The organism is Ruminococcus sp. FC2018 (genome assembly GCF_000621805.1).
Taxonomy (GTDB): Bacteria; Bacillota; Clostridia; order Oscillospirales; family Ruminococcaceae; genus Hominimerdicola.
The window spans coordinates 1-57,671 of sequence record NZ_JHXH01000008.1; the positions used below are offsets into that span (position 1 = coordinate 1).

Annotated in this window: 50 protein-coding genes, 5 tRNA genes, 1 rRNA gene and 1 pseudogene; 19 read left to right on the forward strand and 38 right to left on the reverse strand. The window is 47.0% G+C overall.

What is annotated here, in order from left to right; all coding sequences use genetic code 11:
- Nucleotides 1–270 precede the first annotated feature (270 nt).
- From T494_RS0106665 to T494_RS12540, 3 genes are all read right to left on the reverse strand, one after another.
- Nucleotides 271–344, reverse strand: a tRNA-Ile gene (locus T494_RS0106665).
- A 179-nt stretch (nt 345–523) separates the two neighbouring features.
- Nucleotides 524–599: transfer RNA gene (locus T494_RS0106670), tRNA-Ala, on the reverse strand.
- A 161-nt stretch (nt 600–760) separates the two neighbouring features.
- Nucleotides 761–2,277, reverse strand: a 16S ribosomal RNA gene (locus T494_RS12540).
- 472 nt (nt 2,278–2,749) lie between these two features.
- Between T494_RS12540 and sleB the strand changes: the two genes are divergently transcribed.
- A complete protein-coding gene (gene sleB, locus T494_RS0106680; protein ID WP_037344188.1) occupies nt 2,750–3,430 on the forward strand; it encodes a spore cortex-lytic enzyme in 681 nt (226 codons plus the stop codon).
- 153 nt (nt 3,431–3,583) lie between these two features.
- Here the strand turns inward: sleB and htpG are convergent, their stop codons facing one another.
- Nucleotides 3,584–5,470 (reverse strand): molecular chaperone HtpG, encoded by a 1,887-nt coding sequence (gene htpG / locus T494_RS0106685; protein WP_028505637.1) that lies wholly within the window; start codon nt 5,468–5,470, stop codon nt 3,584–3,586.
- 262 nt (nt 5,471–5,732) lie between these two features.
- Here htpG and T494_RS0106690 point away from each other — a divergent pair, with 262 nt between their 5' ends.
- The 4 genes from T494_RS0106690 to T494_RS0106705 all read left to right on the forward strand — a co-directional run bounded on the left by T494_RS0106690 (nt 5,733) and on the right by T494_RS0106705 (nt 9,100).
- On the forward strand, nt 5,733–6,740 hold the full coding sequence (locus tag T494_RS0106690; RefSeq protein WP_028505638.1) for a CPBP family intramembrane glutamic endopeptidase: 1,008 nt from the start codon (nt 5,733–5,735) through the stop codon (nt 6,738–6,740).
- Nucleotides 6,741–6,833: 93 nt separating this feature from the next.
- On the forward strand, nt 6,834–7,358 hold the full coding sequence (locus T494_RS0106695; protein ID WP_028505639.1) for a TIGR04002 family protein: 525 nt from the start codon (nt 6,834–6,836) through the stop codon (nt 7,356–7,358).
- Nucleotides 7,359–7,506: 148 nt separating this feature from the next.
- Entirely contained in the window at nt 7,507–8,124 is a 618-nt protein-coding gene (locus tag T494_RS0106700) for an orotate phosphoribosyltransferase (protein WP_037344218.1), read from the forward strand.
- Between the two features lie 115 nt (nt 8,125–8,239).
- Entirely contained in the window at nt 8,240–9,100 is an 861-nt protein-coding gene (locus T494_RS0106705) for a glycosyltransferase (protein ID WP_051540178.1), read from the forward strand.
- Nucleotides 9,101–9,141: 41 nt separating this feature from the next.
- On the opposite strand, the gene T494_RS0106710 is transcribed toward T494_RS0106705, so the two are convergent.
- From T494_RS0106710 to T494_RS0106745, 8 genes are all read right to left on the reverse strand, one after another.
- Nucleotides 9,142–10,905 carry a dynamin family protein gene (locus T494_RS0106710; RefSeq protein ID WP_028505642.1) on the reverse strand — a complete coding sequence of 588 codons (1,764 nt, stop codon included), beginning with the start codon at nt 10,903–10,905 and terminating at the stop codon, nt 9,142–9,144.
- Nucleotides 10,902–11,885, reverse strand: a complete 984-nt coding sequence (locus tag T494_RS0106715) for a hypothetical protein (RefSeq protein ID WP_242836405.1) — start codon at nt 11,883–11,885, stop codon at nt 10,902–10,904. Before T494_RS0106715 ends, T494_RS0106710 begins: the two co-directional genes overlap by 4 nt.
- A 46-nt stretch (nt 11,886–11,931) precedes the next feature.
- Nucleotides 11,932–13,983, reverse strand: coding sequence for a dynamin family protein (locus T494_RS12545; protein ID WP_037344220.1), 2,052 nt, complete (start codon nt 13,981–13,983; stop codon nt 11,932–11,934).
- Between the two features lie 425 nt (nt 13,984–14,408).
- On the reverse strand, nt 14,409–15,113 hold the full coding sequence (locus T494_RS0106725) for a JAB domain-containing protein (RefSeq protein ID WP_028505644.1): 705 nt from the start codon (nt 15,111–15,113) through the stop codon (nt 14,409–14,411).
- A 130-nt stretch (nt 15,114–15,243) separates the two neighbouring features.
- A complete protein-coding gene (typA, locus tag T494_RS0106730) occupies nt 15,244–17,067 on the reverse strand; it encodes a translational GTPase TypA (protein WP_028505645.1) in 1,824 nt (607 codons plus the stop codon).
- Nucleotides 17,068–17,264: 197 nt separating this feature from the next.
- A tRNA-Tyr gene (locus tag T494_RS0106735) sits at nt 17,265–17,350 on the reverse strand.
- A gap of 28 nt (nt 17,351–17,378) precedes the next feature.
- Nucleotides 17,379–17,451, reverse strand: a tRNA-Thr gene (locus T494_RS0106740).
- Between the two features lie 107 nt (nt 17,452–17,558).
- Nucleotides 17,559–17,632, reverse strand: a tRNA-Pro gene (locus tag T494_RS0106745).
- 484 nt (nt 17,633–18,116) lie between these two features.
- Here T494_RS0106745 and T494_RS0106750 point away from each other — a divergent pair.
- The gene (locus tag T494_RS0106750; protein WP_028505646.1) at nt 18,117–19,325 is read left to right on the forward strand and encodes a hypothetical protein; all 1,209 of its coding nucleotides are present in this window, start codon (nt 18,117–18,119) and stop codon (nt 19,323–19,325) included.
- Between the two features lie 85 nt (nt 19,326–19,410).
- Here T494_RS0106750 and T494_RS0106755 read toward each other — a convergent pair whose 3' ends face one another.
- The 4 genes from T494_RS0106755 to T494_RS0106770 form a co-directional block, all read right to left on the reverse strand.
- Nucleotides 19,411–19,974, reverse strand: coding sequence for a flavin reductase family protein (locus T494_RS0106755; protein WP_028505647.1), 564 nt, complete (start codon nt 19,972–19,974; stop codon nt 19,411–19,413).
- A 136-nt stretch (nt 19,975–20,110) separates the two neighbouring features.
- On the reverse strand, nt 20,111–21,007 hold the full coding sequence (locus T494_RS0106760) for a patatin family protein (protein WP_037344190.1): 897 nt from the start codon (nt 21,005–21,007) through the stop codon (nt 20,111–20,113).
- 13 nt (nt 21,008–21,020) lie between these two features.
- A complete protein-coding gene (dinB, locus tag T494_RS0106765; RefSeq protein ID WP_028505649.1) occupies nt 21,021–22,238 on the reverse strand; it encodes a DNA polymerase IV in 1,218 nt (405 codons plus the stop codon).
- 89 nt (nt 22,239–22,327) lie between these two features.
- Entirely contained in the window at nt 22,328–22,864 is a 537-nt protein-coding gene (locus T494_RS0106770; RefSeq protein WP_028505650.1) for a 3'-5' exonuclease, read from the reverse strand.
- A gap of 252 nt (nt 22,865–23,116) precedes the next feature.
- Between T494_RS0106770 and T494_RS0106775 the strand changes: the two genes are divergently transcribed.
- From T494_RS0106775 to T494_RS0106805, 7 genes are all read left to right on the forward strand, one after another.
- Complete coding sequence (locus T494_RS0106775) at nt 23,117–24,103, forward strand: LacI family DNA-binding transcriptional regulator (RefSeq protein WP_037344193.1); 987 nt, start codon at nt 23,117–23,119, stop codon at nt 24,101–24,103.
- Nucleotides 24,104–24,261: 158 nt separating this feature from the next.
- Nucleotides 24,262–26,184 carry a PTS beta-glucoside transporter subunit IIBCA gene (locus tag T494_RS0106780; protein WP_028505652.1) on the forward strand — a complete coding sequence of 641 codons (1,923 nt, stop codon included), beginning with the start codon at nt 24,262–24,264 and terminating at the stop codon, nt 26,182–26,184.
- A gap of 5 nt (nt 26,185–26,189) precedes the next feature.
- Entirely contained in the window at nt 26,190–27,524 is a 1,335-nt protein-coding gene (locus T494_RS12550; protein WP_051540180.1) for a glycoside hydrolase family 32 protein, read from the forward strand.
- A complete protein-coding gene (locus T494_RS0106790) occupies nt 27,514–28,470 on the forward strand; it encodes a carbohydrate kinase (RefSeq protein WP_028505653.1) in 957 nt (318 codons plus the stop codon). The genes T494_RS12550 and T494_RS0106790 overlap by 11 nt, the downstream gene beginning before the upstream one ends.
- Nucleotides 28,471–28,562: 92 nt before the next feature.
- Entirely contained in the window at nt 28,563–28,823 is a 261-nt protein-coding gene (locus T494_RS0106795; RefSeq protein WP_028505654.1) for an HPr family phosphocarrier protein, read from the forward strand.
- Between the two features lie 20 nt (nt 28,824–28,843).
- Nucleotides 28,844–30,478 (forward strand): phosphoenolpyruvate--protein phosphotransferase, encoded by a 1,635-nt coding sequence (gene ptsP, locus T494_RS0106800; protein WP_028505655.1) that lies wholly within the window; start codon nt 28,844–28,846, stop codon nt 30,476–30,478.
- 635 nt (nt 30,479–31,113) lie between these two features.
- The gene (locus tag T494_RS0106805) at nt 31,114–32,787 is read left to right on the forward strand and encodes a hypothetical protein (RefSeq protein WP_028505656.1); all 1,674 of its coding nucleotides are present in this window, start codon (nt 31,114–31,116) and stop codon (nt 32,785–32,787) included.
- Between the two features lie 170 nt (nt 32,788–32,957).
- On the opposite strand, the gene T494_RS0106810 is transcribed toward T494_RS0106805, so the two are convergent.
- From T494_RS0106810 to T494_RS0106860, 10 genes and pseudogenes are all read right to left on the reverse strand, one after another.
- A complete protein-coding gene (locus tag T494_RS0106810) occupies nt 32,958–33,803 on the reverse strand; it encodes a hypothetical protein (RefSeq protein ID WP_028505657.1) in 846 nt (281 codons plus the stop codon).
- Nucleotides 33,804–33,837: 34 nt separating this feature from the next.
- Nucleotides 33,838–34,875, reverse strand: coding sequence for an aldo/keto reductase (locus tag T494_RS0106815; protein ID WP_028505658.1), 1,038 nt, complete (start codon nt 34,873–34,875; stop codon nt 33,838–33,840).
- A 196-nt stretch (nt 34,876–35,071) separates the two neighbouring features.
- On the reverse strand, nt 35,072–36,337 hold the full coding sequence (locus T494_RS0106820; RefSeq protein ID WP_028505659.1) for a dicarboxylate/amino acid:cation symporter: 1,266 nt from the start codon (nt 36,335–36,337) through the stop codon (nt 35,072–35,074).
- A 301-nt stretch (nt 36,338–36,638) separates the two neighbouring features.
- Nucleotides 36,639–37,088 (reverse strand): hypothetical protein, encoded by a 450-nt coding sequence (locus T494_RS0106830; RefSeq protein WP_028505660.1) that lies wholly within the window; start codon nt 37,086–37,088, stop codon nt 36,639–36,641.
- Nucleotides 37,089–37,391: 303 nt separating this feature from the next.
- On the reverse strand, nt 37,392–38,492 hold the full coding sequence (locus T494_RS0106835; RefSeq protein ID WP_028505661.1) for a radical SAM protein: 1,101 nt from the start codon (nt 38,490–38,492) through the stop codon (nt 37,392–37,394).
- The gene (locus T494_RS13820; protein WP_155984054.1) at nt 38,489–38,659 is read right to left on the reverse strand and encodes a hypothetical protein; all 171 of its coding nucleotides are present in this window, start codon (nt 38,657–38,659) and stop codon (nt 38,489–38,491) included. Before T494_RS13820 ends, T494_RS0106835 begins: the two co-directional genes overlap by 4 nt.
- Before the next feature lie 21 nt (nt 38,660–38,680).
- Nucleotides 38,681–39,139, reverse strand: coding sequence for a MarR family transcriptional regulator (locus T494_RS0106845; protein ID WP_347490874.1), 459 nt, complete (start codon nt 39,137–39,139; stop codon nt 38,681–38,683).
- 275 nt (nt 39,140–39,414) lie between these two features.
- Nucleotides 39,415–39,726: a hypothetical protein gene (locus T494_RS13825; protein WP_028505663.1), complete on the reverse strand. Its 312-nt coding sequence runs from the start codon at nt 39,724–39,726 to the stop codon at nt 39,415–39,417.
- A gap of 29 nt (nt 39,727–39,755) precedes the next feature.
- Nucleotides 39,756–39,980 (reverse strand): annotated as a pseudogene (locus tag T494_RS13830) (SDR family oxidoreductase); the annotation flags it as partial.
- Between the two features lie 242 nt (nt 39,981–40,222).
- Complete coding sequence (locus tag T494_RS0106860) at nt 40,223–40,684, reverse strand: hypothetical protein (protein WP_028505664.1); 462 nt, start codon at nt 40,682–40,684, stop codon at nt 40,223–40,225.
- A 99-nt stretch (nt 40,685–40,783) separates the two neighbouring features.
- Between T494_RS0106860 and T494_RS0106865 the strand changes: the two genes are divergently transcribed.
- Entirely contained in the window at nt 40,784–41,029 is a 246-nt protein-coding gene (locus T494_RS0106865; RefSeq protein WP_028505665.1) for a helix-turn-helix transcriptional regulator, read from the forward strand.
- 373 nt (nt 41,030–41,402) lie between these two features.
- On the opposite strand, the gene T494_RS0106870 is transcribed toward T494_RS0106865, so the two are convergent.
- The 4 genes from T494_RS0106870 to T494_RS13630 form a co-directional block, all read right to left on the reverse strand.
- Entirely contained in the window at nt 41,403–42,764 is a 1,362-nt protein-coding gene (locus tag T494_RS0106870; protein WP_028505666.1) for a GGDEF domain-containing protein, read from the reverse strand.
- Nucleotides 42,765–42,884: 120 nt separating this feature from the next.
- A complete protein-coding gene (locus T494_RS0106875; RefSeq protein WP_028505667.1) occupies nt 42,885–43,733 on the reverse strand; it encodes a hypothetical protein in 849 nt (282 codons plus the stop codon).
- Complete coding sequence (locus tag T494_RS0106880) at nt 43,699–44,463, reverse strand: protein-ADP-ribose hydrolase (RefSeq protein ID WP_028505668.1); 765 nt, start codon at nt 44,461–44,463, stop codon at nt 43,699–43,701. Before T494_RS0106880 ends, T494_RS0106875 begins: the two co-directional genes overlap by 35 nt.
- A 239-nt stretch (nt 44,464–44,702) precedes the next feature.
- The gene (locus T494_RS13630) at nt 44,703–45,350 is read right to left on the reverse strand and encodes a DMT family transporter (RefSeq protein WP_347490877.1); all 648 of its coding nucleotides are present in this window, start codon (nt 45,348–45,350) and stop codon (nt 44,703–44,705) included.
- A gap of 18 nt (nt 45,351–45,368) precedes the next feature.
- Between T494_RS13630 and T494_RS0106890 the strand changes: the two genes are divergently transcribed.
- The 4 genes from T494_RS0106890 to T494_RS0106905 all read left to right on the forward strand — a co-directional run bounded on the left by T494_RS0106890 (nt 45,369) and on the right by T494_RS0106905 (nt 47,647).
- Nucleotides 45,369–45,887, forward strand: a complete 519-nt coding sequence (locus T494_RS0106890) for an AAA family ATPase (RefSeq protein WP_028505670.1) — start codon at nt 45,369–45,371, stop codon at nt 45,885–45,887.
- A gap of 19 nt (nt 45,888–45,906) precedes the next feature.
- Entirely contained in the window at nt 45,907–46,587 is a 681-nt protein-coding gene (locus T494_RS0106895; RefSeq protein ID WP_028505671.1) for an SOS response-associated peptidase family protein, read from the forward strand.
- 29 nt (nt 46,588–46,616) lie between these two features.
- On the forward strand, nt 46,617–47,063 hold the full coding sequence (locus T494_RS0106900) for a GNAT family N-acetyltransferase (protein WP_028505672.1): 447 nt from the start codon (nt 46,617–46,619) through the stop codon (nt 47,061–47,063).
- 245 nt (nt 47,064–47,308) lie between these two features.
- Complete coding sequence (locus T494_RS0106905) at nt 47,309–47,647, forward strand: TfoX/Sxy family protein (RefSeq protein WP_028505673.1); 339 nt, start codon at nt 47,309–47,311, stop codon at nt 47,645–47,647.
- Nucleotides 47,648–47,734: 87 nt separating this feature from the next.
- Here T494_RS0106905 and T494_RS12560 read toward each other — a convergent pair whose 3' ends face one another.
- From T494_RS12560 to T494_RS0106920, 3 genes are all read right to left on the reverse strand, one after another.
- Complete coding sequence (locus T494_RS12560; protein ID WP_037344198.1) at nt 47,735–48,316, reverse strand: lipocalin family protein; 582 nt, start codon at nt 48,314–48,316, stop codon at nt 47,735–47,737.
- A 278-nt stretch (nt 48,317–48,594) separates the two neighbouring features.
- Nucleotides 48,595–48,858, reverse strand: coding sequence for a hypothetical protein (locus tag T494_RS0106915; protein ID WP_028505674.1), 264 nt, complete (start codon nt 48,856–48,858; stop codon nt 48,595–48,597).
- 16 nt (nt 48,859–48,874) lie between these two features.
- A complete protein-coding gene (locus T494_RS0106920; protein ID WP_028505675.1) occupies nt 48,875–49,084 on the reverse strand; it encodes a hypothetical protein in 210 nt (69 codons plus the stop codon).
- Nucleotides 49,085–49,765: 681 nt separating this feature from the next.
- On the opposite strand from T494_RS0106920, the gene T494_RS0106925 reads away from it, so the two are divergent.
- Nucleotides 49,766–51,460, forward strand: coding sequence for a hypothetical protein (locus T494_RS0106925; protein ID WP_028505676.1), 1,695 nt, complete (start codon nt 49,766–49,768; stop codon nt 51,458–51,460).
- A gap of 172 nt (nt 51,461–51,632) precedes the next feature.
- Here the strand turns inward: T494_RS0106925 and T494_RS0106930 are convergent, their stop codons facing one another.
- The 5 genes from T494_RS0106930 to mobC form a co-directional block, all read right to left on the reverse strand.
- Nucleotides 51,633–52,769, reverse strand: coding sequence for a protein kinase (locus T494_RS0106930; protein WP_028505677.1), 1,137 nt, complete (start codon nt 52,767–52,769; stop codon nt 51,633–51,635).
- A 101-nt stretch (nt 52,770–52,870) separates the two neighbouring features.
- On the reverse strand, nt 52,871–54,508 hold the full coding sequence (locus T494_RS0106935) for a recombinase family protein (protein WP_028505678.1): 1,638 nt from the start codon (nt 54,506–54,508) through the stop codon (nt 52,871–52,873).
- A 137-nt stretch (nt 54,509–54,645) separates the two neighbouring features.
- Complete coding sequence (locus T494_RS0106940) at nt 54,646–55,083, reverse strand: hypothetical protein (RefSeq protein WP_028505679.1); 438 nt, start codon at nt 55,081–55,083, stop codon at nt 54,646–54,648.
- 471 nt (nt 55,084–55,554) lie between these two features.
- On the reverse strand, nt 55,555–57,018 hold the full coding sequence (locus T494_RS13410; RefSeq protein WP_081777250.1) for a relaxase/mobilization nuclease domain-containing protein: 1,464 nt from the start codon (nt 57,016–57,018) through the stop codon (nt 55,555–55,557).
- Nucleotides 57,015–57,329, reverse strand: coding sequence for a plasmid mobilization relaxosome protein MobC (gene mobC, locus T494_RS12570; protein ID WP_037344200.1), 315 nt, complete (start codon nt 57,327–57,329; stop codon nt 57,015–57,017). Before mobC ends, T494_RS13410 begins: the two co-directional genes overlap by 4 nt.
- Between the last annotated feature and the right edge of the window lie 342 nt (nt 57,330–57,671).

Consider the following 57,671-nt stretch of genomic DNA (forward strand, 5'->3'; position numbering starts at 1 on the left):
CCTACGCTCTTTTTAGCTTGACCACTTCTACAGAATTATGTTTCCTCGTTTGAAGTTTTGCTAAATTGTAGGTTTCCCGACTAATTCTTTTTCTTAGTCGTTTTCCTCATTTGCATACTTTACTTTCTTTGTTATTCAATTTTCAAGATCCAGTCTTGTAACCCTTTCGGATCACAATGAGCACAATGTGGATGAGTCCACTTGTTTTTCACAAGCTTCCTTTTCCTACATTCTGTCACTTTTTCATCAGCAAGTTTTACCTCACTGTGATGGGCACAAGTGGACTCGAACCACCGACCTCACGCTTATCAGGCGTGCGCTCTAACCACCTGAGCTATGCGCCCATTTTGAATTTGCCTTTAGGCAAATTCAAAACGGGTGAGTTTGACTTCAAGGTCAACGACCTTGATTTGCTTCGCAAACCGTCAAACGTCACAGGCTTTGCCGATCTATTCTTCAATAGGTCTTTGCCTTTTATGCAACTTCTTTTGGTGTAACAGTTCGTTCCTTAACCTTATCCCTTTGGTGGAGATGAGGAGGATCGAACTCCTGACCCCCTGCTTGCAAAGCAGGTGCTCTCCCAGCTGAGCTACACCCCCATACTTCTCAGGGACTCAGGTTTTCCATATGCCTTTTTTCAAGATACTAAAAATACCGACCAAGATCGGTAAACAGTACCTTCAAAATTGAACAATAACTTCCACTTAACACTTGTCTGACCGAAGTAACGTTTCCTTCTTCAGAAAACATTTCTCCATAGAAAGGAGGTGATCCAGCCGCACCTTCCGATACGGCTACCTTGTTACGACTTCACCCCAGTCATCAATCCCACCTTCGACTGCGTCCTCCTTGCGGTTGGGCTACAGGCTTCGGGTGTTACCGACTCCCATGGCGTGACGGGCGGTGTGTACAAGGCCCGGGAACGTATTCACCGCAGCATGCTGATCTGCGATTACTAGCAATTCCGACTTCATGCAGGCGGGTTTCAGCCTGCAATCCGAACTAAGACTGCTTTTGGGGCTTTGCTCTGCATCACTGCTTTGCTTCCCTCTGTTGGCAGCCATTGTAGTACGTGTGAGGCCCAGGTCATAAGGGGCATGATGATTTGACGTCATCCCCACCTTCCTCCGTTTTGTCAACGGCAGTCCTGCTAGAGTGCTCTTGCGTAGCAACTAACAGTAAGGGTTGCGCTCGTTGCGGGACTTAACCCAACATCTCACGACACGAGCTGACGACAACCATGCACCACCTGTCTATACGTCCCCGAAGGGATTTCACATATCTCTATGCTATGCGTACGATGTCAAGACCTGGTAAGGTTCTTCGCGTTGCTTCGAATTAATCCACATACTCCACTGCTTGTGCGGGCCCCCGTCAATTCCTTTGAGTTTCAACCTTGCGGTCGTACTCCCCAGGTGGATTACTTATTGCGTTAGCTGCGGCACGGAAGGGGTCAGTCCCCCCACACCTAGTAATCATCGTTTACGGCGTGGACTACCAGGGTATCTAATCCTGTTTGCTCCCCACGCTTTCGAGCCTCAGCGTCAGTTAAAGCCCAGTAAGCCGCCTTCGCCACTGATGTTCCTCCTAATATCTACGCATTTCACCGCTACACTAGGAATTCCGCTTACCTCTACTTCACTCAAGAACCACAGTTTCAAGTGCAGTTCGGGGGTTGAGCCCCCGCATTTCACACCTGACTTGCGATCCCGCCTACGCTCCCTTTACACCCAGTAATTCCGGACAACGCTCGCTCCCTACGTATTACCGCGGCTGCTGGCACGTAGTTAGCCGGAGCTTCCTCAACAGGTACCGTCATTATCGTCCCTGTCAACAGAGGTTTACAATCCTAAAACCTTCTTCCCTCACGCGGCATCGCTGCATCAGAGTTTCCTCCATTGTGCAATATTCCCCACTGCTGCCTCCCGTAGGAGTCTGGGCCGTGTCTCAGTCCCAATGTGGCCGTCCAACCTCTCAGTCCGGCTACTGATCGTTGCCTTGGTGGGCCGTTACCTCACCAACTAGCTAATCAGACGCGAGCTCATCCTTAAGCGATAAATCTTTTATAGCTGTACCATGCGGTACTACTATCTTATGCGGTATTAACAGTCATTTCTAACTGGTATCCCCCTCTTAAGGGCAGATTGCTCACGTGTTACTCACCCGTCCGCCACTAGGTTACAAATTAAGCAAGCTTATCTTGTAACCCCGTTCGACTTGCATGTGTTAAGCGTGCCGCCAGCGTTCGTCCTGAGCCAGGATCAAACTCTTAATTAAAATTGTATATCAAAGGTACCTCAGTACCCTTGCTATCCTGTTTGCTCAACTTTTTCTCGCTGTGCGTGCAGACCTTTTTCAGTCTTCTGCTTGACTCTCTTACTTTAATTACTCAAAGTATTTCCAAGGGTTTCGTTTCGTTTATTGTTCAATTTTCAAGATACTGTTTGCTCTCTTCACAGGGCTTTTTTCTTGCCCCCTTCGTGAGAGTGCTTGTATATTATATCACGCCATCTTTCGTTTGTCAACAACTTTTTTGCGGTTTTTCAATTTTCGTCATAATGCACAAATTCCAGACTCTGCCATCCTTTGCTTTGACTATTATCGACAGTTCAGAGCCAAAACCTTTTATTTTGCATTAAAAAATGCATAAAAAAGAATAATCCGGCGGAAAATGCAAAAGTTATTGTCACAGGCAGTTTTAAAGCTCCCCTGATACAGGGTCTGAGCATTGAACAAGGGAGGAACGAAGATGAAGATTCACAATGGAAAGTACCTGATATGTGCCATTGCCACGGCAATACTTACCATAATTATATGCCTATGCGTATATTTTACGGAAAACAAAAGCGTTGCAGCCATATCCCAGGTTGGGTCCAGGGGCAACGAAGTAAGAGCCATTCAGGAAAGACTGAAGGAGCGTGGACTGTTCAACGTGGGTGTAACGGGCTACTACGGCGAAGTCACCAGAAAGGCTGTGCTGGCGTTTCAGAAGCAGCAGGGCATAAAACAGACAGGTGTTGCGGGACCTTTGACGCTTAAAGCTTTGGGTATAAGCGTGGGCAGTGTACCTGCTGCGACGTCGTCCAACGTAGCACTTCTTGCCAGGATAATCTCTGCCGAGGCAAGGGGCGAGCCATATGTAGGGCAGGTCGCTGTGGGAGCGGTGGTTCTCAACCGCATCGAGCACCCCTCCTTCCCCGATACGCTTTCGGGGGTAATATACCAGAAGGGTGCATTCACGGCAGTGACCGACGGGCAATTTGACCAGCCGGTGGCGGAGTCTGCATACCGTGCGGCAAAGGATGCTCTCAACGGCTGGGATCCGACAGGCGGATGCATATACTATTATAATCCGGCGAAAACTTCCAACAAGTTTATTTACTCACGGCCCATAGTGACGGTCATCGGCAGTCACCGCTTCTGCACGTGATACAATTTTTCCGCAACAGGCAGCACACCGCTGTCAAGCACGACCCGGCGCAAGCCTCAGTCTTTCGGCGGGGGATATGTTCCCTGCGCCGAAAGACTGAAATGCCCTCCGCCCGAAGGGCGGAGGGCATGGGTCGTGCTTGTTAGTGAAACATCAACACATCAAGCCGCAGACAAGGTTTGCAAACTCCACAGGGTCGTCTATGCTCATTCCCTCGATAAGCAGAGCCTGGTCATACAGCAGCTTTGTGTACTGGGTAAGCTTGTCCTTATCGCTTTCAAAAAGCTCCTTGAGCTTGGCGAAGATGGGGTGCTCGGGATTTATCTCCAGCGCCTTTTCCGCCTTTACCTTTTCACCGTTGTTCTGAGGCATGGCGTTGAGCACCTTCTCCATTTCGATAGAGATAGGTCCGCCGTCGGAGGACAGGCAGACAGGATGGCTTTTCAGCTTCTTGGACAGCCTTACTGTCTTTACCTTATCGGAGATAGCCTGCTGCATAAAGGTGAACATATCCTTATTTTCCTCGTCCAGCTTTTTAGCCTGCTCCTTCTCCTCCTCGGTATCAAGGTCAAGGTCGGCATCGGATATAGACTTGAACTGCTTGTCCTTATATCTCAAAAGGACTTTAAGGGCAAACTCGTCGATATCCTGGGTACAGTAAAGCACCTCGTATCCCTTTTCCTTTACCTTTTCAAGCTGGGGCAGCATCTCGATGCGCTCCTTGCTCTCGCCGCAGGCATAATAGATGTCCTTCTGGTCCTCCTTCATTCTCTCTACATACTCATCCAGTGTCACGTTCTTGCCCTCAAAGGAGGATGGGAACATGAGCAGATCCTGGAGCATCTCATTGGCTGCGCCGTAGGACTGGTAAATTCCGAATTTAAATTGCAGACCGAACACCTTATAGAACTTTTCGTATTTCTCACGGTCGCTCTTCATCAGCTTTTTAAGCTCGTTCTTTATTGCTTTTTCTAGGTTCTTTTCGATTATTTTAAGCTGTCTGTCGTGCTGAAGAAGCTCACGGGAGATATTCAGCGAAAGGTCCTCGCTGTCTACAACGCCCTTTACAAAGCTGAAATAATCAGGAAGCAGGTCGGCACACTTATCCATTATCATTACTCCACTGGAGTAAAGCTGCAATCCCTTTTCGTAGTCCTTTGAATAGTAGTCAAACGGTGCTCTTGCAGGGATATACAGCAGGGCATCGTAGGTTGCCAGTCCCTCTGCCTTGGAGTGGATATGGGTTATAGGCGGCTCATAGTCATAGAACTTTTCAACATAGAAATTATTATAGTCCTCTTCCTTCAGCTCGTTTTTGTTCTTTTTCCAGATAGGAGTCATGGAGTTGAGTATCTCCACTGCCTTATGCACCTCAGGCTCCTCGTTATCGTCATGATAGTGGGTATGCTCCATTTCCATTCTTATGGGAAATCTGATATAGTCGGAATACTTCTTTACCAGCGACTGTATCTGCATGGGGTCGATAAACCGTGAATACTTTTCGTCGTCAGTATCCTCTTTAAGATAGAGTGTGATGGTTGTGCCCACGGTCTGCTTTTCGCAAGGCTCTACGGTATAGCCGTCAACGCCGTTGGACTTCCACATAAACGCTTTGTCACTACCGTAAGCCTTTGTTTCCACGGTAACTTCCTTTGCCACCATAAAAGTAGAATAAAAGCCCACGCCGAACTGTCCGATTATATCAACATCGTCACCAAGGTCGTTTTCCTTCTTGAAGGCAAAGGAACCTGAATTTGCAATAGTTCCCAGGTTATTCTCCAGCTCGTCCTCGGTCATTCCGATACCGTTATCGGACACGGTAAGTGTACGCTTGTCCTTATCCACAGCAAGGTCAATGGCAAAATCAGATTTGTTCATTCCCACAGAGGTGTCTGTGAGAGATTTGAAATAAAGCTTGTCTATGGCGTCGCTGGCATTTGAGATAAGCTCACGGAGAAATATCTCCTTATGGGTATAGATGGAGTTTATCATCATATCCAGAAGTCGTTTTGACTCAGCTTTGAACTGTTTGGTTTCCATTACGGATCATACCTTTCTTTTTTATATTTATCCCGTTGGCGGATATTTTACAGAAGATTAGCACTCTCGCTCTTTGAGTGCTAAGACTATTATAATACCTGCGCTGTGAAAATCAAGGCATAAATGAAAATCTTAATATTTTGTTTACATCAGTTTAACATTCCTCCAAAACACACAGCCCCCCTCATAATCCACTTGCATTTTACACATAAGTTGTGTTATAATCATAGATAGTTTAATTTCTTTATGGCAGGTGAAGACTGTGGAGATTATCCAGACTACGGGAAACGGGGTTAACAGGCGCATGGGCAGGGACTGCACGGTGCTGGGCTTTCTGCTGCTGTTATACCATTTTACGGCAAAGCTTATGGGCTACGCTTTTTACTACGCAAGCTATGCGGTTATGTCAAAAAAATTCACCCTGAGCTGGGAGACCATAAGGCAGTATTTCACAGACAACTATGAAACTTACAGTTCCACATCGTTCCAGATGACGGCAAACATTTCCGTTACTCTTGCCACGATACTTGTTACGCTGCTCACGGCAAGGTTAGCGTTCAGAGTCAATGTTCTGAGTCTTGTGAAGCCAAGCAGCGAAAACGCAAAGACAGGCGTCAAATGGCTGCCCCCCTGCTTTGTGTTCAACATGGTGTCCTCCACAATAATCGCTTATATCACCAGCGTACTCAACCGTGTGGGGGTCAGTGTTCCCACCTCGGATTTTTCCATTCACAAACCCTCGGTGGCGGCTGTACTGATACAGATACTGTACGTGGTGATCCTTGCGCCGATCTTTGAAGAGATCATTTACAGGGGGCTTATTATAAAGATGCTCTCACCCCACAGCAAGACTGCTGCGGTGCTGGTCTCCGCCCTTGCCTTCGGACTTATGCACGGAAATATCCCTCAGGCGGCTTCCGCATTTGCCACAGGTCTTGTTTATGCGATCATCGCTGTGAAGTGCGGTTCTATCGTTCCTACGGTGATAATTCACGGGCTGAACAATCTTATTGTCAACTCCACGGATCTGCTTGCGGGACTGGGTATAAAGAATATGAACGGGGTCATCAGCCTTATTGAGATATGTATTGGGCTCGCAGGATTCCTTATCTGGTTCACCGGCTACAAGTACATGAAATTCGAGACCGAGCGGGACCCTGCCGTGCGCAAGGCTTCGGTACAGAAGGTGCTCACCAGCCCTGTGCTGCTTATCTACCTGCTTTTACAGGTATTCTACATCATCTGGGGCATGATCTCGGCTAATTCTTAACTTATTGTGAAAACGCTTGACATTTGATATACTTGGGAATATAATAACCATACCTAAGCGGTAGGTAATTATTTATCAAGCGAGGCATTAAAAATGACTATTGCAAAAAAACACAAAGCAAAATTCGGCGCAAACACACAGCTTATCACTCTGTCTGCGGTGTTTGCAGCTTTGACATATGCGATGACCGCATTTATTCACATACCCACGGCAAAGGGGTACATTCACATTGGAGATGCTGTGGTCTTTATGGCGGCAAGCCTGCTTCCCAAGCCTTACGCTATGGCATCGGCAGCTGTGGGGGCGGCACTTTCCGACGCACTTTCAGGCTACTGGATATGGGTGCCTGCCACGCTGGTCATAAAGGCTCTTACAGCGGCAGCGTTCACTTCAAAAAAGCAAAAGATCATTTGCAGGCGAAATATCCTGGCGCTTTTGGCGGCTTTGCTGCTATGCGTTGTGGGATACGGGCTTTACGGCGGAGCTGTGATCTACGGTTCGCTGAAGGCAGGATTCATCGACGCCCCCGGTAATATTCTTCAGACCGGCGCAAGCGCACTGGTCTATATTTCCTTGGGCGCTGCCATGGACAGATCGGGTATCAAGCATAAAATATAATGAATATCCGGCAAGGTTGGGACAAAATGCCGGGATATGTATACAGAAATTTTTTGCAGGGACTTGAAATAAAGCGGGAAATATGATATACTTTATTGCACAGACAAACCAAAAAGATCAAAAGGAGGCTTTCAAATTGGAAGATCGTATGCAGACAATCGAATGTCGCAATAACAGCAAGGTGGCTATCGGCGTTATCCCCGGACACTACGCTACAAACCACTCTCACGTTAATTACTATGTTGCAATGACCTCTATCAAGACCAGTATGAAAATGGCTAACGAGGCTGCAAAGGAGCTTGCGGCTACCTTTGCTTCCACCCACGTTGACACTATCATATGCCTTGAGGGAACGGAGATACTTGGTGCTTTTCTGGCACAGAGCCTTTCGGAGGCAGGCGTAAACAGCGGTGCGGATATCAACGTTGTTACTCCCGAGCTTAACGCAGTCAACCAGATGATCTTCCGTGACAACACACAAAAGAAGATCTGGGGCAAGCAGGTTCTTTTGTTCATCTCCTCTGCTTCAACAGGCAAGAGCATTGCAAGAGCTGTGGACTGTTTGCAGTACTACAACGGTCACCTTACCGGTGTGGCTGCCATCTTCTCGGCTATCAATGAGTCAAGCGGAGTTGAGGTACACTCTCTGTTCAGCGAAAAGGATCTGCCGGATTACAACACCTACCCGGCAAGTGAGTGCCCTATGTGTAAGGCAGGTCAAAAGGTTGACGCACTTATCAACAGCTTCGGCTACTCCAAGCTCTGATATTGAATAATTACGGCTGTACGCTTTTGTACAGCCTTTTTTTATTGACTTTTGACGGCAAAAGTGGTATACTTACACTATATGTTGTATGCGGCGGTAAAGGGGTGACGGATATATGGGTAAAAGCGAATACAAGGTTGGCAGCTACACCCTGTCCCCTTACAGCGTTCTTATGGAGCTTTGCAAAAGCGAGCTGCCGGAGAATCTGAATTTTTGCCTTGAATCCATGCTTATGCAGAGCTATCCCCCCACGGATCTGGTGCTGGTATGCCGTGAAGGGCTGAGCTGCGCTTTGAAAATAATAGTAAAGTCCTTTCAGAACGAGTTTAAGGACATGATACATATTGTCACCGCAGGAAAAGACGTATCCGTGGGCGAGGCGCTCAACATAGGTATGGACAGGTGCAAATGCGAATACATTGTCAGAATGGACAGCGACGATATATCAAAGGAAAACAGGTGCTTAAAGCAGATGACGCTGTTTGCCATAAAGCCGGAGCTGGACATTACGGGAACTTTTGTTGAGGAATACGACACAGACGAAAACCGCACTGTTTCCGTAAAAAGAGTACCGGTGCTTGACAAGGAGATCGTAAAGTATGCAAAGCGGCGCAATCCTTTCAACAGGCAGACTGTGGCTTTCAAAAAGAACGCTGCTCAATCAGTTGGCGGATACAGCGATGCACAGATGTTTGAGGACTATGACCTGGTGGTAAAGATGCTTATGAACGGCTCGAAGGGGCAGAACGTACCCGAGGCGCTTGTAAGATACAGGATCGACAGACAGACTATCAGGGAACGGGGCAGTTTAAGGCGGACCAAGGCGTTCATAAAGGCACGCAAGCGGTTTCGCAAATACGGATTCTGCACCCTCAGGGACACGCTCCCGCCGTGCATTGCACAATGTCTGTTATTTATAATGCCCACAGGATTTACAAAGTGGTTCTACAAAAAATTTCTTCGCAGCAGCAAATAAAAAAATGCTCCTTTCGGTAGTGAAAAGAGCATTTTATTTTTTTACAGCTCACCGCAGCTCTGGAGTATCCTCTCGGGTTCTTTGAGCATTTCTCTTGCTTTGGCGATAGCGTTTCTTATTTGCGCATCATCAAGCTGACCTATCATTTCCTTTGTCTGGGTAAGGGCTTCTTTATTCATGCCTATCTGGTACTTGTAGATGCCCTCCAGTCTTGAAAGTGCCTTTGTTTCAAGGTCCTGATACACGTCCTTGATGTCCTTGACGATATTGTTTCTTATATCGTCGTAGTTTTCAAGGGCGATATCAATGATATCGGTCTGCTTTTTCTTTTTAAGGATAAGGCTGAAGGAGCTCATGGCTGCCGGCGGGAATGTTTCGCTGGTACCAAAGAGCTTAACGCCCATGACACGCCTTGTCACATTCTTATTAACAGACATCATCAATCTTTCCACGGAGGGTGCTTTGGAGGTATCGTTATACTCCTCTATACCCAGGGATTTTGAAAGGTCATGGCTTATTTTTTCAACCAGCTCGGTTATCATATCACGGTGGTGCTCGATACAGGTCCTGTACGCTTCGCCCACTTTTTCCATAAGATATGGATAGAAGAACTTTTCAATGTCCTCGGCACTGTACTTTTCCACTCCGTTTGCATCCTTGCTGCGGCAGGCAAGGATATTGGTACGCAGCTTTGCAAAAAACTCATACATCCACTTTTCAGCCTGCTGCTGCATTTCGATTATGGACAGATGCAGCTGGGGCTTTTTAGCTTCAAGGGCTGCTTCAAGCTGCTGTCCTTTGGACTCGATATCGCTTACCTTTTCGGCAAGCTTCTGCTGGTCAAGCTCTGCCATTTCGCTTATAAGGTCCAGCTTGGTCTTTGTTTCCTCCCACATCTGGGAGAGCATGGTGAGCACTCTCTGGGAGCGGATAACGTCCTTTTGCATAAGTATATCACGCTTCAAGGAAAGCTCAAACTGCAGGAACTGGGTCTCGTACAAGTCACGGAAGCCCTTGTTTTCAGGTCTTTCATGTCCCATTCTCCTTGCGTACTCGTCCGCACCGCTTATTCCGTACACTACGGCATTGGGGACGATACGACCGGCGATGTTCTTGAATCTTCGCAATATTCTTTGTGCATCGGACCTTGTTTCCAGGGCATCAAGCATATTCACAAGTATATACAGCACGCTGAACCTCTGGGGCTGGACATGGGATGCCAGGAAGGTCTGCTCGGTCTCGGAAAACGGGAGCAGGCATGAGGTGGCGTACATAATAGCGTCTGCGTTGACGATATAGTCCCTTACCTCCTTATCCAGGCTTTCAAGGTCGGACAGTCCCGGGGTATCAACGATCTTTATCTCGCTGAGTATGGGGGAATTGTCCTTTATCTGGATATAGGAGATCTTTGAGGGAAACATCTTCATACGCTGCTCAAGCTTTTCACGCTTGATATCATCAATGGTCAGCGGCACCCTCCTTCCGTTTTCAAGAAAAGCCTGCACGGTACGGAAGTTACCGAAGGTTATCTCATTTATGGTATAAGTTTCCGGGGTGGCATTGGTAGGGGTAAGATCCTTGCCAAGGATGGCATTGATGATTGTACTTTTTCCCCTTTTGAACTCGCCCAGGATAACAAGGGTAAACGGCTCGTCCATTTTCTTGCCGATAAGTGTATCCCACTCCTTTAGCTCGCTGACAAACTCACCGCCCAGAACGCCGGATATCTGCGGGTCGTCAAGCACTGCATTAAGGCTTTTTCTGACCTGGGCTATTTCAACGGAAGCATTGTTTTCATCTATCATAATCCATGCCCTCCGTTTCCGACTATTATTGATGTGCGCACATCGCACATCTGGACAGGCTGTATTTTCTGCTCCTTGCCGTCTATATCCTTGCGCCAGTCATAAAGTGTGGCACAATAAAGAAACTCATTTGCGGCAAGAAACGCCTTTTCAAGCTCTGTAAGAGATGAATCAACGGCAAGGTTCCTGGAATCGGTAACATGGAGCTTCTCGGTCATTTCAGCAAGTCCCTTATTGAAGCTCTCCTGCTTTCTGCCGTAAAAATCCATAAATCCTCTTTCATAAAGCCCGGTTATTATCTCAAGAAATCTTCCCGGCTTATCAAGGCATATCATTCCTGCTCTCAGGGCAGTCTGCTCGCCGAATTTTATCCAGCCGGACAGTGCCGAGTAGAGCTGACTGCTGACGGGAGAGGGATAATTCCTTGAAACGGGCTTATAACAATCCTTATTCACATTAAGATAGGTATAAGCCATATTGAACTGGCAATGACCGTTCTGGAGCCTTCCGCATTCGCAGCCCACAAGGAGCATCAGCTCATCATAGGTACACATCTGGGTAAGCTTTTTGGTCATTACTATACATGGGTCGATAAGGTCGCTGGATATGGAATAGATAAGCTCCTTATCGATATCCTCACGGATAAGTGCTATGGGCACAACAAGCTCCAGCCTTTCGCTGCACTTTCTGACTACATCGTAAATATCAGGATATTTCAGCGGTCCCACCTGGTCGCATTTCATGAAAAGGTGTTTTGCCTCTGCGGATATATCCTGTGTATTTACGGCTTTGAACAGCTTTGAAGCACCGCCGAGCCCCAGTAATTTTTGTCTGACCGCATGATCCGACTCATAGGCATAGTCAAGGTTTCCGTCAATGGTATGGCCCTGGTATGAGCGGGTATAGGCTGTCAGATAATCGCCGAAATCCGTATTGATCGCCAACAGCGGATTTACTGCTGTGGAAACTTCGTTCATCATCTGTCCTCCATGATCCTGAATTTATCCGACTGCTCAGACGGCTGCTTTAGGCGTCCATCTGCTCGGAAAGAACCTTTCTGACTGCGTATGCGTCCTGAACGATCCTGCTGGCGTTCTCGGCAACGTTATGCAGTCTTTCCATTTCCTTCTGGGAAACGCTGCTCTTTTGCATTTTAAGGTCATTGAGGTTATCAAGTGTTTCCTGTGTGTCGCTGAGGATTATCTCGGTCTCCTCCTCGATCTTCTTTTTCAGTCCTTCAAAGGACGAGAATACCTGACGACGAACGGTCTCGGTAAAGTCGTTGTTCAGCTTCATCTCATGGAACTGCTTTTTGACCTGGGTCTTGAAGTTGGATTTATACTTATCAATTCTTTCCTTTACAAGTATCTTATCCACTGCAAAGTTGGAGGTAAAGGTACCTGCTATACCTGCAACTGCCATAAGGAACAGTGTTACAGGCAATGTAGCGGCGATCCCGAAGAAGCCGGCAAATACCATTGTTGCGTAATATGTAGCATAGAAGCCTGTAAGTCCTGTTGCTCCGCCCAGCAGCGCACCCTTCATGCCGGACTCCCTGAAGCCCAGGAACATACCGCCCACGCCGTAGGAGCCGATGGCAACGCCGATTATCTTATCCATTATGCCGCCGTTCTGGCTGACACGGTTGGAGATAGTGAACATGGACTGGATCTTGGCAACGCTCTCAAAGAATGCGTCTTCAAATTCCTGGAGTCTCTCTGCCTCACCGCTGACAGCTACATTGATCTGGTTCTGGATCTGCTCACAGATTATCTGCGCTCTCACTTCGATGCTTTCTCTTATCTTTTCGGTAAGCTTTGCGGATACTATCTTCAGCTGGTCCTTCTTGAAGTCGTCAGAGGACATCTGGAAGTTGTCGATAACCTCCATGGCTGCTTCCTCTATCTTATCCCAATAGCTGTCAAGTATGGGCTGCAGGCTTGCAAACACCTGGTTTGCGGAGTCATTTATCTTTACAAACTCTGCTCTCTTTTTATTTCTGATCTCCTCGATCTCCTTTATCGCAGCGTCATACTTTTCCATGAACTCGTCGTTTGCCATCATCAAAGCATTTTCCTGCATTACCACGTTACGGAGTATCTCGGTACCGGAATTTGTGATCTTGTTGGTGATTATCTGGAGGGATATAACACCACGTTCCTTTGTCAGCATACTTTCAAGGGCATTTTCAAACTCGGGGAAATTACTCTCGTCAAGCAGCTGCTGATCCCCGGTGGTCTTTGCCACAAGGGCTTTCTTTGCGTACACGCCGATAACTCTCGGTGTGCCGATCTTTCTCTTATACACGGCGAACTCACGGGAATCCTCACCCATGACCTTTTTCGCCTTTTCCATTACGTACTTTCCGATCCTGGAGCGGACGGTCTCAACTATCTTGTTCTCATCCTCCTGGGAGAATGTTCCGAAGCAGTTGACAACAAAGATGATCCTTCCCACGTCGGAGGTCATCATTTTCTTTTCAAGAAACTCCTTTTCAAACTGTGAGAAAGGAGAGTTTGCGCTTATCACAAATACCGCAGCGTCTATCTTTGGCAATATGGACAGGGTAACGCTGGTCATCTGTTCGTCGTCGTTAAGACCCGGAGTATCTATGATATCCACATTCTTCTTACAGAACTCGGTATCGTAATACACAGTGGCTTCCTTGACAGTTTCGGCTCTTTCCTCGGATTCGATAGTCAGCTTTGTGACATAGTCCTCCAGTCTGCCGATATCCACCCTTTCGCTGCTGCCGTTTTTATATTCCACCTGTACATAAGGCTCGGTGGAATAGGTCACTCTGTTAAGAGTTGCCGTTGCAGGCAGCACGTCCGCAGGGAGCACTTCCTGTCCCAGCATGGCGTTGATAAGTGTGGATTTGCCTCGTTTGAACTCGCCCACGATAGCGACCTCAAAGTGCTCGTCCTTGGTCTTGGCGATAGTTTCCTCCAAAGATTTCGCCGTGTTGACAAGATTGATCTCGTCACTGAGTTTCAGAAGCTCCTCCAGATCGGCGGTAAGACCCTCCATAGTGCTTTTATACGCCGAATAGCTTCCATAATCAATCTGTTTTTCCATCACAAACCTCCTGTTCCGATCGATCGGATCATTATGATCTACAGCCGTCATGCGGCAATTTTACGTAACACTGAAATTGTTTCAAAAGCAGCAATGTTCTCACCCGGTTGCAAAAAACTAAACAAAATAGTCACAAACAGGTAATTATATTACCACATAGTAAATTATAGCACACCTTTTTACCCATCGTCAAGCAATAATAAATCTGTGAATTTAAAATTACCCTTTTGTACAAATCCCGGACCAATAATTATACATTTTGCACACATTTTTTCTTCAATTTAACAAAAAGAGGTACATAACGCTATGCACCTCACACAAGATATTGTGTTTTTGTTGAAAAAAGCAGCCTCCTGTCCGCCCGGATTTCTGCGGGGAAACAAGAGGCATAAAATTCTGCTGCGCTCACATGGCAAATGCCACACTCAGCACTCGGTATCGTAAATAAATCCGCAGGCTCTCATACTTGAAACGCTGTTTCTTCCCACTACAAAATGGTCAAGCACGTTGATGCCGAATGGTGAAAAATACTGCATTATTTTCCTGGTAAGAATAATATCGTCCTGGGAGGGCTTTGAATTGCCGCCGGGGTGATTATGCACAAGTATTATATTCTCCTCGGCACTGTTGAACACGGCTTTTGCCAGCTCACGCAGGTCGGGATACACAACGCTCTCCCCTCCCACGGTGACCTGTTCAACGGTGCTTATACGCATATTTGAGCTTACGGTCATCACCACAAATCGCTCTGTCATTTCTCCTGCGAACATGGCTTTAAGGTATTCGCTTAGTCTTGATGTATCACGCACGTCGATATGCAAAAACTCCTGCTTATTGAGATACTTTGCCACGGAGCTGAGCATTTTCAGCATAACGGCGCTGTTTTGTCCCATATCGCTTACCTTTGCCAGTTTTTCCACGGGAGCGTTTACAACTGCGCTCACGGAGCCGAAGGTATCAAGCAGGCGGTGAGCCATAGCGTTTGTATCGCCACGGGGGAAGATAAAAAACAGCATAAGCTCCAATATCTCGTGCTCGGCAAAGCCTTCAAGATCCGGGTCTTTAAGGAACCTGCCACGCATTCTTTCCCTATGTCCCGAGTGGATGCTTTTAGTTTTATCCTCAGCCATTTTTTCCGCCTCCCATGCTTTGAACTCTGCTTAAAGCAATTATAGTACACACTATCCCATATGTCAACAGCATAGGCTGTTACATTACAAAAAAACCGGGAAGCGTAACACTTTCCCGGTCGTTGTTATGTCAGGCATTTATCTTTGCTCTGTCCTTTGCTCTCTGGGTATTGCTCAGGGTCTTTTTCCTTATACGGATATTCTTAGGTGTTACCTCAAGAAGCTCGTCCTCGGCAAGGAACTCAAGGGAATCCTCAAGGCTGAGCACTCTTGGCGGAGTAAGCCTCAGTGCGTCGTCGGAACCGCTGGCTCTTGTATTGGTCAGGTGCTTTTTCTTGCACACATTTACGATAAGGTCTTCCTGTTTTGGGGATGAACCCACTATCATGCCTTCATACACCTGTGTACCGGGGGTAATGAAAAGCTCTCCTCTTTCCTGTGCGTTATAAAGTCCGTAGGTAACAGCTTCGCCTGTTTCAAAAGCCACCAGTGAGCCTGTAGGTCTCTTGGGGATATCACCCTTATACGGCTGGTAGCTGTCAAACACAGAGCTCATTATGCCCTCGCCTTTTGTATCGGTGAGAAACTCACTCTTATAGCCGAACAGTCCTCTTGCGGGAATAAGAAATCTGAGCTTCATACGGCTTCCAACAGGAGACATTTCCTGAAGCTCGCCTTTTCTTGCGCCTATCTTTTCCATTACCGGTCCCACGCAGTTCTCGGGTACGTCGATAACAAGGCTTTCGATAGGCTCGTTAAGCTTTCCGTCTATCTCCTTGAACAGCACTCTCGGTGTGGAGACGCCAAGCTCATAGCCCTCACGGCGCATATTCTCGATAAGGATAGAAAGGTGCATCTCACCTCTGCCTGCGACCTTAAAGGAGTCGGCGGAATCGGTCTCGGAGACTCTGAGGGAAACGTCCTTCAGAAGCTCTTTGAAGAGTCTGTCACGGATATGTCTTGTGGTAACGTACTTGCCTTCTCTGCCTGCAAACGGCGAGTTGTTTACCGAGAAAGTCATTTCTACGGTTGGCTCTGAGATCTTAACAAACGGCACTGCTTCAAAATTGGAGCTGTCGCAGATGGTATCACCGATGGTTATATTCTCGATACCGCTTATGCAGACGATATCTCCTGCTTTTGCGCTGTCGCAGGGAACTCTGTTGAGTCCCTCTATCTGGTACATGGTGACTATCTTGCCCTTATACTGGTTCTTGGTCTGGTGGTAATCACCGATGATGACCTCCTGACCGACTTTCATGGAGCCTCTTTCGATGCGTCCGATGGCTATTCTTCCCACATATTCATTATAATCTATTGAAGACACAAGGTACTGCATTGTGCCCTCAAGATCGGCCTCCGGTGCAGGGATATAGCTGAGTATCTCCTCAAACAGAGGTATCATATCCACGCCCTCGTCGTCGGGGTTCTTCTTTGCTGTACCGTCTCTGCCGGAGCAATAAAGGATAGGACTGTCAAGCTGTTCGTCGGTAGCATCAAGGTCCATAAGAAGCTCAAGCACCTCGTCCTCCACCTCGCCCAGCCTTGCATCGGGCTTATCTATCTTATTGATGACAACTATTACTCTGTGTCCCAGCTCAAGGGATTTCTGAAGCACGAATCTGGTCTGGGGCATAGGTCCCTCGGCGGCGTCCACCAGCAGGATAACGCCGTTCACCATTTTCAGAACACGCTCTACTTCGCCTCCGAAATCAGCGTGTCCCGGAGTGTCAATGACATTTATCTTTACGTCCTTATACTTGATAGAAGTATTCTTTGCAAGGATAGTTATTCCTCTTTCACGCTCGATGTCCCCGGAGTCCATGACCCTCTCTTCAACAGCCTGGTTCTCTCTGAAGGTTCCGCTCTGTCTGAGCATCTGGTCAACCAGAGTTGTTTTTCCGTGGTCTACGTGGGCAATTATAGCTATATTTCTCAGATCTTCTCTAACCATTATGATCTCCTCCCGATACACATACACTCAAAACTTACAACCGTCTGCATTTTACACAGTTATTTTCCTATCAGCGTATCATACATTTTATAAAGGCACATCATCTTCACTTTGCATTAACTCTTTTCAAACACAATATTCAAATTATTTCCTTACAGAATTTATGCCCCACAGCATCAGCTATGGGGCATCTGGTGTGGTGGGAGAAGGTGGATTCGAACCACCGAAGCGTAAAAGCAACAGATTTACAGTCTGCCCCCTTTGGCCACTCGGGAATTCTCCCATATTATCCGCCGCTAAGCGGAATCGAAAGCTGGTGGACGGACTTGAACCCCCGACCTGCTGATTACAAATCAGCTGCTCTACCAACTGAGCTACACCAGCTTATTCACCCGAATCGGTGACAAATCATATTTTAACACATCAGCGCCGACTTGTCAACAAGATTTTTCAGGTTTTTTTCTTTTTTTACACAAATGTCAAAAAAGCAATCGAGGCGACAGGACTTGAACCTGCGGCATCTTGGTCCCAAACCAAGCACTCTACCAAACTGAGTTACGCCTCGTTCACGTGAAAACAGCCTTGGCGGCTCTTTTTCTGCGCATTATCGCTGTCATTCGATAAGACAGCTTATATATTATACAACGCATTATCAGTTTTGTCAACACATTTTTCTCAATTTGTAACAAATCACAAAAAAATCCTAAGGCAAAAATGCCTATTAAGCTATATTTTACCACCTTTGCCGGTCGTTATATGATGCTCAAAAAGCATCTGCGGGACACATTTGGAAGCAGACCTTTCACGTACGCTGCACAGTTTTATCCCTGCTTCTGCAAAATTGGCGAAAAATGGGGGCTTTTGCGCCGCTTTTTGTGCATTTGTACAGTTTATAGTACTTGTTTTATAAAAGCACTTGATTTTTGTCGAAAAATGTGTTACTATATATAGCGTGTAAATATATCTGCGATAACAATATAACCGGGGTGGGGACTATTCCCTGCACGACCGGCTAAATATCACATATCAAGGAAAAGGAGACGGTGATCATGGCAGCAACAAAGATTTGTCCTTATTGCCACAACGAGATCGCTGATGAAGCGATACTGTGCAAGTACTGTCACAACCTTCTTATCGGCGGCAACCAAGACATAGAGAGCGCAGTCAACGCAAGAAGGGAAAAAAGAAGAAGACAGTCCTCTGCTAACGCAAGCATTGCGGTAGATCAGGCTCTGGGATTATCCCACAACGAAGAGGAAGAATACACAAGAGAGTTTTCCGCAGTTGATGCGGCGGATTATCAGGAAAGGACCAGGGCATTTTCCGTGCCCAAGCAGCCTCAGCAGGCTCCCGTTCAGCAGGAACCTGTAATTGCAAGGCACACCGAGCCGGCACATCAGCCAAGGTTTACGGATGCACCGGTTCAGACAAGACACCCGGAAGCTGCTCAGCCAAGGTTTACAGACGCACCCGTTCAGACAAGGCACCCTCAGGCTCCTGCGCCTCAGGACAGCTACTATGATGATAACGGTCAGTACTACGATGACAGTTACTATGACGACAACGGTCAGTACTATGATGACGACGGTTATTACAACGATGACGACTACTACGATGATTACTATGACGACCAGGGCGGCGGCAACGGCGGAAAAGGCGGAAACGACGACAACAGCAGAAAGAAGATCTTTCTTATCACCGCCGGCATAACACTTGGTATCCTGGCTCTTATTGCACTGGCGGTATTTGTAGGATACAAGCTTGTAGGCTTTGCAAAGAAAGACAGCAGCTCTTCCTCCATTGGAAAGAACTCCACAACTTCAATAACCACTGCAACAAAGGCTACCTCGGAGACAACAACCACAACAAAGGCTACCGAGCAGACCACAAAGAAGACCACCAAGGAAACAGAAGCTACCACCGAGCAGACCACTGAACAGACATTTACTCAGCAGACCGAGGACACAAAACAGACTCAGGACACAAAACAGACCGAGGATACAAAGCAGACTCAGGACACCAAGCAGACTGAGGATACAAAGCAGACTCAGCAGTCAAGCTCTGTTGACCAGGTCCAGGTCATGGCTAACGTAGCTCAGGCACTTACTGCATATGACACCTCCGGTATTCAGAGATACGAGTACAGAACAGAGGATCAGGGCGCAGTTTACTTCTATGTTTTCACAAATGACAATCACGCATACAGCGTTGCTTACTTCAAGGAGTCGGGACGCAGCAGGATCGTCAAGGCATGGTAACACACCTGAAAATATCAAAGGCACACTACCCAAAAGGGTAATGTGCCTTTTTATTATCTTTGTACGTCAGGAAAGCAATTCGCCCTTATTTCAGCTTCATACCGTCCTTAAAGGCATCGCCCACTCTTGTGCCGACTTTATAATAGCCGTGGGTATAGGGGTCAAAAGCTATTGCTTCAAGGGCGTCGATATCCACCTTATCGTCCTTGAGCACCGATTCCTCAACAGAGGTCCTCAGAACTTTGCCGATCACTCCAAGACCTGTTTCGTCGCTCTGGTATTCAACCAACTCACACTCGATAGCGATGGGCAGCTCATTGATTATAGGGGCATCCACCAGCTGTGACTTTTCAAAGGTCATGCCGCTTTTGGCAAATTTATCAGGCTCTTTATTACCGCTGACAACGCCGAACCAGTCAGCCTCGGTAACGTGGTTTGCATCGGCAATATGGATAACAAAGCCTTTTCTCTCCATAATATTCTCCACGGTCTTATGTGTCCGGGTAAGATTAAGAGCCACCATATCACGCTCCAGCATAGTTCCCCAGGCAGCGTTCATAACATCTACCGTTCCGTCATCGTTGAATGTGGAGATGAGCAGGACAGGCATTGGGAAAATGGCTTCCGTTGTTTTGATTTGTTTTTTCACAGCAGTATTCCTCCTATACAGATATATGTTTTTTCGGGCAGCTTACGCCCGGCAAGTGATAGTTCACGCTTATTATTACACCACAATATGCGCAACAAATCAACCTGCATTTCCCCTTTCCAACGTGACAGCTGCATTATTTCAGATAATCTCTCAGCAGGTCAAGCCTGCTGTTCATATCACGGTATCCCTGCCAGTAAAGGGCTCCCAGCTTATCCATATCGCCGTCAAAGCGTGAGACTGTCACGGGCTTTGAGGGGACTATGAGAAAGATCCCGCCGCTTGCGGACTTTTCCTCAAGCATATCCACCATTTCGTTGAAGCGCCGGTTTGTTTTCTCCATGCTTTCAAGCAGCTTGGGGTATTTGCGGTAGATAAGTTTTGCCGCCTTTGAGACACCCGGCTTCCTGCGGTAGGAAAGCTCTCTTGTGCGCACGACTATGACCTTTTCTTCCCCCGACTGTTCACACCAGGGGTAGGGTATTTTCTCTGTGCAGCCGCCGTCAAGGTAGGGCACACCGTTTATTATCACAGGCTTTGAAACATATGGCACGGTAGCCGACGCCTGTATTGCTTTTGAAAGATTGCACTTGCCTTTCTCAAAGTATTCCACCTGCCCTGTAAGCAGGTTTGTTGCGGAGACTGCCAATCTGCGTGAGGGATCATTGAGGCGTTTTTTGTCAAGGGGCATATCCCTTAATATCTTCTTGAACAGGTATGTAAATCCTGTAACGCCGTGGTCCCGCTTTATTGCTCCAATGCCGCAGTAGTTGCTGTCATGGCGGTAGGTCAGGTCGATCCTTGCGCCCCAGCCTATCTGACCTGATACATATCCGATGGCAGAAAGGGCACCTGCCGAGCAGCCAACTGTTGATGTGAAGTTTATATCGTTCTTCATAAGGCAGTCAAGCACGCCAAGGGTATAAAGCCCTTTCCAGCCGCCGCCCTCAAGCACTATGCAGCCGTGGGTAAGCTTTTCGCTTGCTCTGCCTGAAGGGAGCTTATCCAGATGTCTGTAAACTTTACTATCCATTTTTATCACCGTTTCATTCTTTATATTTACGCATATACTCTATGGTTTTATGCAGAGTATCCCAATGGTATATCTTTTCAAGATTTGCTGCAAAATCCAGCTTATACCGCTCTTTCAGGTGGTCAAGGAGCATGGCACGCTGATGGGGAAGACTGTCCATCCGGCTCCCAAGATCGTCAAAGCTCAGCTGCACAGGCTCGTCCTCTCCGGAGAGATTATGCAGTCCCACTCCGATAAGCCGCACAGGTCTGTGCTGCACCTGTTCAAGCATCTGCAAAGCCTCGTTGTATATTACCACAGCATTGTCCGTTTGCGCTGTTGTGCGGGAGCGGGTAATGGTTTTCATATCCCCGTAGGTCAGCTTCAGGTTTATCCCCTTGCCCTGCAAGCCCACTCGCTTCGCTCTGTTTTCAACGCACAATGCCAGAAGCAAGAGCACATCACCAAGTACACGAAAATCGGAGACATCCTGCTGGAAAGTCACCTCACGACCGATGGACTTTGCATCCTCGGGACGGTAGGGCGTGACCTTTGAATCGTCTATGCCGAAGGCTATGCGTGTTATCCAGCGCCCGTGCTTGCCCAGCATACTCTCAACCTCTTTGCGCCGCCTGCGGATATCCCCCACGGTATTTATTCCCACTGTGTGGAGCTTTTCAGCTGTCTTTTCCCCAACGGTATAAAGCACACGCACATCTCTGTGGATTATCAGCCGGACAAAATCTGCCGGGGTAAGTATCTCAAAATATCCGTCGGGCTTTTTCTCCTCGCTGGCAGTCTTGGCGGCGGTCTTTGAATACGCCACTCCCACCGAACAGGTCAGATGCAGCTCGTCACGGGTACGCTGCTTTATCAGCCCGGCAATTTTCCTTGCGCCGTCCCAGTCCTTTGCCTGCTGGGTCACATCAAGGTACGCCTCGTCAAGGGCTATTGTCTGGGAGGCGGAGGCATAGGTATTCCATATGTCATGGAGCTGATCTGACACGGCTCTGTATTTGTTGAAATTGGGGTGCATATATATCCCCTGCGGGCAAAGGCGGTACGCCTCTTTGATATTCATTCCGGAGCGCACGCCAAACTTTCTCGCCTCATAGCTGCAGGTTGCAACGACTCCCCTTTCGTGGGGCAGAGAGCCTATGATAAGAGGCTTTCCACGCAGCCCCGGGTCGTCCCGCATTTCCACGGATGCATAAAATGCGTCCATATCAACGTGTATTATTATCTGATCCATAGTGGTAGTGCCTTCTTGCTTGTGTTATGATCGATCTGTGTAATATCCGTTTATCAGGCGTATATATCTCTGCTGCCGGGCTTATCAGGTCACTCGGTGAGCTTATATGTACGGATAAAACCATTGATATCTGCACCGCTGTCCCGATAGCGCAAAAGTATCTCGGCGCAGGCACGGCTGTCGCTGGCGGCATGGTGGTGGTCAAGGGCAATTCCGTAATACTCACACATCACATTCAGCTTATGGCTCACCCCCGGCAAAAGCCGTCTGCCTGCCTGGACGGTACAGATGTATTTAGCATTCTTTTTCCACGTTATCCCGTATCCGTTCAGACAGCGTTTGAGCACGCTGAGATCAAAAACTGCGTTATGGGCAACAAGTATCCCGCTGTTCATCATCGGCTCGATCTTCTCCCACAGCTCCCCGAAGTTTGGTGCGCCCTTTACTGTTTCGCTGCTTATGCCTGTAAGCTGTGTATTGAAATAATCAAAATGGGTTTGTGGATCAACAAGGGAATAATATTCGTCTGCTATATTGCCCTCCTGTATAAGGGTTATACCTATGGCACTCATCCTGCTGTTGGCACGGTTGGGTGTTTCCACATCAAATACTACATAGTTGTACATATCGTTTTCCTTTCGGTAAAGCCTGAGTTTTACTCATATATATAGTATAGTTTTACAGCTTTGAAATGTCAAGTGGCGGCAAGTAATAGTGTGACAAAGGCGGTTTGTTAAACTGCTGAAAAATGACTTTTGATATATGTGCAAAACGGAGAAAATTTAAAGCGTGCTATGCTGCGCTATTGAAATGGGCGCACGATAGTATTATAATGGAGTAAAGATGTGATATCGGTTTCACAAAGGAGTGGTAAAAGCATGAACATTTCCGAGTTTGCAAAAATCGCAGGGGTTTCAAAATCCGCTGTGAGCAGGTATTTTAACAACGGCTATCTCAGCCGGGAGAAAACTGCACTGATAAAGGCTGCTATCGAAAAGACCGGCTATGCCCCCAGCCTTTCCGCAAGGAGCGTGAAAAACAAGATAACCAAGCTGGTGGGGGTAATTATACCCAAGCTTTCCAGCGAGAGCATCGCCCGTATCACCGAAGGTATCAGCGAAGTGCTCAGCGAACAGGGTTACGAGCTATTGCTTGTAAACACAGCCAACGACTACAACAAGGAGATAGATTCACTGGAGCTTTTCCGCAACAACTGGGTGTACGGCATTATCCTTATGGCAAGCGTTTTCACCAAGCTGCACAAGACGGTGCTGGACAAGATACGTGTGCCTGTGGTGATACTTGGGCAGAACTACAAAGGGTACAACTGCGTTTGTCACGACGATTTCGGGGCAGCCTACGCCCTCACCAGGCTTATGCTTGACAAGGGCGCATCGGACCCTGCCTGCGTGGGAGTGAGAATGGACGATCTCGCCACGGGAAAACTGCGATTTGATGGGTTTATGAAAGCCCTTAACGAAAAGGGGCTGTCCTTCCACCGTGAAAACCGTGAGACCGCAGATTTCACTTTTGAATCGGGATACGAGCACGCCAGGCATCTGTTCTCGGGAAGAAGCCGACCGGACGCTGTGTTCTGCGCCACCGACAGTATTGCCGCAGGTGTTGTGCTGTACTGCAAGGAAAACGGTATACGTATACCGCGGGACGTTATGGTCTGCGGGATAGGCGATTCAAAGCTCTCAAGGATCTCCTCAACCACAATAACCTCTGCCCATCTTCACTACAAGACAGCAGGCATTGAGGCGGCAAAAATGCTGCTTTCACAGATAGATCACGGCAAGTCTGCCCCCAGGATCCTTCAGCTGGGTTACGAGATAGTTCAGCGTGAATCCACAGCCGGATAACTGAAACTGTGTGAAACCTACTATGAATAAGCTGCAACTTTGTCTTTTTAGTCAATAGATTTTTATATGTGTGTATGTTATACTGATTGTGTAAGTGAAATCAGTTTCATATTTTGGACGATAAACGTGTCAGAAATTGACAAAAAGGAGAGGTTGCTATGGATTACAGAACATGTGCAAGCGAGATACTTGACGCAATAGGCGGCAAGGAAAATCTGGCAAGTGCAGCTCACTGCGCCACAAGACTGCGGCTTGTTATTGCAGACAACGACAAGGTCAAGAAAGAGACTCTTGAGAACATTGACGGTGTCAAAGGCGTTTTTGAGGCTGCAGGACAGCTTCAGATCATCATCGGAACAGGTACGGTAAACAAGGTCTATGACCAGTTCATTGACCTGGCAGGTGTTGAGGCTGCTTCAAAGGACGATGTAAAGGCTGCTGCGGCGGCAAAAGCTCCCTGGTACAAGAGGGCAATAAAGACCCTGGGCGACATCTTCGTTCCCATTATCCCGGCTATCGTTGCAACAGGTCTGCTTTGCGGACTGCTGGGCGGTCTGTCAAGAGCTTTCCCAAGCATAAGCGATCACTACATCTACAACATTCTGGATCTGCTTTCCAACACGGAACTTACATTCCTGCCGATCCTTATTGCGGTAAGTGCGGCTAAGATCTTCGGCGCAAACATCTATCTGGGCGCTGTTATCGGTATGCTTATGATACACCCAAGCCTTGTGAACGCCTGGTCTATCGCAGACGGCGCAGAAACCAAGACCCTCTGGTCCTGGTTCGGGCTGTGGAACATACAGAACACGGGCTATCAGGGACACGTTATCCCTGTGGTCATTGCAGTTCTGGTGCTGGCGGTCATCGAAAAGTGGCTGCACAAGCACGTTCACGAGATGTTTGACCTTTTCGTAACTCCGTTGGTAAGCGTTCTTATCACAGGCTTTTTGACGCTGACAGTCATCGGTCCCGTATTCTCACAGGCTGAGAGCTGGGTGCTGGACGGTGCAAAGTGGCTCATTACCATTCCGCTGGGCATTGGTTCATTCCTCATGGGTGCTGCATACGCTCCCACGGTTGTTGCAGGCGTTCACCATATGTACAACGCTATCGAGCTTTCAATGCTGGCTGAAAACGGTAAGAATATCTGGATGCCTATCGCTACCGCAGCTAACGTTGCACAGGGCGCAGCGGCTCTGGCTGTAGGCGTTAAGTCAAGAAACAAGAAGATCAAGGCAATGGCACTTCCCTCCTCCCTTTCGGCATTTATGGGTATCACAGAGCCTGCTATCTTCGGTGTAAACGTAAGATTCGTAAAGCCTCTTATCGCCGGCATGATAGGCGGTGCCTGCGGCGCAGCAGTTGCTTCGCTGATGAATGTTTTTGCTACGGCTAACGGCGTTACAGGTCTGTTCGGATTCCTTATCACAACCGACAGCTTCCTTGGATATCTGCTCACATTCCTTGTTGCATCAGGTGTTGCATTTATCGCATCCTGGCTCATGTACAAGGACCCTGTTGAGGAGGGCGCAAAAAAGAAAGAGACAAAGTCCGGAGCTGACGCTCCAAAGGCTGCTCCACAGACGCAGGAGCAGGACCTTACAGAAGGTAAGAGCTTTGACGATACAGTCGTTTACTCCCCTCTCAAAGGCGAGGTAGTTCTTATGCAGGACGTTCCCGACGAGACATTTGCCGCTGAGGTCCTTGGCAAGGGTGCGGCGGTTGAGCCAAGCGAGGGCAAGGTAGTTGCTCCGGCAGACGGCAAGGTGGAAACTCTGTTTGACACTCACCACGCTATCGGACTTACTCTTGACAACGGCATGGAGATGCTTATACATGTGGGTATAAACACTGTTGAACTTAACGGCGAGGGCTATGAGGCTCACGTTGCAGAGGGAGACACTATAAAGAGAGGTCAGACGCTTATCACTTTCGACAAGGCACTGATACAGAGCAAGGGCTACAAGACAGTTACCCCTGTTATTATCACAAACGCAGATGATTACCACGAGATAAACACCGCAGCATCCGGCAGCATCGGACTGCTTGACAAGCTGCTTGAAACAAAAAAGGACTGATAGGGTTGAAAAACGATTTCAGACAAGGGCTTCACCTTGAGCCGCAGAAAGGCTGGCTCAACGACCCCAACGGGCTGTGCTTTTTCAAGGGCAGGTATCACGTTTATTTCCAGTACGCTCCCGACAGCGCAAAAGGCGCAGGAAACAAATGCTGGGGACATTTTCAGAGCAAGGACCTTACAAGCTGGGAGTTTACGGGGACGGTGCTGTTCCCCGACACTGCCCATGACAGAAACGGAGTCTATTCCGGCTGCGGATTTGTAAAGGACGACACGCTGTATCTTTTCTACACGGGAAATGTCAAGGAAGACGGCGACTACGATTACATAACCGCAGGGCGAGGTGCAAATACTATTCTTGTCACCACTAAAGACGGTGTGACAATGAGCGAAAAAAAAGTACTTCTTCGCAACAGCGATTACCCCGATTACTGCTCCTGCCATGTGCGTGACCCGAAAGTCTGGGAACAGGACGGGGAGTACTATATGGTGCTTGGTGCACGGACCCTTGACAACAAGGGCTGCGTGCTGAAATACAAGTCGTGTGACCTTGAAAACTGGGAGTTCCGGGAAGAGGTGCGCACAGCTGATCTCGGTTATATGTGGGAGTGCCCGGACCTGTTCACCATGGGCGGCAGCGAATACCTCAGCATTTCTCCCCAGGGCGTACCCCACGAGGAATACCGGTTCCAGAATGTTTACAGCTCAGGATATCTGAACATGAACACGGGGATCTATAACGAGTGGGACTGCGGCTTTGACTTTTATGCTCCCCAGACCTTCATCGCTCCCGACGGCAGACGGATACTTATGGGCTGGATGGGCATTGGCGATATTCCCTATTCAAATCCCACCACCGAGCTTGGCTGGCAGCACTGTCTGACAGTTCCATGCGAGGTGACTATGGGAGACAGCGGAAAGCTTTTGCGAAACCCGATAGCTGAGCTTGAAAAGCTTGTCACAAGGCGCACAGATCTTACCGGATCAGGTGAGCAGGTGCAGCTGCCGTTTGACCTGACTGCCTCGGCGCAGTCGGACAGCTTTGAGCTGGATATTTCCCAAGCAGTACAGATGACTTTTGAGGGCGGGATATTTACATTGAACTTCCTTGACGATAAGGTTGGCTGCGGAAGAGATGTGCGGCGTGTAAAGCTTGACAGCTGCAAAAAGCTCCGTGTGCTTGCGGACAAAACGTCACTTGAGATATTCCTCGGCGGCGGCGAAAATGTGCTTTCCACAAGATTCTATCCGCCCACCACAGCTGTGACCGTAACAAGCCGTGGGCTTACCTGCCGGGCGGCTGAGCTCAGGGCGATGGAGGTGGATCATCTTGGCAAGTGACAGACTTATCGCAATAGGTGAGGCACTTATAGACTTTATCCCCGACAGGAACGGGTGCCTGTTCAGAGAGGTAGGGGCATTCTCACCTGCCATTGGCGGTGCACCTGCAAACGTATGCGCTGCTTTTGCAAGGCTTGGCGGCAAGGCTTCGCTTATTTCACAGCTTGGCGACGACCCTTTCGGTCACAAGATAATGTATGAGCTGCAGCAGTACGGTGTGGACACCTCCGCCATAAGGCTCACCAAAGAGGCTAACACGGCTCTGGCATTTGTAAGCCTTGCAAGTGACGGCAACAGGACATTTTCCTTTTACAGAAAGCCGTCGGCAGATATGCTTTTGTCCCCTCAGCAGGTAGACACCGATATTTTCCGGGACGCTTACGCTTTGCACTTTTGCAGCGTATCTCTGGGGGATTTCCCCATGAAAGAAGCGCACCGCAAAGCGATCGGCGAGATGAAAAAACAAGGCGGAATAATAAGCTTTGACCCGAATCTCAGATTTCAGCTTTGGGACAGCCGGGAAGCTCTCAGGAGCACGGTGCTTGAATTTATCCCCGATTGCGACATTCTGAAAATATCGGATGAGGAGCTTGGATTTATCACGGGAGAAAGCGACATTGAGGCTGCATTGCCAAAGCTGTTCACGGGGGACGTTAAGCTTGTGGTTTATACCTGCGGAGGAGGCGGCGCATACGCTTTCACAAGGCAGGAGCAATGCTTTGCATCGGCAAGAAAGGTTGATGTTATCGACACCACAGGTGCAGGGGACGGCTTTATCGGCTCCATGCTTTTCAAGCTCAGGTGCATGGGGATCACAAAAGATACTCTGGCAGAGATGAGCACAGCAGAGCTGAAAAAGTGCCTTGATTTTTCAAACGAGTTCTGCACCCGCAGCGTTACAAAACACGGAGCGATAGCTTCCTACCCTGATATGGCGGATTACTAAGACTGACAGCTCACGTCATCGGGGACATTCACTGAATCAAGTCGTTAATATAACACTATATATTATTTCCAAAACAGAAAGGACGGATAGTTATGAAAACATTTAATTACACCATCACAGACGCAGTAGGTATCCATGCAAGACCTGCGGGAAAGCTTGTTAAGCTGGCAAAGGGCTTTGAGAGCAAGATAACTCTGGAAAAAGAAGGCGGCAAGTCTGCTGACCTGACCAAGCTTATGGCAGTTATGGGGCTTGGCGTAAAGTGCGGCGACAACATTATCGTATCCTTTGACGGTGCAGATGAGGACGCTGCTTTTGACGCAGTTACACAGCTTATCAAGCAAGAGCTTTAAGGCAAAGGAGGCGGCGGGATTTGTTGCAGTTTAAAGGAAAAGGAGTTTACTCAGCCATAGCCATCGGTGCGGCAAGCTTGTTCAAAAGACAAGAGGCACAAGTCCGCCGCAAACACGTCCAGGACACTCAAGCTGAGATCGAAAGGGTGGAAAGCGCAAAGCAGAAGGCTATCGACCAGCTTTCCCGGATATACGAAAAGGCTCTCAAAGAGGTGGGCGAAACAAACGCTCAGATATTTGAGATCCACATGATGATGCTTGAGGACGACGATTACAACGAGTCGATACAAAACATCATCACTACACAGACGGTAAATGCGGAGTACGCTGTGGCTGTTACCGCAGACAATTTTTCGGAAATGTTCGCTGCCATGGACGATGCATATATGCAGGCAAGGGCAGCTGACGTAAAGGACATTTCAAACAGGCTTATCGCCTGCTTGGGGGATAAGGGCGACACAAGCAACGGCGGCACTGAAAAGATGATAGTTATCGCCGACGACCTTGCACCCAGCGAGACGGTTTCCCTTGACAAGGACAGGGTGCTTGCATTTGTAACTGCCGGCGGTTCCTCAAATTCCCACACGGCAATACTTGCAAGGAACATGAATATCCCTGCGGTAATAGGCGTGGGCGATGAGATCTTACAGGCTGTCAAAGACGGACAGACGGTGGTTGTAAACGGCTACACCGGTGAGATAACTGTTGACCCGGATCCGGAGTTTATTGCTCAGGCTAAGGCAAAGCAGGAGGATGACCTTCACAAGAAGGCACTTTTGCAGGAACTTAAAGGCAAGCCCAATGTGACACTTGACGGAACAAGTGTCAATGTGTATGCAAACATCGGCGGTGTGGACGGCATAGGTGCTGTGCTTGCAAACGACGCAGGGGGTATCGGACTTTTCAGGAGCGAATTCCTGTACCTTGAGTCAAGCGATTACCCCACCGAGGAAGAACAGTTCAGGGCATACAAGCGTGTGCTTGAAAGCATGGCAGGCAAAAAAGTCATCATCAGGACACTGGACATCGGTGCTGACAAGCAGATAGATTACTTCAAGCTTGAAAAGGAAGACAATCCTGCCCTGGGATTCAGAGCCATACGTATTTGCCTTACACGTCCGCAGATCTTTGAGACACAGCTCAGGGCACTTTTCAGGGCATCTGTTTACGGTGAGCTGGGAATTATGTTCCCCATGATAACCAGTGTAAGCGAGCTTGAAAAGATAAAACAGGCTTGCGACAAGGTAAAAAGAGATCTGGCTGACGAGGGTATTCCTTTTGCAGAAAACGTGGAGATCGGCATCATGATCGAGACTCCTGCGGCAGCTGTTATCAGCGACAGACTTGCACCTATGGTGGACTTTTTCAGCGTGGGCACAAACGATCTGACTCAGTACACACTTGCCTGCGACAGACAGAACGCTGCTCTTGAACAGTTTGTTGACACCCACCACGAGGCAATACTCAGACTTATTGAGATGTCGGCAAAGAACGCTCATGCAAACGGTGCGTGGATAGGTATCTGCGGCGAGCTTGCTGCTGATCTTTCTCTTACGGAAACGTTCCTGCGAATGGGCATTGACGAGCTTTCGGTATCACCGCCATTCGTTCTGCCTCTTCGTGACAAAATAAGATCGCTGGATCTTTCAAAGTAAACAAATAAGGGACTGATGCTTGATGCAACAGTCCCTCTTATTTTATATATTCTATTATCCTCTTGCAATAAAAGAATCCTTGATGTTGTCTATGATTGACTCCCACATATTTTTTATCTCCTTTCAATGTGTTGTTTTTATGTATTCTTACTTTTGTGCCTTGTTAAGAATAGAATCCTTGATGTTATCTATGATTGACTCCCACATATTTCTTTTCTCCTTTCGTTGTTTTTGTGTTGTGTTTTGTGTTGTTCTCTTGTTCTGTATGTATAATACCATGTACAATGAACATTTGCAATAGATAAAATCACCCTGTATTGTAGCATAAGCGACAGTGCGGGGGCGATTTGTTGTCTAGTATACATAATTCCTGGAAACTGTAAAAAAAGCAATACTATATTATATCTTATATGCGTGTCTTAACATACCTGCCGGAGTCAATAAACGGACCGGTCTGGCTACAATTCTTATCTCCGTTGTAGTAAAAATGACTTCGCAAACGATTGCGTGTAGCATTTGCTACAAAAGGAAATAGTATTATCTGTTGAATTCTATGCAAAATGTTGTTATTATGTAGACACAGCAAGGGAAACACCCAAAGCTAATTATCACGGACATCTAAAGGAGGAATCACTATGACAAACACAACAAAGAAAACAAACGGAAAAATAAAGAGGACCCTCACCGCAGCACTGGCGGCAATAATGATGATGTCCACAGCGGCGACATTTGCCGCTTCGGCAGCCGACACACAGGCAGTCGTAAACATGAACACAAGCACAGCTATCACAATGGCAGAAAGAAGCGGTGCGATCGTAGAGGTAGACGATGATCTGCTGGCAGTCAAGGACGTTACCTCGGGTACACTCTTCAAGATACTCGAAGAAACCACAGAATACGGCAAGTTCTTTACCCCTGCACTCAGCGGAATGCTTGATCTGTTCATAGGCGGTCAGCCCGATCCCACACAGGAAAAGCTGGATCAGATAAATGACAAGATCGACAAGCTGTTTGACCGAATCGACAAGCTGCAGAACGATCTGGTATCTACAATGGAGACAGATCTGGGTATACAGAGCTTCCACAATGTATATACAGAATTCAAGTCACAGACCAAGACAATGAGAAGAAAGATAGAAGATATATCAAAGGATAAATCTCTCACAAAGCTTGACAAGATCGCAAAGATCGGCTCGCTCGCAGGCGCATACAGCGAGTGGGACATCAAGTTTGAGAACGTACTGGGACAGCTCAACGAGCTTTTTGAAAATCCGTCAGCTACAGCGAATGCAAACATCTTTGATCTTACATACAGACATTTCTGCGGACAGGTAATGTTCAGCGGCGAGGCTATCGACAAGGCAAAGCCTCTGTGCGATGCACTTATGCAGGCATACATCGCAGGCTGCACAACTATTACCGAGTGCCTCAGCGCACAGCTTTACATCAGCCAGCTCCCGAAGGAGATGCAGGACCAGGTAGACAGCGGCTTCAAGCCTCACATCTGCCTGAACAAGACTGATATCGAAAACGAGATAAAAGATGTTAACAAAAATATAGCTAAAAATGGGAAAATCATCACCACAACAGTTCGGGAGATCGTGGGATTTAAAGGTGATAACGGCAAGGATTATCCTGTAAACTGCGGCTACCAGTATGGCTCACCTGATATTTTTGTAAATGAAATGTACTATATTCCACTCTTTCTCGGCGCATACATAGAGCTGTATCCAAAGTATGCTGATCGTGAAGTCACAAAGACAGTCTATGATAACCCGTATCAGGAAATGTATAACAAAGTGTTCAATACTCATAGAAATATACTTGTTAACAAGAACCCAAAGGGTGAGGGATATCAGGTCAACGATAAAGCCAACTACAAAAACCATGGCGATAATCCGAACTGCGACGGCAAGTATTGGAGCAATATGTCCAAACTTACTCAGAAGTTTTACAATAATGCGATCAGCGGCATGAAGATCAAATTTGATGATGTTAAAGCATTGGCTAAATACTGTTCAGATAAGGGCATCTCGATCCGCTCGCTGCTCAACAATGTGGGCATAGATACAACCGCTGTTCCTGAAAATGCAAATCTTGTTACAAGCAATGCTATCGATGACAGCACCAACGCTGCACATGACATTTTTACTCAGTGTTACTACCAAAAGACATTCTACAAGGGCGTCAACATCGACCGGGTCGGCGCAGGCGAGCAGAAGTATCAGCTCCTTGACTGCGGCTGGAACCTATGGAAAGGCGGACAGGAGTGGAACTATGCACCGGGCGGATCATTCTGCTGGATCTGACGATCATACAGAATAAAAAATATCTTATAATCAAAATCTGCGCTTGTATCATGTTTACAGGCGCAGATGCTTTTTTAGTATACTCTCGGAATAAAAAATCCGCCCGTATGATTCCTCTAAGAGGGTATACAGGCGGTTTTGTTATACCGGTTACAGACCTTATAGACCGGTCAGTTATCTGACAGAGGCTTGTCAAAGGACACGATGTATCTTTCAGGCTGGAGATAAAAGCTGCCGTAGGAGACATTTGCATTTGATCTGTCGATCAGCTCCGAGCTTACCCACAGCTGTGCATTGGCGATAGTATCGGAATATCTGAACTGCACCCCGTTTTCGGTGGTGCGGTACCCGTTTACACATATCCAATGGGAGTAGCCCTGATAATCCGAAAGAACTGCTCCGTTTGCATAGCAAACCTCCAGCACCGCAGGTCTGCCTGTTGAGATAAGCTCTTTAAGAGTTTCCTCGGTGGACTTATCTGTGCGGTGGTTGGTAAGATGATACCCATCAAAGCCGTTGTCTTTAAGGTACTTGTTAAGGGAATTGCTTATCTGGAAGCCGCAGAGATAATACTGCGGTCCTCCGCAGCTGTATTCATCTCCCAGGGCAGAATAACCCCTTATAGTGTTCATGCGCTGTGTAAGCTTATCGCCCGAAAGGTAGGAGATACTTTGCAGTATAAGCGTTCCCGCAGTCGCACCGCAGGCAGTTGAGGCGGCGAGGGTACAGCTGTACTGGCTGAATGTCCCTGTGTTTACATACGCCTCAAGCGGCAGTTTGGGTGCTGGTTGGGAAGCTGTCGTAGTCGCAGCAGGTGTTGTTGTGGCAGAGGAAGTTGTGGTGCTTGGTTTTGTTGTGCCGGCAGCACTTGTTTCCCCGGTTGTTACCGTGCCCGGCATGGTGGCGGCAGGGGCTATGGGATCGGCGGCAGATGAACTGCTATTATCCCTGCCGGCGCAGGAAGAAAAGCTGAGGATACACACTGCGGCTGATACAAAAATAATAAGTTTTTTCATTTTATACTGTTGCCTATGATTTACGGTTTGCTTATCAGATCTTCTGGCTTCCTGTTGACCAGACGTGCTTTTTGTCCTTGTCGGCAGGCTTATTCTGTGCCATAACTCCTGCCAGCGGGTGTGGAACATAGGGCTGCTCCAGGTATGATATCTCATCATCGGTAAGCTCAATATCAACCGCTTTTACGGCACCCTCGATGTGGTGCAGTTTTGTTGCGCCCACAACGGGAGCGGCAACCTTTGTCAGCAGCCATGCAAGTGAGATCTCGGTCATGGAGACGCCGTGCTTTTCCGCCAGCTCTGCCACACGCCTTATAATTACCTCGTCCTGCTCCTTGGTAGCATCGTATTTGAACTTTGCGTAGGTATCCTGCTCTGCACGCTTTGAGGTCTCCCCCGGCAGTCTTGCAAGTCTTCCGCTGGCAAGGGCACTGTAAGGTGTCATGGCAATATTGTCCTGTTGACAGAGCATTGCCATTTCCCTTTCCTCCTCACGGAATATAAGGTTATAATGTCCCTGCACGCTTACAAACTCCGCAAAGCCTTCCTTCTGTGCAAGGGCGTTTGCCTTTGCAAGCTGCCAGGCAAAGCAATTTGAAATTCCGATATAGCGTGCCTTGCCCGCCTTGACCACCTTATTAAGTCCGTCAAGTATATCATATACAGGCGTATTCCAGTCCCACATATGATAGATATACAGGTCAACATAGTCCATGCCCAGGTTTTGCAGGCTCTTGTTTATCATGCGCTCAATATGCTGCTGACCTGTGATGCCTGCTTCAACGTCTGCAGGGGTCCTTGGCAGGAATTTTGTTGCCACCACCACATCATCACGCTTGGCAAAGTCTTTAAGCGCACTGCCAACATACTGTTCGCTGGTTCCCGACTGGTAGGCTATTGCGGTATCGTAAAAATTCACTCCAAGCTCCAGCCCACGCTTTATTATCTCACGGGAGTGCTCCCGGTCGATAGTCCATGAGTGCTGTCCGTTTGCAGCATCTCCAAAGCCCATACAGCCCATGCATATCCTTGAAATATTAAGCTGGGAATTTCCAAGTTTTGTGTATTTCATTGTGCACCTCCAAGTAATTGCAATACACAGGAATATACAATTTCGTATATACTGTGCATTGTGAATCTCCTCTTCGACTCACGCATGGCGCAAAGCTGTTTTTCCGTTGCCGCCCAATAGGGATACACCACGAACAAAAAGGGGAAGAATACAAACCGACGACTGCCTTTTGTTTTCATCGTACCAAGTCAAACTGTTATTGAGCACTTTGTTTTTTTAGCTCTTTTTTCTCACGCTTCTTTTGCTTTCTTCTCTCCCATGCAGATATTACTATTGCACAGGAAGCGTCTCCGGTAATATTGACCGTTGTTCTTCCCATATCAAATATACGGTCAACACCGGCAACAAGTGCTATGCCCTCAACGGGAAGACCTACTGACTGCAATACCATTGCCAGCATGACCATTCCCGCACTCGGCGCACCTGCTGTGCCTATTGATGCGACAGTTGCGGTCAGCACGATAGTCAGCATCTGGGAGAACGTAAGGTCTATACCATAGCAGGTTGCTATAAAGATAGCACACACGCCCTGATATATAGCCGTTCCGTCCATATTGATAGTTGCACCCAGCGGAAGAACGAAGGATGTGATGTTTTTGTCCGCACCAAGATCCCGGGCACATTCTTCATTGATAGGCAAAGTTCCCACAGACGATGCGGAAGAAAATGCAAACAGTATTGCGGGGAGCATTTTCCTGAAAAATGTTATGGGACTTATCTTTGCGCCGGCTCTTACGGCAAGCGAATAAACCACTACCATATGAATGATGTATCCCACATACGCCACAAGAAGAACTCCTGCGAGCGAGCCGAGGATCTGCGGTCCGTTTTCTGCGATAACAGGAGCGATAAGGCAGAAAACTCCTATCGGCGAGAGCTTTACTATCATTTCCATGACCTTCATGAACAGGTCGTTCATAGTGTCCACAAGTCTGAACTCCATTTCAGTCTTTTTCTGTCGGACAAGCAAAAGTGCAAAGCCGATAAAAAGGCTGGCAACTATTATCTGCAGCATATTCGCCTCTACAAAAGGCTTGAAGAAATTGGAGGGGAAGATATCTACCAACACGTCCATAAAGCTTTTGGACTTGGGCGGGTCATAGGAAAGCCCCGAAGTTTCCAGAACGGGGAAAAACCCCTTCATGAGATTGGCGACCAAAAGACCGATAGTAATAGCAAATGATGTGGTCACAAGATAGTACAGCACCGTCTTTATTCCCACCGAACCGACTTTCTTTATATCCCGCATTGAGATAACGCCTGACATGATAGAGAAGAATACCAGCGGCGTTACCACCCATTTGATAAGATTGAGAAATATCGTTCCGAATGGCTTGATATAATTCACGGCAAATTTTGAATGTCCCGTTGCGGCAAAGATAACTCCGGCTAGTATGCCCAATGCCAGTGCAATAAATATCAACAGGGCAAGCGGAAGTTTTTTCTTCTTTTCACCTTTCATAGTCAGACCTGTTTTCCTTTGTTTTTTAAACACACATCTCATTTGTTGTATTATAACATATAATGTGGATTTATGTCAATCATTTTATGCAATTTACATAAAACATACCACAAGCTCGTGAGATATTTTTAGATCGGGAATTCGTTTTTGGCAAAGCCTTTTATCTGCATGCGCCCCTCACCTTTAATGAAAAAAAAAGCCGGGAACATACACACACAGTTTCCCTGTGATACTGTAATGTTCCCGACCCATTATTCCCGGATCCACTGCCGAGGGGACGGTGAGATCATATTATTCTTTTCTATTCAGACTTGTCCCCGATTTCTTCACCGTCATCAGGTGACCAGGAAGGCTGAAGCTCATCGATCTGCAGATATCCGTCGGTCTTGGCAACGATCTGATACTGATCCTCGTACACGATCTCCCCGGGGCTGTTTGTATAAACCAGATAATACGGGTGGTCGTATTTTTCAAGCAGCCACAGGGCAGGACGTATCATCTTCAGCATCTCAGCGGAATTCTCAGTCTTGAACCAGCATATCACAGGCTCACGGCGTTTGCACTGAGGCGGCCAGGGAAGATTCTCTGCGAACCAGCTGTCTATCTCCCGATACAGATCCTCGTCCTCCTGTTCCATAACATCCTGCTGTATCAGCTGCCAGCACATACTGAACACACCCTTTGCATACATGGTGTTTTTAGCAAGAGCTTTCCCCTGTATTCTCATATACTTATAGCGATCTATAAACATCTCTACCCCTCCGATCTGTCTGCCTATGCAGTAATTATGAACTATGGCGTGCGTTATGAAGTATTTAGCAGCTGCCTTGTATTCGGTTTGTCTTCCATGACCATTGTTCCGGTGTGATCCATAAAAATTGCTTTTATCATTTCAAGAGCTGTTCGCCGAGTTTATAAGCTTTGCTGTCGTGTCAAACTACTTCCGCTGCCGGTCGGTCTTGCTGTGATCCTTTAGCTGAAGCGTATTTCAGCCGGTCAAAATAATAAATATATCTATTGCAGTTATTAAGCCTTTCATAACAGCTCCTCCGTTTCAGTTATCACTTCGTGCGATCAGAGCTTCTACAAGTTCTCTTTTCTCATATAATACACAGCCGCCCTCGTGGTCGTCAAGAAGTATCTCTCCGCTTTGCAGAGCAGTAAACAGCGGCGAGTGCATTGCATCACGAAGCGAGCTGTTTTTTATGTTCACGTCAGAATAGGGCGAGAACGGACACGGCTCTGCGCCGCCGTGAGAATTGATATGGAAAAATCCTCTGCCTGCCGCAACACAGCCGCCGGAGCTTTTCTCATCGCCCGGGAATGCTATGTAGACCATTTCGGGATGTGCACTGCGCAGATAGGCAATCTTCTTTTGCAGGTACTCACGTTCCTTATCTGTGGGAGCAAGCTCTTTGCTTTCACTGCTCACGGGGACATACTCCACGAAAATGACCGCCTTGCAGCCTCTGTTTGCAAGTCCTCCCAGGAACTCCCCCGAGCATACCTCTTTGTAATTGTGCGTTGTAACTGTCACTGATGCACCGAAAATAAGTCCACGCTTTTTGAACCTTTCCATATTGGAAACGAGTGTATCATAGACACCCTCTCCTCGCCTTGCATCTGTTGTTTGTCTGTTGCCCTCGATGCTCATTATCGGCACAAGGTTTCTGCATTTGTCCAGCAGTTCAAGATAGCGATCATCTATGTGTGTACCGTTGGTGAATATCGGGAAAAGAATGTTCTGCTTTCTGCCTGCGGCTTCTATCACACTGCGCCGAAGCATCGGCTCACCGCCTGCAAGCAGGATAAAGCTTATACCCAGATCATCAGCTTCATCAAAGATACGAAGCCACTCCTCGGTTGTCAACTGACCGACAGGCTCTGTATCGGTAGTAGCATGATTACACCGTGAATAGCAGCCTGCGCAATGCAGATTGCACTTGCTGGTAATGCTCGCAATAAGAAACGGCGGTATGTGTTCGCCCTTATCCTCAGCGGCACGGCGCTTTTTTGAAGCTGCACGGCTGGCTGCGGCAAATTTCAGCATAAAAGCACTTTCTCTGGGATTTTTAAGCGTTGCCTTCAGTGCCTCGGATACCACTCTCTCAACGCCTTCTATAAGGTAATTCTGCAGGTCAAAGCTCTCGTTCATTTGTTATCACCTGTGACCTTTCTTGCAAACGTTTTTACTGCTGCAATATCTGCTTCATCGGGGTGAGCGGAATGCAGAGCAGTGAATTTTCCTCTGCAATGGAACTCACGGTCAGAGAGCTTTTTTGTATTGCCTGTTTTCGTAAAGTATCTGACGGTGGCTTTCATACACTCATCTCCCAAACTATTTCAGACTTGTTTTTGGTTCTCCATACGGGTGATAGCCTTATCAAGCAGTTTTTTTAACTGAAAAAGCTCATCTTTGTCAAGGTCGATACAGCCCTTCATTGAAGGCGGTACGTTTACTGCTTTATCCTTCAGCGATTCGCCTTGTTCGGTGAGCGATATAAACAGCTTTCTCTCGTTATCATCGGGGCGGGTGCGGTTTATCATTCCCTGCTTTTCGAGCCGTTTCAACAGCGGCGCAAGCGTTCCCGAATCAAGATGCACCAGCTTTCCCAGCTCGCCCTCGGTCATTCCGCCATGCTCCCACAGCACCATCATCACAACATACTGCGTGTATGTCAGTCCCAGTTCTTCAAGAGGCTTACGGTACTGCCGCACGACCTCTTTAGCACAGGCATACAGTGGAAAGCAAAGCTGATTGCCAAGCCTTATGCAGTCATATTTATTCTGTATCTCTGCCATAAAAGCACCTTCCTTGTTTTACGTCTTGTTGTACGCTGTAAGATTGTGCGCAATCATTGTAGTTATTATAGAGCTATTTTATTAACGATTCAACACAGAATTATGATGATTTATATAAATATGAGAGGATCATCGAAAAGCGGCATTCAATAAGAGACATCTATCTCAATTTATTTCCGATTTATCTTATTAACAACACAAAAGAAAAAAGGGACATATTCAATTTACTGCGGCAAAGATAAAATGCTCAATACAGATTTTCCGTCTGCAAAAGATCATTTTTTCTTTGACTTTTTCATCACCTTATTCATAGTGTCGTTGGCTTCCTCGTCCCATACTGTCCTCTCAGGACCCAGCGTTCCATACATGGTATTTTCAAACGAGTATGCCATTTTCCCTGTCCTGATAAGTTCATCATTGTCAGAATCATTCCTGAAAGTGCCGAGCCTGTCGTATATGCTCTTGGTTATTTCATAATCGTATTGCTCACGCCCTTCACGGCTGGTGTACATGATCTCTGCGAAGTATCGTCCTGTGTCGGGGTCATAATATGCGGTCCAGTTATTGCCGTGCTTATTGTTTTTCATTCAAAAGCTCCTTTCTTGTTCACGCACTGTGCAGCAGTGCAGCTCTCTGTCTGCGGCTGGCTCATTCTGTCACGAGATGACGAGATATTGATTATGCTGCCGCCGTTATTAAAGTGCGGCATGAACAGCTTGAAAAGATAGAACGGCGCTGTCACGCCAACATCAAGAGCGCAGCGGAACTCCCGTGCAATGCACTTGCCGATGCCGCTTGCACTGCCCGTTATAACAGCTACTTTGTTTTCAAAATCGGACATGGTTCACCTCCGGGTATCGATATTTATTTTCATTTTTTACTTATCCTCCATCGTTTGATTGTTATTAACAATATTTTACCACAAAACCGCCCATATTTCAATAGCAGTTTTCAATTTGTTCATAAGTGCTGTGTTATCTTACTATTCACAATAATCATAACACACAAATCTCATTTTGCGGTAACTTTAATCGAACAGGAAATCAAACGGTTATTCCCTTGAATGTAAAACTAAACGCAAAGCTACTCCTGATCCTGTGCCACATTAAATACCTTTTTGCCAAGTTTTATTGCGTATTTTACAGCTGTATATGCGCCGCCGGAGTTATGCTTGATGCAGCAGATGACCATATCCGAACGCTCGACCATTGCTTTGTTCCGTGTTTGTATTGCTGCTTTGAAATGAGCATTAACTGCCTCGCTGCACACCTCTGCCCTATCGTAATAGCCTTCAAGCTCTGCGATATTTCTCACCTGTTTCTCTGCGACATAGACAAGCTCGCTGTTGCCGTAGTCGAGCTCCAGCTTTGCGCTGCGAACAGCTGACGCAGCCATCCGGTCAAAATCTCCGTTGCGCCCAACGAGAAATTCCACATACTCTTTTGTCTTTATCAAGTCCGAAATCTGCCTTAAAAGGCGGTTTTCCGCTGTTTGCCAATCAGCTATCCTTCTGTGTCCGAAAAAGCTCACGGTATAGATCTGCACAGTCACACCTCCAAAATATTACTATCTACATAGTAACCTTGAATATGGGAATTGTCAAGATGTAACACTGAATATAGAATATCTATAAGGGGTGATACTATGGCAGCAAAATCTGTTGTGACCGTCAACGAGTACGGTAAGATCCAGCTTCGGCTCAAGGAGATAATGGACAAAAAGAAGATAACACGCAACTATCTTGCCAGGGCAACGAACACTCGCTTTGAGGTCATCAACAAATGGTACAACAACGAGGTCGAGAAGATGGACCTTGACATTCTTGCGAGGATATGCTATGTGCTTGACTGCAAGCCGAGCAGTCTTATAAAATACGAGGATAACAAATAAGGAGTTGCTGCTGCATGCAACAACTCCGTTTTTCGTTGAATCAAAACCACCGGTGAAACTGGTGGTTTGCACAGCCCCTAAAAGGGGCTATTACAGGCTCACCCACTAAAGTGGGCACTGAATTATTATTATCGCATTACCCGCACTGCAACCCGTAAACGGGTAGTCCCTGTTATTACAAATTTTGATTAGAATAAAAAAAGTGTTTTCCTTCCGAAAACAACTATGCTAAAGCATTTGAATTCCCCTGGTAAAACAGGGGTTGATTGTATGCTGAAGCGCACAATACAAAGGGAGACGGTAAAAAAACCGTCTCCCTTTATCTGTTGCTTTGAAAAACAATTGAGCCGTAAACACATCGCCGTTGCTGATCCTACGATGCATCATCCCCGTAAAAGCTGCACCCGCAGCGTCCGCGCTCCTTAACTCTGTAAAGAGCATCGTCAGCGTGTTGTATCAGATCTTTGGTGCTTTGCGCGTTCTGACCGAAAGCAACACCTATGCTCGTGGAAACAGGCGGCAGTCCGTCAGAGGTGTCGGCAAGGGTTTCATTTATCTGTTTGGATTTGAGAATGATAAGGTCTTTTAGGCCATCGTTAACGTACTTCATAAAAACAACGAACTCGTCACCGCCGATGCGGCATATGTAGTCCTCGGAACGAAATGTTTTCTTGAGCGTCATGGCGAGCTTCTGAAGTATCTTATCCCCTACTGCGTGCCCGTAGTTATCGTTTACCTCCTTGAACTTGTCCGCATCTATTATCAGCACCGCTGTCGTTTTAAGGTCGATGCTATCGATCAGAAAATCATAGCCTGATCGGTTGTAAAGCCCTGTGAGCTTATCGTGAGATGCATCGTAATTAAGGTTTGCAATACTCTTTTTGAACGCATCGTACATTTTGTTGTAGGTCTTTGCAAGATATCGGAATTCATACGAGCCTCTGACGGGCATCATCTCATCCTTTTTTATGAATCGCACGCCTTTCATGATCGGCATGATTATCAGAAGTGTAGTCATCACAAGGATAAGTATTATCGCCACAAGCTGAACAAAAATGATGATACGAATATAGTTCAGGCGTTCTTCAAGCTTTGAATCCGCTTCATTCTGCACTTCATGCGTCTGCTTTTCAAGCTCTTTCAGACACTTTTGCATATTTGCCCGTATTCTGTCTTTCAACCTGTGATATGTGCTGTCATGCACCATCTGCTGCGCCGTTTTCATTTTCCCGTCAGCGCTCATCGCAGCGTGTTCGCTTTTCAGCTCGACGTTTTTCACCTCATCGGGCACATGATCTATCTGCTGTGCCTCGGTGACCAGCTTCATTGCGTAATACTCGCTCTGCATAAGTGCGACAGAATCTGTCATAGCATCGTTCATATATTCAAATGCTTTGCTCTCGCCTGTTATTTCTCTCATTTTATCGAGTGAATTCTCACGGCGCTTTGCTTGTGCTGATTCCTCAAAATAGTGTATAAGGTGTATGCGTTCACCCGTGACGGTGAAATTCTGCACCTCCTGGGTGAGATAATCAGACGCTTCCATAAGCTCGTTAGCATCCTTCTGAAGCTCTATATACGCATCAGTTGCTCCGGTAACATCGTCAAACACGGTGGAAAACCGTGAGGTCTCATAGAGCATAAAGAACGCTACGAAGGCGGTGAGGATTATCATAAAGAAATGGACCAAGCGCAGAGAGATACCTTTTTCCTTTACCTTTGTGTATATGATCAAGATCAATTCTCCTATTCAGAATCATTATTCAACAGAATTATAACACCTTACTCTCATAATGTCAACACCAACATATTTCTCCTGCCGAACCGATGCTATTGTAATGCGTACAATATGAGCTTACTTCAGATCAAAAAGTATCTTATGTATATCTCCATCAATGCAAATACTCTGCCCTGCTATCCCATCAGGTGCATATGCCTCACCAAAATTCAGGCAGGCATAAACTGCATCGGGGTTCTGTGCTGTCATTCTCCAGAAAGGATACTTGATGATAACAGGCGTATTCATACCCACGCCAAGCTCTAAGAACAGAATATGCTGACCTTCGTTGGAACGCAGAAAATCATCATAACGCTCGGCTGCCTTGTGCCAGCCCTCGTCCTCGACGAACTTATCATCGCTCCTCAGATTCATTGCCATCGGCTTGCCGCAAACGGGACAATGCGGTACAAGCTCGGGGGGAACCTTCATATTCTTTTGCTGTTCAAACATCGCCCTGACGGTATCTTCGTTGTCATAGGTCTTTTGGTGGCAAGGCTCACTGCACTGCCACAAGCCGTAATCGCCCTGCGTATAAAAGAGCCTTGATTTGTCAAAGCCTGCCTTCTGAAATTGGTGGTCAACATTGGTGGTGATAACGAAATAGTCCTTGCCCTTCATAAGCTCAAACAGCGTCTTGTATGTGCCGTTGTCCACGTCCATATAGCGATTGATGTAGATGTAACGTGACCAGTACGCCCACATTTCCTCCTTCGTTTCAAAAGGAAAGAAGCCGCCTGAGTACATATCTCGAAAGCCGTACTTCTCCACGAAATCTCCAAAGTATTTCTGCAAACGCTCGCCCGAATAGGTAAAGCCTGCGGCGGTGGAAAGTCCTGCGCCTGCACCGATCACGATAGCGTCCGCAGTTTCAATCTCATTTTTCAGACGTTCAATTTCCGCTGAGTAATCTCTTGTAGATCTCATGATCGTCCTCCTTGAATACGTTGAAGATAACCTGTATATCGTGTGTTTTGCGAAATTCCCTGACGGTGCGCACAGCTATCTCTGCCGCCTTATCCTGCGGAAATCCGAACACACCCGTCGAGATACAGCAGAATGCGATGCTGTCGATCCCGTTCTGCACGGCAATATCAAGACAGCTTTTGTAGGAGCTTTCAAGTAGTCTGCAATGCTCGTCCGTGAGCCGTCCCTGCACGATCGGTCCGACAGTGTGTATCACATAGTCACATGGCAGATTATAGGCAGGCGTTATCTTCGCTCTGCCAGTGGGTTCTTCATGCCCCTGCGCTTCCATGATCTGACCGCACTTGTACCGCAGACGAACGCCTGCAAAGGTGTGGATACAGTTGTCGATACAAGAGTGGCACGGCTGCCAGCATCCCGTCATTCCAGAATTGGCTGCATTGACGATCGCACCGCATCTGAGCGTGGTAATATCGCCCTGCCAGAGGTAAATGCCGTCCTCTATTGGCGTTAAGTCTGCAATATTGGTGATGCCCTTGCTATCGGTCAGAGCGGTGAGGTATTCGTCCTCTGCCTGCAAAAAGTCATCACTTGCTTTCACCGCAGGACGGATATTCACAAGGCTTCTGTAAAGCCTGAACTTGTCCTGTTCGTTTTCGGGCATCGTTATATTGCCGAGGTCGTTACGCTCGGAAAGAAGATAGTCTATCAGAAGATCAACTTTGCTCATGGTATCACCGTCCTTTTCCGTTATCAGTATAGCACATTTTGACAAAAGGAACAAGTACGCACTTTTTTGTGCCTCAGTTACAAAAAAGTAACTATCCCGCAATTATGCAGTTTCGTGTCCTGCGACTACTGATATTTGATGCGATTCAAACTTGGGAAACGGATCACAAGAACGATACTATACTATAACAACGATCCCCCTCATCAAAGGAATCATTATTCCAATGATGAGGGGATCACCTAAGAAACCGTTCTACCGATCGTATCTGACACAATGAATGCTGTTCCTACTATCATAACAGCCAGAGCGATCAGATACGCTATGGTAAGGCTTTCATGGAGGAGTATAAACGATAGAAACGCTCCTATGAACGGCGCAACGGCATAGTATGCACTTGTTTTTGCAGCGCCGAGCGTCTTTTGTGCCCTTATGTAGGTGAAGATGCTGAGTCCGTATGCGACAAAGCCCAGTGCCACTGCCGGCAGGATATATCTCATATCCGGCAGCTTTTCACCGATGATGACGGCAACGATCAGAGAGCCTGCTGCAGAACCAAAGCCTTTTATCGTTACTATCTGATAGGTGCTCTTTTCAGAAATGCTCCTTGTGCAGTTGTTTTCAAGACCCCAGCATACAGTCGCTCCGAGAACGAGCAGAGAACCGACCGAGAACGTAAAACTGCCCTCACCGCCGAAAGAAAGAATGATGCTTGATAAAGTAATGAAACCTATCGCTATCCATAGTTTTTTACTGACCTTTTCCTTGAAGATAAACAGAGCGATGAGCTTAGTGTCGCTCCCGTTTTTTTCGTATTGTAGATTGAAAATCGGGGCTGATTGTGGTATAATTGGAAATGAAAGAAGTACAATTTGCTGATATATATCAATTTAGAGGGAAGTAAGGCTATGATTATACTGATAACCGGAGCATCACACACAGGCAAAACGCTCCTTGCACAAAATCTGCTTGAAAAGTATCATTATCCGTATCTGTCGATAGACCACCTGAAAATGGGGCTTATCAGAAGCGGACAGACTGACCTGACACCTTATGATGACGATAAGCTGACAGACTATCTCTGGTCGATTATAAAAGAAATGATAAAGACTGCGATCGAGAATAAGCAAAACCTGATTGTAGAAGGCTGCTATATCCCGTTTAACTGGAAAGACAGCTTTGATGAGGAATATTTATCTCAAATCAAATTCATTTGCCTTGTAATGAGTGAATCGTACATTGATGACCATTATTCTGACATTTTGGGCAATGAAAATGTGATCGAAAATAGATTGCCTGATGAGGACTTCACAATTCAGTTTGTGAAGCAGGAGAATGCGTATTATCTTCAAAACTACTGCCAATACGGGCTTGACTACATTTTAATTGATAAAAGTTTTGAAATCGAAGAATATTGTCAATTGTGAAATGGTTTAGGGGGACACCATGTGTACTTGGTTCTATGCTGGAAAAACTACGCTGTCACCGATCATCACAAAGGCACAGCAGCTACCGCTTGCGGATACGATCAGGAACACTATGTCACGTTCGGGAGAAATGTCGGGCAATATCCGTCCCACTGATATGGCAGCGGTGTTCGCTCCGAACAAGCAAGGAAATATGGCGGTGTTTCCTATGATATGGGGCTTCACGGTCGAACGATCATCAAAACCGCTAATCAACTGCCGTATCGAAACAGCTGACCGGAAGCCCGTATGGAAAGACTCTTGGTTCAGGCGGCGGTGCGTAATTCCGGCATCGTGGTACTACGAATGGGGCATACCGCCCTCTGAGGTCGGCTATCATAACGCAAATGAACAGCGGAACATCAAAAAAGAAAAGTATGCGATACAGCCGGAAGGAGCTGAGATCACATACCTTGCAGGACTGTACCGCTTTGAGGAGCATAGAGGTGTTCAGATACCGATGTTTGCCGTGATAACAAGAGAATCGGTCGAACCCGTAAGCGCTATCCATGACCGAATGCCCCTTATCCTCTGCAAAGACAGCTTGCGTGAATGGGTGCGTCCCGACGGTGATCCAGGCAGGATAGCGAAGAATGCTCTGACGAATATGGTTATGGAGAAAGCGAAGGACTATCCTGAACCTGAGTTTATGCAGACCTGAACTATGTACCGCTTTATTGGAGGAAAATTATGAGTAAAGATAACATTCGACCGATCACTATGGAGCATATTCGGCACTATGGTGACATATATGCAAAAGCCTTTTCGGGTGAGCCGTGGAATGATCCGTGGAAACCGGAAGATGCTGTCATTCACGTTCGTGAGCTGTTAGAGTCCAAGCAATCCTACGGTCTTGAATACGTCATTGACGGCGAGGTTGTCGGCTTTATCCTCGGAACATCGATGCTGTTCCATTACGGCAGGACTTTTGAGATCAATGACCTTGCTGTTGATCCCGACTATCAGCGCAGAGGTATCGCAAAGGAACTGCTTGAAAAGTGCCTGGCAGATATAAAGGCGCAGGGTATGGCGGGTGTTCACCTTATCACCGCCGGAGAGGGCATTCTGCCTGAGTTTTACGAAAAATATGGCTTTAAAAAGGAAGATGAGGTCATACTGATGGGAGCAGAATTATAATATCAGCAATGACTTTATGGAGGAAACACTATGAATCAATCCGGATACCCTGAAAGAGACTGAAAGCTGCATTTTTGAATATCACCGGAGCACTTCTATCGAAAACAGACGCAGAGGAAAGAAGTTCTATTTGCTTGACCTCAATGAATTTGATGATAAATATGCTCAGATATGATACCGCAAAGTTCAAATTTGTAGATGGAACTCGGATTCAGACATATCAGGGTTATAAAGGAGTATTTGATATGGAAAGATCAAAAGCTAAAGAGCTTGCCGAATACATAACACAGCAGCTTGAGGAGTTGGGAGATATCCGTAAAATACCTATGATGGGCGGCTATATATTTTACTATCGGGAACGCATTTTCGGTGGTATATACTCAGGTGGATTTATGGTGAAAAAAACTAAAGCAAGCCGAAAATATATGCCCGACAGCATTGCTCGCCCGCCGTATGATGGGGCAAAGGAAATGCTGCCCGTAACGATAATTGATGATAGAGAATTACTGCAAAAAATGGTATCGGAAATGTTCAGCGAGCTGCCCGAACACAAGCCGAAAACAAGAAAGTCTGACAAAAAATGAAACGTGAAACAAAAATGCGGCACCGGGGAAATTCCCGATACCGCATCAGATATATTCAAAAAATTATGGCTTTTACCTATCCGGCAATTACTCAGCTGCCTGCTCCTGTGCACCGTCGCCCTGCTGAGCATCGCCCTGCTTTGCGTCACCATCAGCTGAAGGTGCTGTGAATGAAGGATCCTTTGTCATTACCATCTGGGTGTTGTCATCAATCTTTAAATTCAGCTTGTCGCCGTTAATAGTCATAACGGATGTTTCGCCGTCGCTGTCTTTTATTGTAACTGTGTTGCCTTCAACAGTGTATGTGCCCTTACTGTTCTTGCCCTCGGAATATCCATTGCAAGTTCCGTCCTCGTTGAATACAGTTGTGGCCTTCATAGACTCAACAGTTGATCCGTTAGCCTGTGCGAGCTCTTCCAACGAAAGCTCAGTGCCGTCAGCCTTCATGCCGCCGGAAACTGTCCATGCACCTACAACTGAAACTGCCTGTGTAGCAGAGCTGTCTGCTGCGGAGCTGTCTGCTGCAGAGCTATCAGCTGCTGAAGAATCAGCCTTGCTGCTGGAGCTTGTCTTAGATGAAGAATCAGCCTTGCTGCTTGAGCTGTCGCCGCAAGCTGCAAATGACATCACCATTGTTACTGCTAAAATTGCTGCAAGAATCTTTTTCATAGTGTTTCTTTCCTTTCATTATCGCTCGGAAAGGCGTATTTGCGTCCCCCCGGCTTTGTTGATCATTTTGATCTTTTGATCGTATGTGAGTATACCATCTATTATAAAGCAATGTCAAGGCTATTGAGACAATTTTGTAAGATTGACTTAAAATTTTGTTAATTTAAAAATGTAATTGTGCATTTACCACGTATAACTTGCACTTTTTTAGTGCACTTTATCCAATACAACTTGTTGAAAAAGCGGCACCGGGAAAGCTCCCGATACCGCCTTAGATATTATCCTTTTGACTTCGCCTTGGCTTTCTTTGCTGCTAAATAGCTCCAGCAGATACCCATTGTAAGCCAGAAATACGGTGACAAATAGTTCGAGCCGCTGTTGAAGAACGCTTGCACGAGATATCTGACGACAGCACCACCGATACTGACATCACTGCTATCGAGTAGATCCTCAGCCTCTTGTTCAGCGTATCTATTGTTTTGTGCATCTCTTGTCCGCCCTCGGACAGCTGCGACGACAGCTTTGAAGTAAACTCTTACCAACCTGTTGCAGCAGCTCTTAGACTTGTGTTGTCTGTTTGGTTATCGCCTGTTCCCAATCCTGCATTGTGGAGTTGATGCAGTTCACCATTTCCTGTGCCCTGTACTCTCTGTGCCCGAGGTTGATGCTTGTTTTGTGAGGGTCGTAAGGCTTGAGCACTTTCAACCCGTGAGCGACGCATATCTCGTCATTGAGATGACGCATTTTCGCAAGCGTGAACTTGTTCATAGTTAGATATAAGTAAGATATATAACTCTTTATCTATTGGGTACTTCATATGTTATGCCACAGTGACACAAGGGGTATGACACTTTTGGTAATTTCAAGCAAAACGTCCCCTGTACACTCCACGGGTGGTCATTAACAAAAAGAGACAGCAAAAAACTCCGCAGATGTCGTATCTACGGAGGTTTTGCACTATCGCAAACGATAGTGAATAAGCTGGTGACGGGGCTCGAACCTGCGGCTCTGCACTTACCGTCCTTGCGGACGATCCTACGAATGCGCTGCAAAAAAATCCGCCCAATGTTCTCGGACGGATTTTTAAGAGCTGGAAACGTGACTTGAACACGCGACCGTGAGCTGTTTTTAAAGCGACAAAATCGAACGCTTGTTCGTTGCTCTTTTTTGTCAGTATACCATACTCTTTGGGCTTTGTCAAGCAGTTTTGGATCTTTATCAGCTGATTTAAGAGCACAAGTTTTTGCCCTTTGGCGTATTTGTGTCACACAGCAGTTTTTTGACTACAGTTTCACCTGCACTTGTAGCATAATTTACTTTGCAAACGTTTGCGTGCAGCATTTACTACAAAGTGGGGATATATTATCTATTGAATTTTATGCAAAATGAGGCTATTATATAGACAGAGAAAAGCAAAAACCACAAAAGGACATCTAAGGAGGAATCACTATGACAAACACAACTAACACTACCAAGAAAACAAACGGAAAAATAAAGAGGACCCTCACCGCAGCACTGGCGGCAATAATGATGATGTCCACAGCGGCAACCTTCGCTGCATCTGCTGACAACACTCAGGCAGTTGTAAACATGAACACAAATACCGCTATTACAACAGCAGAAAACTACGGCTCATATGTTAAGGTGGACAGAGAGCTGCTGACAGTCAAGAACGTTACATCTAAAACTATTTTCAAGGTGCTTGAGGAATGCACAGAGCTGGGCAAGTTCTTTACACCGGCACTCAGCGGAATACTTGATCTGTTCATAGGCGCTAAGCCTGATCCTACCCAGGAAAAGCTTGATAAGATAAACGAAAAGATAGACAAGCTGTTTGACCGCATCGACAAGATGCAGAACGAGCTGATCTCCACAATGGAAACAGACATAGGCGTTCAGAGCTTCCACGAGGCTTACACAGCTTTTAAGGCACAGACCAAGGCAATGAGAAGAAAGATCAGCGAGATCTCAACAGACACTTCCCTCACACAGCTTGACAAGATCGCAAAGATCGGCTCCCTCGCAGGCGCATACAGCGAGTGGGACATAAAGTTTGAAAACATACTTGGTCAGCTCAACGAGCTGTTCATGAATCCTTCAGCTACTGCAAACACCAACATTTTTGAGCTTACCTACAGACATTTCTGTGCACAGTCAATGTTCAGCGGCGAGGCTATTGACAAGGCAAAGCCTCTTTGCGACGCACTTATGCAGACATACATCGCAGGCTGCACCACACTTACAGAGTGCCTCAGCGCACAGCTCTACATCAGCCAGCTTCCAAAGGAATATCAGGACAAGGTCGACCCTGCTTTCAAGTCTCACATCTGCCTCAACAGAAACGACATCATTGGCGAGATAAAGAGCATAAGCGAACATATCGCAAGCCAGAACGGAAATATAGTTTATTTTAACGGCAAGGCAGTAAAGTACTTTAACGGTACCGGCGGAAGAATACTCCCTGCTGACTCCAAGGTAGAACACAACGTTGACAAACTCAACCCCAATAAGGATTACTACTGTGTTAAAATAAGCTACAATTCCTTCGTAAAGGTAACTCCCGTATACTACACCGATGAAGAGCTCGCAGCCCTGCAAACATCCTCAGCGCTGTTCAAGAATCTGTACGATTTCACATTCAACAGATCCAGAATGATCTTTGTAAACAAGAATCCACAAGGAACAGGCCGTGAGGTCAATGATAAGGTCGGCTATGAGATCCATGGCAACGCTTCCTACTACGACGGCAAGTATCACGACAATATGTCCAAAACCATTCAGGACTGGTACAATGGCAGGATATGCAAAAAGAGCATAGAGTTTGATGACTTCAAAGCAATAGCTAAATACTGCTCCGGTAAGGGCATATCTATCCGAACACTTCTGAACAACGTTGGCATCGACACAACAGCAGTTCCTCAGAACGCAAACCTCGTTACAAGCAAAGCTATCGACGGAAGCAACGGCGATGCAGACAGAATCTTCAGAGAGGTCTATTATGAAAAGACTTTCTATATGGGCATCAACATCGACCAGGTCGGAGCAACCGAGCAGAAGTATCAGCTCCTTGACTGCGGCTGGAACCTGTGGAAAGGCGGAGAAGAATGGAACTACGCACCGGGCGGAGCATTCTGCTGGATCTGATAAGATAGCAATAAATCATACTGTGTTTGATAATTCAAAACAGCACTCGTACACAAAGTACGGGTGCTGCTTTTGTTTTAAACTATAGCGTATTCTCCGTATTACATTTTATCAGCAGAAAAGAGAAATTACCACCGAAGGAACAAAGTCCCGTTTATTATCATTGACCGAATTAGTTTTCAAGAAGCTGCTTTGCTCTCTTGTGTATCTGATCTTCGATAAGCTTTAGCCGTTTGCTGTCAAGATTATAGCGTGGATGCTTTTGAAACCTGAAATCAAGCAGTTTTCTCAAGCCCTCTTTGTGCTTGCCCGTAAGCACCGCTTTTGCTGTGCCGATAAAGTCATCATACACGCTGGGAACAAGCGTACTTGCATAATCATCAAGTGCTTTTTCACTCACAAAGCTGTCAAGTCCTGCAAGATTGAACAGTGAGTTTCCGTGATCGAACAGCGGCGCAGGTTCAACTATCTTATTTGTCTTGTTATCCACCATGAACCCAAAGTTTCCAAAATGTCGGTCGGTATTGCAGATTACAGCGTCAAGAACGAGCATATCATCAAGAGCCTTAGTGTATTTCTTACCAAGCGACTCATAGTACGCTCTTACTGCTTTCATACCGCCCTTTCGGACAAGTCTTCCTACCGGGATAAATGACCTCTGCTTGCTTGTGAACAGTTCACAGGTAGAGCACAGCTCACCTTTCCACTTTGCAATGCTGTAATCGACAGTATCTATGCCAAGTACCTTTGCTATCTGGCAAGCATAGTATTCCGAATACGGTTCAAAGCCTGTATTTGATGCACCCTTTGTACCGCCCTTGAAAAGCTGTATCTTCCCCTCAACTCTTCTCCAGCATTTCGGGAGCATTCCATTGGTGGTAAACTCAGGACAAGAAGCAAGTGATGATCTTACCGAGCTTCCGAAGCCTGTGAAAGCAATGAGCCCGAGTATCCGGCTGAACCTGTTGTCATACAGGTTGTATTTATCAAAGCTGCCTCCAAAGCCTTCTTCAACTACCCAGTAACAATCATTCAAGGACATACCCTTTGAAACTCTGATTATGTTCATCGGTCTGTTGATGCTCATTCCGCATTTTGCAAGAAAGCTGCTGACATATGCTCTGTTCTTTGGTATTGTCCTGTTCCTGAGCCAGCGTGATACGCCTTCTCCGTCAACTTCCAGGTCAAGAGGCATCAGCTGTCTCTTTTTTTCATTTACCCACAGTATTTCTATCTCCGGCTCGTTTGTATCCTCGGTAGCCGTAAACCTTATAAGCGGCGTATCAAAATGCCTGAGTTCGTAGGTCATACCAATGCCTCCTTTCGTGATCTTGACTTTAGTATACCACAAGATTCATGATTTAGCAAGTGGCATCATACTGAATTCTTTTTTGTCGGCTACCTGAATCCTCATGTCATTATATCAGTCTGCGGTTTGAGCCTGCCGATGAAACGGTAGTATATTTCTATCTGCTGGTATGTCCTGCCGCTTTGGTCCTTTTCCTTATGGTGAACGACTATCCTGTCGATAAGCTCATTGAGTATGTTCGCATCAAGCTCGTTAATATAGGTGTATTTCTTTACGATGTTGATGAACCTGTCCGATGCGTCGGTTTGCTTTTTCGCCTCGTCAAATTCCTGTTTGAGCTGAAGTATGCCCTGACTTAACTCCTTTTGCTCCTGCTCGTACTTTTCAGACATCTGCTCATATCTCGATTCGGGTATCTTTCCCAGTGCGGAATCCTCGTACAGCTTTGAAAGTATCTTGTCTATCTCTTTTTGTCTTGTCTGCTTTCGCTCGGCTTCGTTTACAATGCTTTCAAGCTGTCTGCGTGAACTGCTTTTGCATCTGCTTTGCAGGAACTTTCTGAACCCGATTATGTCCTTTGCACAGCAGCCTATCATTTTCTGCAAGTCGCAGAACACAAGCTGATACAGCACATCATAAGTGATGTAATGCGAGGCACAGTATTCCTTGCCGTGGGTTTTGTACATCCAGCAGGAGTATGCGCCGTGATACGTTCCGTCACTCTTTTTCTTCTGCGAGTATGTCAGTGCGTGACCGCAGTCCGAACAGTACACAAGCCCTGCGAATATCTGCACCTTTCCGCTTTGTGTCGGGCGGTGCTTGGCGGCAAGTATCTTATGCACCGTGTCCCACAGCTCCTGGGAGATTATCGGCTCGTGGCAGTTCTCGACAACTATCCATTCATCTCTGGGGCACTTGACCTTTTCCTTACTTTTCATCGACTTGTTTTTCTGCTTGCCGTAGACCAGCTTTCCGAGATAGACCTCGTTATCGAGTATCACTCTGATAGATGTTACGTGCCAGTCGAAGTCCTTGCGCCAGTAGTCCGACTTGTAGTAATCGGGGTTGTGCTGATTGAAGTAGGCTATCGGTGTGAGCAGTTTTTCCTCTCTGAAGATCTTGGTCATGCGGTTGTAGCCCACGCCCTGTGCGGCAAGTCTGAAGATCCGTCTGACCGTTTCAGCGGCAGGCTCGTCAATAACAAGGTGGTGACGGTCTTTGGGGTCGAGCTTGTAGCCAAACGGCGGACGGGAGCCGATGTACTGTCCTTCCTTTGCTTTGGCTCGCTTTGCCGACTTGGTCTTTTTCGAGGCTTCCCTTGCGTAGTATTCGTTTATGACATTTCTCATCGGAAACATCATATCATAGTCACTTTTCATCGAATCATAGCCGTCATCGACAGCTATGAACCTTACGCCTTTGTCCTTGAACTCCTCCACATACATTCCCACCTCGATGTAAGAGCGCCCGAACCTCGACTGGTCTTTAACAATGACTGTGTCTATACGGCCGTTTTCGATGTCCTCACGCATTCGCTCAAACGCAGGTCGTTCAAAGTTGGTTCCGCTGTAACCGTCATCATCGTATACCTCGTAGTCGGTTATCCCGTGGCCCTTACAGTACTGCTTGAGCAGTATCTTCTGCGACTCGATGCTGATGCTCTCACCGCTGCGTCCATCATCTACAGACAGTCGGCAGTACAGTGCAGCTTTTTTAGGCTGATCGATCGTCTTTTCCATAAATGCTCTCCTTTCTGCGCCTGTGTGGCTGACCTTTTCTTTCAAACGGACAGTATACCACAGCCGCCTGCACATATCCAGACCACACAGTACATTTTGGAGGAGTGCATAAAAACATCGGCAAGCATTGCAGCAAACTACATATCCATTTTGATATCGAGTTCTTCCTCCTCATCGGGCAGCTTCATTTCGTATGGGTCGGTCATTTTCCTATACTTCATCAGCTCATTTTCTCTCTGCTCAAGGAACGGGTCGGGCTTTGGTCTGCATCTTTCGGGCATAGCCTCGATAGTCTCACGAAGTATCCTTTTCTCCTCTTTCTGCTGCCAGCTGACCTGCTCCCCCACTTCCTCGCCTGACTCAGCACTTCGCACCATAAGATTCTGAAGCCTTTCCTGCGGTGACATATCATCGTTGCTTGCCGACCACACACGGTAGGTCACGCCGTCGTTCATAGGGTAGTCGGAGTAACCGAGCACAGCCGAGTCACCCTTTTGGCACTCGGGTATTTCAAGCCCCTGCTCGTCCTTTGGAAGTATCTTCTGACTGATGTTTTCGTTCCCTTGTTCTTTCATTTGCATCTTTCCTTTCGTCTTTATTCAAAGGGTGTCATGATTCGTGATACCCTTTTCACCTGCCCTGTTCTGAGGCGGGTGGTGTACCTTGTTTCAGGGTATACCACGGTGGACGATTTGTTCACCGTTAAGGTGTTTCCGTTTTGGAAACACCTTTGAGTTTTCACAAGGGGTGGGCGTTTTGTCCACCCCTTTGTTTTTATAAGGACTGAACGATTCGTTCACCCCTTTGCCGAGGTGGTGATTTGCCACCCCATAGTTACCCGCACAGTTTCGTGCCGGTTATGATGGGGTACCGTATGCGTACTCCACGATGACGGGATGTTTTGTCCCGTCACAGAGACGCTGTCCTGTATTGGGACTGCGTCGATACCAAAAGTCCATTTTGGGCACTCGGTCCTGTTTTGGGACTGAATTCTATGGGGTAACGATTCGTTACTCCACGGCTCAGTACCGTTTCGGTATCCGGAATTACATCATCTGCATCTCGTCCGTCTGCTCCTCGTCCTGTTCCTCCCTTTGCTCTTGCTCATCAAAACGCTCTTGCTGCTCTGCCTTTTCCTGGTTATCCTCTTTCAGCAAAGCTATTACAATGCCTATGATGAACCCAAGGTTCTGACCTGCAAGCTGAGCCTCTATGCGTTTGCGTATCTCCTCGGGATCATCGCTCTCGCTCATTTCAGCAAGTGAGATAACAGCACCCAGACCAGTGCCGACAGCACCACCGATATTGACAGCACTGCTATTGAGAAGATCCTCAGCCTCTTGTTCAGAGTATCTATTGTTTTGAGCATCTCTTGTCTGCTCTCGGACAGCTGCGATGACAGCCTCGAAGTAAACTCTTCTCGACTCCTCCCAACCTGTTGGAGCAGCTCTTTCACCTCCGAAGTCTGCCTTGATATCGTCTGCTCCGAATCCAGCATAGTCGAACTTATGCAGTTCACCATTCCCTGCGCCGTTGGCATTCGCTTCATTACCTGGTACAGCTTTTCCTGAAATTCTGTCTGCTGCCCAAGCTGTGAAAGCATCAGCTCCCAGTGATCCTTGGGTATCGCATAGACTGTCGGCTGGTACGGTATCTCTTGAATTTCCTCCGCCGCCCTCTTTTGCGAGCCGAGCAATCTGTTCAAGGTATTGTTCTCTGATTCTGAACTCACGCTGCATTGCCTCCTTTAAAAATCTTGTATCGTGCAGTTTGTTGTCCCTGACCTTTCGCCCGTTGGGACAGGTGTAGGTCATAGTTTTTTGCTGCTCCTCCCACCTGACATCGTAGCCTTTCTCACGCAGGCGGTGGATAAACTCTTTCCTGCTGCCGCAGGTCTTCATCAGATTTGTTATCTCATACAGCAAGTCAAACTTCCAGCTGCTGCCCCTTTGCTGTGCTCGGTATTCTCTCTGTCCGAGGTTGATGCTCGGCTTTCTTGGATCGTAAGGCTCGAGCACTTTAAGTCCGTGAGCAGCGCATATCTCGTCATTGAGCTGACGCATCTTCGCAAGTGTGAACTTGTTCATGTGAAGCTTTTGACCATCTGCAAAACTCGTTGCATTGATAACAAAATGATTGTGGTACTGTCCGTTGTCAAGGTGAGTCGCCACCAGCACCTCGTGCTTTGGAAAGAACTCCTTGACGAACTGCATACCGATGTCGTGCGCCTGCTCGGGTGAGATGTTATCCTTCGGACTGAACGACTGGACGTACTGATAAAACCTTACGTTGTTCTTCCCCTTGCCGAGTCTCATCTCCTGCTCGGCGGCATAGAGCGCCTGGGTTGCAAGAAAAGATTTCTGTGCAAGCTCGGGCACACAATTATGTCCGCTGACCAGCTTGACCTGCTCGTTGAGCTGCGTCTTGTCAGGTCTGATGCAGTAGCTTATGAGCCTGCCCTGCGCCGAGGGAGTCTGTTTGCTCTCGGGGATATTCTGAATGATAGCTATGACTTTTCACTCTCCTTTGCGATTGTTTCCAGCAGCTTTTCGTATGTCGCAAGCAGTTTTGACAGGTCGATGACCTTTATCTCACCGAGGTGAGCCAGCCTTGTGAGCTGGTTAAGATTGTTGCCCTGGTAGTGAAGCTCTTTATTTATCTCTTTGAGCGCATCGTTTGAAACTATTTTCCCTTCCGAACACATTTTCACAACGAATCGGTTGATGGACGGGCAGCCTGCCTGGATGACTCTCTCAAAAATCATTTTCTTTTCCTCGGGAGTCATACGAAGATTCATTCGCTCGGTCTGTTTTCTCGCCATGAGTTTTCTCCTTTCGCTGATAGAATAAGGGGTGCGGGTTCGCCCGCATTTGTGCAAAGGCTGCGCCCGCAAAGTGCGGGTGGGTGCCACAGCGCTATGCTTGCCACGCCGACCGAGGTCGGCAAAAGAGACAAGGCTCTGCACATAAGGGTACACTTTGTGAGCAAAGATATTGGCAGAAAGGGAAAAAGCATCTGCTACTAAACTGCTGCGAACAGTTTTTCATTTTAACTTTCAGGTACGATAAAACTGCACCGATTTTTATCGTCACTATCGTCACTGCCATGCCATTTTTTTCGATGACGGTTGTGACAGTTATGACAGTTGTGACACTTGAACTGC

Coding starts and splice junctions, on each gene's coding strand:
- sleB (WP_037344188.1), top strand. CDS start 2,750: ATGAAGATTCACAATGGAAAGTACCTGATATGTGCCATTGCCACGGCA.
- htpG (WP_028505637.1), bottom strand. CDS start 5,470: ATGGAAACCAAACAGTTCAAAGCTGAGTCAAAACGACTTCTGGATATG.
- T494_RS0106695 (WP_028505639.1), top strand. CDS start 6,834: ATGACTATTGCAAAAAAACACAAAGCAAAATTCGGCGCAAACACACAG.
- T494_RS0106700 (WP_037344218.1), top strand. CDS start 7,507: ATGCAGACAATCGAATGTCGCAATAACAGCAAGGTGGCTATCGGCGTT.
- T494_RS0106705 (WP_051540178.1), top strand. CDS start 8,240: ATGGGTAAAAGCGAATACAAGGTTGGCAGCTACACCCTGTCCCCTTAC.
- T494_RS0106710 (WP_028505642.1), bottom strand. CDS start 10,905: ATGATAGATGAAAACAATGCTTCCGTTGAAATAGCCCAGGTCAGAAAA.
- T494_RS0106715 (WP_242836405.1), bottom strand. CDS start 11,885: ATGATGAACGAAGTTTCCACAGCAGTAAATCCGCTGTTGGCGATCAAT.
- T494_RS12545 (WP_037344220.1), bottom strand. CDS start 13,983: ATGGAAAAACAGATTGATTATGGAAGCTATTCGGCGTATAAAAGCACT.
- T494_RS0106725 (WP_028505644.1), bottom strand. CDS start 15,113: ATGGCTGAGGATAAAACTAAAAGCATCCACTCGGGACATAGGGAAAGA.
- typA (WP_028505645.1), bottom strand. CDS start 17,067: ATGGTTAGAGAAGATCTGAGAAATATAGCTATAATTGCCCACGTAGAC.
- T494_RS0106750 (WP_028505646.1), top strand. CDS start 18,117: ATGGCAGCAACAAAGATTTGTCCTTATTGCCACAACGAGATCGCTGAT.
- T494_RS0106760 (WP_037344190.1), bottom strand. CDS start 21,007: ATGGATAGTAAAGTTTACAGACATCTGGATAAGCTCCCTTCAGGCAGA.
- dinB (WP_028505649.1), bottom strand. CDS start 22,238: ATGGATCAGATAATAATACACGTTGATATGGACGCATTTTATGCATCC.
- T494_RS0106770 (WP_028505650.1), bottom strand. CDS start 22,864: ATGTACAACTATGTAGTATTTGATGTGGAAACACCCAACCGTGCCAAC.
- T494_RS0106775 (WP_037344193.1), top strand. CDS start 23,117: ATGAACATTTCCGAGTTTGCAAAAATCGCAGGGGTTTCAAAATCCGCT.
- T494_RS0106780 (WP_028505652.1), top strand. CDS start 24,262: ATGGATTACAGAACATGTGCAAGCGAGATACTTGACGCAATAGGCGGC.
- T494_RS0106795 (WP_028505654.1), top strand. CDS start 28,563: ATGAAAACATTTAATTACACCATCACAGACGCAGTAGGTATCCATGCA.
- T494_RS0106805 (WP_028505656.1), top strand. CDS start 31,114: ATGACAAACACAACAAAGAAAACAAACGGAAAAATAAAGAGGACCCTC.
- T494_RS0106810 (WP_028505657.1), bottom strand. CDS start 33,803: ATGAAAAAACTTATTATTTTTGTATCAGCCGCAGTGTGTATCCTCAGC.
- T494_RS0106815 (WP_028505658.1), bottom strand. CDS start 34,875: ATGAAATACACAAAACTTGGAAATTCCCAGCTTAATATTTCAAGGATA.
- T494_RS0106820 (WP_028505659.1), bottom strand. CDS start 36,337: ATGAAAGGTGAAAAGAAGAAAAAACTTCCGCTTGCCCTGTTGATATTT.
- T494_RS0106830 (WP_028505660.1), bottom strand. CDS start 37,088: ATGTTTATAGATCGCTATAAGTATATGAGAATACAGGGGAAAGCTCTT.
- T494_RS0106835 (WP_028505661.1), bottom strand. CDS start 38,492: ATGAACGAGAGCTTTGACCTGCAGAATTACCTTATAGAAGGCGTTGAG.
- T494_RS13820 (WP_155984054.1), bottom strand. CDS start 38,659: ATGAAAGCCACCGTCAGATACTTTACGAAAACAGGCAATACAAAAAAG.
- T494_RS0106845 (WP_347490874.1), bottom strand. CDS start 39,139: ATGGCAGAGATACAGAATAAATATGACTGCATAAGGCTTGGCAATCAG.
- T494_RS13825 (WP_028505663.1), bottom strand. CDS start 39,726: ATGAAAAACAATAAGCACGGCAATAACTGGACCGCATATTATGACCCC.
- T494_RS0106865 (WP_028505665.1), top strand. CDS start 40,784: ATGGCAGCAAAATCTGTTGTGACCGTCAACGAGTACGGTAAGATCCAG.
- T494_RS0106875 (WP_028505667.1), bottom strand. CDS start 43,733: ATGAGATCTACAAGAGATTACTCAGCGGAAATTGAACGTCTGAAAAAT.
- T494_RS0106880 (WP_028505668.1), bottom strand. CDS start 44,463: ATGAGCAAAGTTGATCTTCTGATAGACTATCTTCTTTCCGAGCGTAAC.
- T494_RS0106890 (WP_028505670.1), top strand. CDS start 45,369: ATGATTATACTGATAACCGGAGCATCACACACAGGCAAAACGCTCCTT.
- T494_RS0106895 (WP_028505671.1), top strand. CDS start 45,907: ATGTGTACTTGGTTCTATGCTGGAAAAACTACGCTGTCACCGATCATC.
- T494_RS0106900 (WP_028505672.1), top strand. CDS start 46,617: ATGAGTAAAGATAACATTCGACCGATCACTATGGAGCATATTCGGCAC.
- T494_RS0106905 (WP_028505673.1), top strand. CDS start 47,309: ATGGAAAGATCAAAAGCTAAAGAGCTTGCCGAATACATAACACAGCAG.
- T494_RS12560 (WP_037344198.1), bottom strand. CDS start 48,316: ATGAAAAAGATTCTTGCAGCAATTTTAGCAGTAACAATGGTGATGTCA.
- T494_RS0106920 (WP_028505675.1), bottom strand. CDS start 49,084: ATGAACAAGTTCACGCTTGCGAAAATGCGTCATCTCAATGACGAGATA.
- T494_RS0106925 (WP_028505676.1), top strand. CDS start 49,766: ATGACAAACACAACTAACACTACCAAGAAAACAAACGGAAAAATAAAG.
- T494_RS0106930 (WP_028505677.1), bottom strand. CDS start 52,769: ATGACCTACGAACTCAGGCATTTTGATACGCCGCTTATAAGGTTTACG.
- T494_RS0106935 (WP_028505678.1), bottom strand. CDS start 54,508: ATGGAAAAGACGATCGATCAGCCTAAAAAAGCTGCACTGTACTGCCGA.
- T494_RS0106940 (WP_028505679.1), bottom strand. CDS start 55,083: ATGAAAGAACAAGGGAACGAAAACATCAGTCAGAAGATACTTCCAAAG.
- mobC (WP_037344200.1), bottom strand. CDS start 57,329: ATGGCGAGAAAACAGACCGAGCGAATGAATCTTCGTATGACTCCCGAG.